A 57,147-nucleotide genomic window follows, 5' to 3' on the forward strand; every position below is an offset into this window, starting at 1 on the left:
TCCACCTGCCCCACCACCACCTCCTCCTCCTCCTCCGGCCGTGCCGCTTCGCGACCGCCTGCCAGCACCCATTCGCAGCCTGATCTTTGGTGGCAACGTGTTGGTCAAGCTCGGTGTGCTGATCCTGTTTCTCGGTTTGGCGTTCTTGCTGCGCTACACCGCGGAGCGCGTGACGGTGCCGATCGAATTGCGCTACGCCGGCGTGGTGTTGGTGGGCGCCTCCCTGCTGGCGTTGGGCTGGTTCCTGCGCCGCAAACGCGCGAGTTATGCGCTGATTCTTCAGGGTGCAGGCATTGGCGTTTTCTACCTCACGACGTTAGCCGCGATGAAGGTCCACGAGTTGTTGCCGCCCACGATCGGCTTCGGCTTTCTATTTGCGGTCGCTGTACTCAGTGCCGTACTGGCCGTGGCGCAAAACGCGCCGGTGCTGGCCATCGTGGCGGCGCTGGAAGGTTTCGCCGCGCCGGTGCTCGCATCGACCGGCAGCAACAACGCGATCGGGCTGTTGAGCTACATGCTGGTCCTCGACATCGGCATTTTTCTGGTCGCCTGGTTCAAGGCCTGGCGGCTGTTGAACCTGATCGGTGCTGTCGGCACATTCACTCTCGCGAGTGCGTGGGCACAGCGGTACTACACGCCCGACCAATACGGCACGGTGCAAGTCTTTCTGATCGCTTTGTTCGTGCTGTTCGCAGCGATTGGTTTGCTGTTCGCTCGTCGAACCTTGTTCGAAGCACCGCCCGACGACAAGCTGCCGCTTGCCGAGCGCGCGGTCGCGACGCTGCGGCGTGTCGGTCGGGTCGACAGCGCGCTGGTGTTCGGTGCACCCATGGCTGCTTTCGGCCTGCAGTATCTGATGACGCGTCAGTGGGAGTTCGGTGCTGCTTTCTCTGCGCTTGGCTTCGGTGCCTTCTATCTGTCGCTGGGCTGGGTCGTTTTTGTCAGCCAGCCGCGTGGTCTGCGCCTGCTGGCCGAGGCCTATGCAATCGTCGGCGTGATCTTCGCGACACTGGCCATCCCGCTGGGTCTAGAGGGTCAGTGGACCGGCGCGACGTGGGCAATCGAGGCGGCGGGGATGTATTGGCTGGGCGTGCGGCAGGCGAGACCCTATGCGCGGGCGTTCTCGTTCGCGCTTCTCGCAGGCTCCCTTGTGCAACTGCTGCGCGCAACGTCGGTCGATGGCGCTGCCGGACACCCCTTGCTGCACGGAAGTTTTCTCGGGCCGCTGATGGTCTCTGCTGGCGTGTTCACCAGCCTGATATTGCTTCGGCGCGCCCGGTTGCACGAGCTGCTGAACTGGGAATCTCGCGCCGGCAGCGTGCTGCCGTGGGTCGGCATGGCCGCTCTCGCATTGCTACCTTGGCAAACGCTGACGCCGCCATGGGCGGCCACGGCCAGCTCGCTGCTCGCGTTGGCGGCCTTCGCGCTCGGCCGGCGTCGCGGCATGGCTCCCCTGCAGCCGGTGGCGCTGGTCTTGCAGGCACTTGCCGCCGTTGCTTTCGGCCTCGCCATTCACGCTCACGAAATGGGCGAAGCGGGTGGGCCGCTGCTGCAGGGGCCTTTCGTCGCGGCGCTCGGCCTTGGCGCCAGCATCTTGATCACGTGGCTGCTTCAGCGCCCGGTTGCGCGGTCGAACCCTCAGCCGTGGGACGTGGCAACCGGGCTGGCATTGCCCTGGGTCGGCATGGCCGCGCTGACGCTGGGGCCGTTCATGCTGCTGCCCCAACCCTGGGCCGCTGTGGCGACCGGGCTGATGGCGCTTGCGGCCTATGCCATCGCGCTGCGTGCCTCGCTGCAGCCGCTGCGCCTCATCGCGTTTGCGATGCAATCGCTGGCGGTGCTGGTGTTCGCCACCTCACTGCAAATCGGTGCTGAAGGTGCCTCGCTGCTGGCTGGCAGTGTCGGCGCTGCAGCATGCATTGGAGCCGAGCTCTTCGCCATGTGGGCGTTGTACCTGCGCGCTGGAAAGCCCACCGATTCCGGGAGCGATGACTGGGAAGCCATCGCCAGCACAGGCCTGCCTTGGGCTGCCATGGCAGCTTTCACCACGGTGTGCTGGCTGACTCTCACGGCGCTGTGGGCGCCCGCTGCTGCCGCGTTGCTCGCACTGCTCTGTTTTGCGGCGGGTGTGCGCTGGATGCTGTTGCCGCTGCGCCCGATCGCCCATTCGATCCAGGCGCTTTCGGTCGTCGCGCTGATCGCCGGCCTGCAGCCTGGCGCTGCCGGTGCCGCCGCATTCGCGAGTGGCTGGCAAGGCACGGCAGCGGCCGGCCTGGTCGCTTTCAGCCTGCTGGCCACGGCGGCCTGGGCGATGTGGCACGTGCATCGCGATGCATTGGTCGCTGGCACGCCGCCGCGCTGGTCGATGCTGCAGGTCGTCAGCCTGCTTGCCGGTGTCAGCCTGCTGCACATGGCGATGTTGTTCGGTGTCGATCTGGCACACGCTGCACTGATCTGGCCGTTTACCGCGGCCGTCTTGCTGTGGCTGTCTCTCCGCATGGCGCACCGTCCGCTGGCGGTGCTGGCAATGGTGCTTCACTTCGTGGCGGCGATGCTGTTCGTCGGTACCGCTCCGTCATGGGACGAGGTCCGACCGGCGTTTGCCAATCTTGGATTCTGGACGCCGCTCGCATTGGGCTCGACCGCCTTGGTCGCCGCAGACTGGCTGCGTGCACAGGCACGCTACGCAGCGCTTGCACGGAACACCGACGCCGCTGCGGCGGTCGCGCGGTGGGCCAATCACTGGTGTGTCCACGCACCCGTGCTGTGGGCTTCGTTGCTCTGGGGTGCGGGTTGGTGGATCGCTGCCACCATGGGCGAAAGCGTGCGCGTGCTGGCTGCGCAAAGCCAGTGGGACCGCGTACCGGCCGCTATCGTCGGCGTGATGTGGCTGAGCTCGATGGTGGCCAGCGTTGTGGCTGCGCGGCGCGACTGGCGACAGCTTGGTCAGATCACCGTGCTGACCTTGCCGATGTTCATGGCCGCTGCGCTGATCGGCCTGCCCTTCGGCGTAACGCCGCCCTCGACCGGGTTCGGCTGGCTGGCCTGGCCGCTGGCGTTGCTGTGGCATGTCCGGTTGCTGCATGCGCAACGCCGCTGGCTGCAGCCTGCATTGCAGCGCATCCTGCATGTCGCAGGGCTCTGGTTCTTCTTGCTGATGGCTGCGCGCGAGTGCCAATGGCAACTTGGCAATCTGGGCGACGCCTATTCGGCATGGCCGCTGCTGGGTTGGGTGCTCGCGCCGGTCATCGTGCTGTGGGCGTTGCGCTTTCGCCTTTTGCTGTCGCGCTGGCCGCTCACCGAGTACCGGAGTGTCTACCTTGAATTCGCGCTGCAACCGGTGGCGCTCTGCCTGCTTTGCTGGTGCTGGGCGACCAACGTGCTGAGCGCGGGCGACGCTGCGCCATTGCCATTCGTTCCAGTGCTCAACCCGCTCGAAATGGCGCAGTGGCTGGTGTTGGCTGCGCTCGTAATCTGGTGGAAGGCACTGCCGGCCAGTACCGACATGCGGTTGCCACCACCTTGGGCAAAGGGCGTTGCCGCGCTCACGGCGTGGGCCTTGCTGACCGGCGCGGTGCTGCGCGCATGCCATCACTACGCCGATGTCGCGTGGAACCTGAACGCGTTGTACCTGTCGACCCTGACCCAAGCCGCGTTGTCGATCGCCTGGGCGATCTGCGGCGTGCTCGCGATGGTGCTGGGCAACCGCCGCGGCACGCGCATCGTCTGGATGGCGGGTGTCGCGTTGCTGGGGGTGGTGGTGTTCAAGCTGTTCTTTGTCGAGCTGGCGAATCAGGGCAGCTTGTTTCGCATCGTCTCGTTCATCGGCGTGGGCACCTTGCTGCTGCTGGTCGGCTACTTCGCGCCGGTGCCGACGCTGCGGCGCAGCGCACCGGTCGAGGTGCCGGCATGATTCAATCCCGACGCTTCACCGCAGCGCTATCGCTGCCATTGGCACTTGCGCTGGCACTGACTACCGCAAGCTCTGCGCATGCACAAAGCCCGATCACGCTGCATGGCAACGGCCCTTTTTATCGTCTCGAGCTGCCGCCTGCCCTGCATGGCCTCGCGGCCTTCGACGATTTGCGCGACCTGCGCGTGCGCAACGGTGCCGGCCAGGCGGCGCCCTTCGGCTGGCTTGATGGCGAGGCTGAAGCCGCGCAAGCCGTACCCGCTTCGTCGCGTGCGCCGCTGTTCGCGTCGCCGTCCGCATCGACAAGTGCCTCGGGCGGTACATCCACCGCGCCCGCCGACGAATTGCTCTTGCTCAAGATGCGCCCCGACGGTTCGATCGCGTTGGCCAGGGTGGGCGCCGCGCCGTCGGCTGCTAAGGCTGTTGCGCTGCCTGCCCCGGTTGCCGAATGGGTGATCGACGCCAGCCAGGTCACCGGCGCATTGGTGCAGATCCGGTTCGAGCTGGCGGACGGCCCGATGGGGCTGTTTCCGTACACGCTCGAAGGCAGCGACGACCTGCGGCAGTGGCATCGGCTCGGCGCCGACGATCAACTGGTGCGATTGCGCCACGGCGAGCAGACCATCGAAAGACTCGCCGTAGAGCTCGATCAGGTTCGCACGCGGTTTTTGCGCCTGCGTTGGCAGAACCCTGCGCTGGCACCGCAACTGAGTGCGGCCTGGCTCGATAGCGTCCAGCAACCGGAACGCTCGGTGCCTGCCATTGCCTGGGGGAACGAGGTCCGGCCTGCTGCCTGCGGCGTCGATTTCTGCGACTATCCAGCACCGCATGGCCTTCCTCTGCAGAGTCTGCGCATCGTGCTTGGTCAGGCGAACACGCTGGCGCCGGTTCGCCTGTCGAGCGTTGCGGAGCCGAGCTCAGCCGTAGACCAGCGGCGGGCTCGTCCCCGCAACGCGCTCTTTGTGCTGCGACATGGGCTGCACGCGTCGCGGGAGCCGAGGGGCCGTTTCGGTGAAACGCCTGCTGCCACCGAAACGCTGCTGGCCGACACCACGGTGTTCCGCCTTAATCAGCCAGCCGGCGAAGCGCGATCGTCTGCCATCCCGATGGACGGTGGCGTACACACCCGGCTGCGCCTTCGCACAGATGGTCCGATAGCGGCCCTTGGCGCCAGCCCGCCATCGTTGCTCTTCGGCGCACGTCCGCGCGCGCTCGTGTTCCTGGCGCAAGGCCAGCCGCCTTTCGTCTTGGGCTGGAACGCCAATGCACAAGCTGCAATTGGCGGGCCCGGTCCCTTGCCGCTGGCGCAGTTGATGCCGGGCTACCAGCCTGGCCGCTCGCCAGCGCTGGATGGAGCGAGCGTGACGTTGGCACTGGGCGCGGCAGTGGCGGTGCCCGCGACGCCTGCCGTTGTCGAGACGGAATCGAAAGTAGAGCCCGCACCGTCGTCGCGCAAGCTCTGGCTATGGAGTGCGCTCGGTGTCGGTTTGCTCTTGCTGGGCGGGATGGCGTGGTCGCTGCTGAGCGGACTCAAAGCGCAAGCCGTAGAGCCCAGAATCGAGCCGGACACCGGGCCGGCGGCGAAGTAGCCGCGTTCAGTCGGTATCGAAGCTGTCCCTGAAAGTGAACCACGTCGAGCTGAGCGACATCGCCGCCAGGATCAGCGCACTGCCGACCATCATCGCGCCGCCGACGGCCGAGGCGCCTTCGCCCATTCCCATGCCACCGAGCGCGACCAGCAGCGTTGCCATCAAGCCGAGCACGATGCCGCCGATGAGGAACACGCCGAACCATGCCAGGCAGAACATCGCATAAGCACTGAAGTTGCGGAACAGCGCGACCAGGCTGAAGAACAGGCTCTTGACCGGTTCGACGCTGTGCCAATGCACCAGCGCCGGTGCGTGCCACATCGCAAGCGAGAGTGGCAGGTTGAGGCACATCACCAGCACGCGCGCTGTCTGGAACTGGGCGCTTGCGGCAGCCTCGGGTGTGATATCGGCGTCGAGCAGGTAGACCCTGGCCAATTGGCCGCCGTCGACCAGGATGGACAGCAACACGGCCGCCACGAAATACGCTGCCGAGATCACGCCGAGCACCAGCATCGGACGCCACTTGCTGCGCATCGCAGAGAAGGCCGCGATGAACATGCCAGGCGCGGTCGGCTTCTGCGTGTCGTTGATGTACGCGACAGAAGTCGCGACCATCAGCCCCAGTGTCATGAAGGGCAGCAGCACGGGCGCGAGCAAGCTGCCAAGCAGCGGCACCTGGGAAACGGCCGAAATCGCCGCCATGAAGAGGAAAAAAAGAGAGACGAAGGCCAGCGGTTGCCGCCAGAAAGTCCGGAGGCCGAGCTTGACCCATTCGGCGCCGGTGCGGGCCGGCACGATGTGAAGTTTCATTGTTTCGAGGTCAGGCGGTAGCTGCAGCGGTTTGTGCCGTCGCGGGCGCTTCCACCGAAGTGAAGATCGGAAAAAGAGCCGGTGTCGGGTCTGCTGCAGATATCGGCATCTGCAGCGCGTCGGGATGCCGCGCGCGCTGGCGCAGCACCCGCTCGAAGTGGGTCGGGTCGTGCGGCTTGAGCATGCTGGCTTCGCGCGGCAGGTGGTAGTCCCACAGCCGCGATATCCAGAAGCGCAGGGCGGCCGCGCGCAGCAGGGCGGGCAACAACGCGCGCTCCGGGCCGGTGAGCGGCCGTACGGTGGCATACGCGGCCAACAGCGCATCGGCCCGCGACGCATCGTGCTCGCCGGTGGGAAGGTCGATCGCCCAGTCGTTCAGGCACACGGCCAGGTCGAACAGCCAAGTGTCGGTGCCGGCGAAGTAGAAATCGAAAATGCCCGTCAGGCGTGGTGCGCTGCTTTGGCCGTCGCTGAATTCGCCGTCGCTGCATTCGCCATCGACCCCGGTAGCGAACATCGCGTTGTCGCGGAACAAGTCGGCGTGCACCGGTCCGCGTGGCAAAGCGGCGTAGCCCGACGACTCGGCCACATGGTTCTGGTACGCGAGTTCGCCGCGCAGCAATGCGGCCTGAGAGGCTTCGAGGTACGGCAGCACCACAGGCGCCGTGTCGTTCCACCATGCGAGGCCACGCAGATTGGGCTGCAGGCGGTCGAAATCGCGTCCGGCCAGGTGCATTCGCGCCAGCATGCGGCCCAACTCGGCGCAGTGGGCCGCCGTGGGCGCGAGTTCGCTCTTGCCGGCCAGTCGTTGCACCACGGCGGCGGGCTTGCCGTTCAGGGTGTGCAGCAGCGCGCAGGGTGCGATCGATGGCACTTTCAACGCCTGGGTCTTGGCTTGTGCACCGAGTGCAGCAACGACTCCAATGGCGCCGGACACCACAGTCGGATCGGCAGCAGGCGCCGGCACCGGAATGCCGCGCTCGGCCAGATGCTTCATAAGGCAAAGGTAATACGGCAACTGCTGAAAACCGAGCCGCTCGAACACCGTGAGGACGTATTCGCCTTGTTCGGTGGTCGCGAAGTAGTTTGTGTTCTCGATGCCGCCTTCGATGCCGCGCAGCTCGCGCAAGGCACCGAGCCCTAAGCGCCGGACAAGCTCGTCCGCGGGGTCGAATCCGACTTCAGTAAAGACCGCCACGGCGCCAGGCGTTCAGAACTTGAGGACGTTCCAGACGCGCGGCCCGTTGCCGTTGGTGTTGCTCGCGTCGTTGTTGCCGGGGCCGGATCCACCGGTTCCAGGTTGCAGCACCTCGTAGCCCGGCATATTCGACTTGGGCTTGACATTGATGCTCTGCGTGCGGCCGCCATAGCGCACCTCGTCGACCGTGGCGCTGCTGTCTTCGACGTGGATGTTCTCGATCTTCTGGTTCTGCCGAGGCGAGGACTGCTCCTGGCTTTGCGCGGCGTCGGGGGCGGCTGGTGTCGCAGGTGCAGCGGCTGCCGGGGTTTGCGCCACCGCCATGGTCGCCAGGCCGAATGGCACTGCGCAGAGCACGAGGGCGACGGCGCGGCGGGCGAAGGAGGAATCGGTGGAGAACATGTATGTGATTGTAGGTGGCGTGTGCCCCCCCAGTTGTAAGCAGGTGACATCGGCCGATGCCGAACCTGGGCCTCGTCGATGCGTCCGCCGCACGCGGCAAAATGGTGAGATGACAGACAAGAAAACGCTGCTGCTCGTCGATGGTTCGAGCTATTTGTACCGCGCCTTCCACGCCATGCCGGACTTGCGCGCCGTGCCGGGCGACCCGACCAGTCCGGCCACCGGGGCCATCCGCGGAATGATCAACATGATGCAGGCACTCCGGCGCGAGGTGCGCGCGGACTACGCCGCCTGCGTGTTCGACGCGCCCGGCAAGACGTTCCGCGACGACTGGTACCCCGACTACAAAGCGCATCGCTCCCCGATGCCGGACGATTTGCGCAGTCAGGTGTCGGCCATCCACGAGGTCGTGCAGCTGTTGGGCTGGGCGGTACTCACCGTGCCCGATGTCGAGGCTGACGACGTTATCGGCACGCTGGCCCGTATGGCGGCGCGGCAGTCGATCGAGGTGATCGTGTCGAGTGGCGACAAGGACATGAGCCAGCTGGTCGACGAGCACGTGACCATCATCGACACCATGAACGGCAAGAAGCGCGACGTGGCCGGGGTGACGGCCGAGTTCGGCGTGCCGCCCCACCTAATGGTGGACTATCAGACGCTGGTCGGCGACACGGTCGACAACGTGCCCGGCGTCGACAAGGTCGGACCCAAGACCGCCGCCAAATGGCTGATGCAGTACGGCTCGCTCGATGAACTGCTGGTGCATGCCGACGAGATCAAGGGGCAGGCCGGCGAGAACCTGCGCAAAGCGCTCGACTGGCTGCCGCAGGGCAAGCGGTTGGTGACCATCCGTACCGATTGCAATCTGGACGGCCACGTCACCGGCCTGCCGTCGTTGGCCAGTATCGCCATCGGCGAGCAGCAGGTCGACGGCCTCAAGACCTTCTACGAAAAGTACGGCTTCAAGGGCTTGGTCAGGACGCTGGAAACGCATGCCGTGCCACCCGAACTGATCGCTGAAAACAAGCAGCGCAAGGGCGGTAAAAGCATTGCTGAAAGTAACAACGGCGACCTGTTTGCAGAGGGACAAGCATCGGGGGAAAGTTCCGTGCTCGACGCCAACGCGCTGGCCGAACCGGTCAGCAACCTGGCCTACGACACGATCCTGAGTTGGGAACTTTTCGACAGCTGGCTGGCGCGCGTCGAAGCCGCCGAACTGGTCGCGGTAGACACCGAAACCACCTCGCTCGACGCGATGCGCGCCGAAATTGTCGGCGTCAGTTTCAGCGTCAAGCCCGGCGAGGCCGCCTACATTCCGCTGGCCCATAACTACCCCGACGCACCGGCGCAACTGCCGCGCGACGAGGTGCTGGCGCGCCTCAAGCCCTGGCTTGAAAACGGCGCTAAACAGAAGCTCGGCCAGCACGTCAAATACGACCGCCATGTTTTTGCCAACCACGGCATCGAAGTGCAGGGCTACGCGCACGACACCATGCTGCAAAGCTACGTGCTTGAAGTGCATCGGCCGCACGGCTTGGCCAGCCTGGCCGAGCGCCACCTGGGCCGCAGCGGAATCGACTACGAAGACCTGTGCGGCAAGGGCGCGCATCAGATTTCGTTCAGCCAGGTCGACATCGCCAAGGCCGCCGAATATTCGTGCGAAGACTCGGACCAGACGCTCGATGTGCACCGCGTGCTGTGGCCGCTGCTCGAAGCCGATGCCAAACTGCGCTTCATCTATGAGCTGGAAATGCGCAGCAGCGAATCGCTCTACCGCATCGAGCGCACCGGCGTGCTGATCGACGCGCCGATGCTGGCCACGCAAAGCCACGAACTCGGCTTGCGCATCATGGCGCTCGAAACCGAAGCTTATGAACTCGCGGGCCAGCCCTTCAACCTCGGCTCGCCAAAGCAGATCGCCGAAATCTTCTTCACCAAACTCGGCCTGCCGGTGGTCAAGAAGACACCGAGTGGCGCGCCCAGCACCGATGAAGAGGTGCTCGAAAAACTTGCTGAAGACTTTCCGTTGCCGGCCAAGATCCTGGAGCATCGTGGCCTATCCAAGCTCAAGGGCACCTACACCGACAAGCTCGGCCAACTCGCCAACCCGCGCACCGGCCGCGTCCACACGCACTATGCGCAGGCCGTGGCCGTGACCGGTCGCCTCAGCAGCAACGATCCGAACCTGCAGAACATCCCCGTCAAAACCGCCGAGGGCCGGCGCGTGCGCGAAGCCTTTGTGGCGCCGGCCGGCAGCGTGATCGCCAGCGCCGACTACTCGCAAATCGAGCTGCGCATCATGGCGCACCTGAGCAGCGACGAGTCGCTGCTGCGCGCCTTTACCGACGGCATCGACGTGCACCGCGCCACCGCCGCCGAAGTCTTCGGCGGCACGCCCGAGCAGGTGTCGAGTGAGCAGCGCCGCTATGCCAAGGTCATCAACTTCGGCCTCATCTACGGCATGAGCAGCTTCGGTCTGGCGCGCAATCTGGGCATCGAGACCAAGGCAGCAGCCTCGTACATCGAGCGCTACTTTGCGCGCTATCCGGGTGTGAAGGCGTACATGGACGAGACCAAGCTCACAGCCAAGGCGCAAGGCTACGTCGAGACCGTGTTCGGTCGGCGCCTGTACCTGCCGGAAATCAACTCGCCGAACGGCCCGCGCCGAGGCGGGGCTGAACGTGCTGCCATCAACGCGCCGATGCAGGGCACGGCGGCCGACCTGATCAAGCTCAGCATGGTCGAGGTGCAGCGCGTGCTCGACGCCGAGGAGCGTGCGACGAAGATGATCATGCAGGTGCACGACGAGCTGGTGTTCGAAGTGCCGGAGGCAGAGGTCGATTGGGTACGCACCGAGGTGCCGAAGATCATGGCGGGGGTCGCGGTGCTCAAGGTGCCGCTGCTGGCGGAAATCGGCTTCGGGTCGAACTGGGACAAGGCGCATTGATGCAAGGTGCATTGATCGATCGACATCGCCGCGACCTTGAGCGCGCGGTTGCTCGGCCTACATGGTGGCAAGTACGCGGCATCCCGCTTGACAGCATTGATAAGATGAAAGCTGCTTCGGCGACTGGAACTGCGGGAGCCAAAACTTCCGAATTTGTCGTGTTCCCGGAAGCCGGCCACGCGGTTCATGCGGCATACCGGCCGATTTATATGCAGGGCCGGCGGAAAGCCGATGGAAGCGCGACGTGGCGCGGTTCAAGGCGCACGGCGTGACCTGACGCCGTCGACTTTTCGGTCCGATCGACTATCGAAGCCGTCCCTCGGGGCGGCTTTTTTTATTTTTAGAAGAGCCATGAACCTGATTGCAATCATCGCGGCGACGCTGGTCTCCGGCATCGGCAGCGTCTGGCTGGCCGCTTTGCTGATGCGCGTCGGCGTGCGGCGCGACGCTGGCGGCGTCAATCCGCAGCACCTGTTGAGTCTTGCCGCCGGCGCGCTGCTCGCGACTGCCTTCATGCACCTGCTGCCCGAGGCCTTCGAAAGCGGCATCGAGCCGGCGGTGCTGTTCGCGGTGCTGCTGTTCGGGCTCGTGTTTTTCTTTCTGCTCGACAAGGCGGAGCTGTGGCACCACGGGCACGAGCATCACCAGGCGGATGCGAACGTCCATGATCACGGCGATCACAGTCATGACCATTCGCATGGGCACGACGACACGCACGACCACGGACGTCCTTCCAAGGCCGGCGGCTGGGCCGTGCTCACGGGCGACAGCGTGCACTGCTTCGGCGACGGCATCCTGATCGCCTCGGCGTTCACCGCGGACTTGAAGCTGGGCCTAGTGGCCGCGGTGGCGGTGCTGGCGCACGAAGTGCCGCACCACATCGGCGACCTGGTCGTGTTGCGGCAGAGTTCGCCCAACCCGCGTGCTGCGCTCCTCAAGGTGTCGCTCGCCGGCACCATGACCGCGCTCGGTGGCATCGTCGGCTGGTGGCTGGTCGACCAGCTTCACGCGTGGCTGCCGTACTTTCTGGTGCTGGCCGGCAGCAGCTTCGTCTACGTCGCGCTGGCCGATTTGATTCCGCAATTGCAGCGGCGCTTGCCGGCGCGCCAGACGGCGGCGCAAATCGTGTGGCTGGTGGCGGGGATCGTGCTGGTCACGCTCGTGAGCCGACTGGCGCACGGCGAGCATGCGGGTCATGGCGATCACCAGGCGCATGGCCATGAACAGGGTGCGGTGCGGTTCCTGATGCCCGATGACATCGCACTCGCACGGCCTTTTCCGACATCGATTCTTCCCCGCGGCTGAATCGCCAAAGTCGGCCGGCGGGTGCACTATGCGCCCACGTGCTTCGATTTCTGAAGCCGCAGTCAAAGGAGAGCCGAACATGCCCAACGTGGACCCCACCCGCCGCTCTGGCGAACCCACCGACATCCCCAAAGATGCACCGTTGCTCGGAGAGGAATTCGATTCGCCGGAGAACGAAGGCATGGACGAGCTTGAAGAAGAGACGGGCCTCGACCTGAGCGAGGCGAGCGGGCTCGACGCCGACAACGTGCCCTCGGACGAAGAGAGCGATCGGGTGCTGAACGCGCCGGACTGAGCGACCGGTGCCTTCGGCCACAAAGGCACGGCGCCGTCAACGCACCGAACCAGGCGGTCTTGGGATACTGCAAACGCTCGACGAATTGGGCAAGAGCCGTGCCGGCGCAGCGGCTGATGTTGTGCCGAGAGCAATGGCCTGCACCCTCTGCCATCGCCGGTGCGGCGGCTTCGGCACCTTCCGATCTTGCAGGTGATCCCGGCATACGTCGTCGGCGTGGGCGTGCGGCCGGAACGCGTCCGCCCCTGCGGCCCAGAGGTGCTGCGGCGAGTTAGCGCGGTCGCGAGATGCCATCGGCTTGCCGCGCTCGTTTCGGCCCGACCTGCATCGCTAGCGCGCTGCCGCCGAAACGCGGTTCTGCGAGCGAAGGCACTGTCGGTCAGCGATTCGGATCGTCAGGGCGGCCACCCGGAGGCCGCCCTGCGGCACGTACCTGTTGCTCCTGCGCGCGGCGTTGTTGCTGAGCTTGCGCTTGCTGCTGTGCCTGCTGCTGGGCTTGTTGTTGCTGTTGTTGCGCCTGCTGCTGTCGCTGCATCTGAGCTTGTTGCTGTTGCTGCTGCTGCTGCTGCTGCTGTTGTTGTTGTTGTTGTTGTTGTTGTTGTTGTTGTTGTTGTTGTTGTTGTACCTGAGCCTGCTGTGCTTGTTGAGCCTGCGCCTGTTGCTGGCGGGCCTGGGCTTGCGCCTGCTGTTGCTGTTGCTGTTGCGCCTGAGCTTGTTGTTGCCGTTCCTGAGCTTGAGCCTGTGTTTGTTGTGCCTGGGCCTGCTGCTGACGCGCTTGAGCTTGTTGGGCTTGTTGCGCTTGCTGTGCCTGCGCTTGCTGCTGATTCACCTGAGCCTGCTGACGACGCGCTTGCTCCTGCTGCTCTTGCTGTTGGCGTGCCTGCGATTGTTGAGCCTGCGCTTGTTGTGCTTGCTGAGTCTGAACCTGCTGCGCCCGTTGACCTTGTTCTTGCTGGCGGCGTGACTGTTCTTGCGCAGCCTGTTGCTGTTGCTGTTGCTGTTGCTGTTGCTGTTGCAGTTGCAGTTGGCGCTGTTGTTGTTGTTGTTGTTGTTGCTGCGCCTGTTGTCCTTGCTGCTGTTGACGGCGCGCCTGCTCCTGCTGTTGCTGTGCTGCCTGCTGCTGGCCTTGTTCGCGCCTCGCCTGATCCTGTTGTGCCCGCTGAGCTTGTTGCTGCTGGACCTGCTGCGCTTGCTGTTGATTCACCTGCGCCTGCTGGGTCTGCTGTCGACGTACCTGCTCCTGTTGGCGAAGCTGCGCTTGTTGTGCTTGCTGCTGCGCTTGCGCTTGCATCGCTTGTTGCTGTTGCTGCCCTCGTGCTTGCTGCGCCTGTGCCTGTGCCTGTTGCGCTTGCTGCGCCTGTTGAATCTGCAACTGCTGTTGGGCCCTTTGCTGATTCTGCTGGGCTTGCTGGACCTGCTGCTGCTGTTGTGCGAGCGCTTGAGCTTGTTGAGCCTGCTGTAGCTGTATCTGCTGCAGTCCGCGTGCGTTGCCGCCACCCGCGAACTCGGCGCGCGGAATATAGGTCGACTGGTTGTAGACCACGGCCGGCCGGTCGAAGCCGCGAACGTCTTGCGGTCGATTGCCACCGCGGTAGGTGTCAGGGCGTCCCCAGTTCATGCCCCACGAGTTCCAGCCCCAGCCGTGGCGCTCCAGCGCAGAGCCGACCACCACACCCAGGCCAAAAGTCACCGCACCCGCCGCGGCGATCTGCCCATTCGAATAGCGAGCATCGCGCTGTTCGACGTACACCGGCGGCGCGTAGGCATACCCTGGGTAAGCCGCGACCGGCTCGCCATAGATGACTTCCGGGTCGTAGCTCGGCACGTAGACCACGTCGGGCTGCGCGGGCTCGATGGTGATGTACTGCGGCGGCGGCTCGATGACGGCCGGTCCGGCGTAATAAACAGGGGCGTTCGGGTCGGGCGTGTAGTTGCTGGGCGCCGATGCGGTCGCCACGCGCAGCTTGGGCGTGCTTCTTAGTTGACCTGCACGCGATGCGCGCTGACGCATGACCTGGATCGCATTCATCACGTCGTCCGGGTCGTTGTAGTAGGCCTGTCCCAGGGCGGTGGTCCATGGCAGGTTCTTCGCCATCTGGTCGAGCACGCGCTTGAATGCGGTGAGCGACTTGATGCTCGGGTCCCAGGATTGCCGCTCGGCGGCATCGGCCAGCGGACCGGCCTTCAACCCACCGTTCTGCACAATCCACGCATCGGCCGCAGTGACCTGGTCGGGGTAGGTCGAGCCGGCCAATACCTGCGCGACAAGCTTGTCCGGATACAGCGCGATGGGCGCGACCATTTGATACAGCTGTTCGGCGCCGGGAGGCATGTAGGCGGGTGCTACGGGTGCGGTAACGGGCTGGGCAACTATGGACGGTGCCGGCGTTTCGACCGCGGGCGTGGCCGCAACCACGGGCGCGGTGGCCGGTGCCGATGTGCTGCCGATCTTGTCGCATCCGGCCAGCATCAACGCCGGAATGCAGAGTGCTGCGATGGCGGTCTTGGCGCTTTTGAAGCCTTTTGTCAGGCCTGAAGGGGTTTGGTTCATGGAACGCTTTCTGAAGAGCGAGGTGCTCCCCAATCAACGCCCACCGTAGCGCGCTCGCCGACGCAGGATGTGACAGTGGGTATCGGCGGCGCCTGTGGTTCAACGCCTTCTTTTCAATGGCTTTGCAATCCGTTTCAATGTCGACAAGACAGCTTTACGGTGCGGCGCCCTGGCGCGTCGGCAGGCCCGGCGTATTGCTCCATTCGCTCCAACTGCCGGCGTACAGGCCGGTCGGACCCAGACCGGCAATTTCCATCGCCAGCAAATTGGGCAGCGCGCTCACGCCGCTGCCGCAATGGTGAATGACGGTGGCGGCGTCGCGGCCGGCAAGCAACGCTTCGAATTCCGCCCGCAGCTGGGTCGCCGGTTTGAACTTGCCGTCGGGGCCGAGGTTGTCGCTGAAAGGCCGGTTCAACGCGCCCGGGATATGGCCGGCAATCGGGTCGAGTGGTTCGACCTCGCCGCGATATCGGGCACCGGCGCGTGCATCGATCAACGTCCGTGATCCGTCGCCGAGATGCGCCACCACTTCAGCCGTTTGGACCAGTGCAAGGCGCGGCGTGCTCGCCACAAAGTTGGACTGGAAACGTGCCGGCTCTTCGCGATCGGTCACCGCGCCGCCTTCGGCTTGCCAGGCCTGCAAGCCTCCGTCGAGCACCGCGACGGCGTCATGGCCAATCCACTTCAGCATCCACCACAAGCGGCCGCAATAGTTGGCACCGTTCCGGTCGTACACGACAGCCTGCATGTCGTCGCGGAAGCCGACGCTCGACAACCAGGAGACGAATTTTTCGCGGCTCGGCAAAGGGTGGCGCCCGCCCGACGACGGTTTGCCTTCGTCGTTCGCGACCAGCACGGTGCCGTCGCTGCTCGGGGCGCCGTGCGGTGCGCTCAGGTCGGTATCGAGGTTGGCATAGACCGCACCGGGAATGTGCGAGGCGCGGTACTCCGCAATGCCTGCCTCGGGCTGCATCAGTGCGAAGGTACAGTCGAAAATCATCATCGCTGCGCCCGCTTTTTGCAGTGCTTGCGTTTGCTCGACGGAGATCAGGGTGGCGTACATAAAAGTCCTTCGCTCTTCTTCAACTTCTTCAACTTCTTCAACTTCTTCGATGTTTTCAGTGTTCCTCAGCCGGCGCCTTCGGTAGCGAGCGTTGGCGCAACACGGTCGCTGCGATGCCGCTCGCCACGATCAGCGCCATGCCGGCCCAGCCCGCGCCATCGATGCGGTCCCCGAATACGAGCACGCTGTAGATGCCTGAAAACACGATTCCCGAATATTGCAGGTTGGCGACCGTCAGCGTACCGCCTTCGGTCTTGGCGCTGGCGTAGGCGCGGGTCATGCAGAGTTGTCCGAGCGACGCCAGCACGCCGACCGGCAGCAGCCATATCGCGTGCATCCAGTTCCATGCCGAAAAGCCGGTCGTCAACGCCGCCGCCAGACCCACCACGGCAGAACCGACCGCGAAATAGAACACCGTGCGGGTCTCGGGTTCGCCCAGGCGCGAGAGCGCGACGACCTGCATATAGGCGAAGGCGGCGGTCAGCCCGGACATCAAGCCCATCAAGCCGGCAAAGCCCTGGTTGTCGCCGACGGTAGGCTTCAGCACCATCACCACGCCGCAGAAGCTGGCGATCACCGCCAGCACCAGCGGACCCTGTAGTGGCGGCTTGGGCAGGCTGCCGTCGCGGCCCGGCACCGGCACCCAGGCGAGCAGTGCGCCCCCGACCAGAAACACCGCTATCCAGATGCTGCTCATGTAGTTGAGCGTCATCGCGGTGGCGAGCGGCATGTGGGCGATGGCGTAGAACCAGGCGCCAAGCGAGAGCACGCCGACCGTGCTGCGCCATGCGTGCATGCCCGGGTACTTCGTCGCGAGCGAGACGCCGCGGCTTCGGGCGATCGCCGCCAGAAAAACGATGCCGACCATGCCGCGATAGAAGACCAGTTCAGAGCTGGAGAACCAGGCCGATGCGATCTTCACGCAGACGCCCATGCTGGCGAACAGCAGCGAGGCCAGCACCATCCATAGCGCCTGCATCAGCGCGGCTGCGTCGTGGTGTGCATCTCCCGCCGATACCACTCGTGAAACTGCTGCATGCCGTCTTCCATCGGGCTCTGGTAAGGCCCGCTCTCGTCGTCGCCACGCAGCATGAGCGCGCGCCGCCCGGCATCCATGCGCTCGGCGATCTCGTCGTCTTCGACGCAGGTTTCCATGTAGGCGGCCTGTTGCGCTTCCACGAACTCGCGCTCGAAAGCGACGATTTCTTCAGGGTAGAAAAACTCCACCATGTTGAGCGTTTTCGTCGGACTGATCGGATGAAGCGTCGACACCGTCAACACATGCGGATACCACTCGACCATCACGTGCGGGTAGTAGGTGAGCCAGATCGCGCCGTACTTGGGCGGCTTGCCTTCACGGTACTTCAGCAGTTGCTCCTGCCATTTTTGATAGACCGGGCTGCCCGCGCGGCCCAGCCGATTGGCGACGCCGACCGTTTGCACAGAGAAATGCCGGTTGAACTCCCAGCGCAGGTCGTCGCAGGTGACGAAGCTGCCGAGACCCGGATGAAACGGGCCCACGTGATAGTCCTCGAGGTAGACCTCGATGAAGGTCTTCCAGTTGTAGTTGCACTCGTGCAGTTCGACCCGGTCGAGCGCGTAGCCGGTGAAGTCGAGGTCGGCACGCGGGCCCAGGCTGGCCATGTCGGCAGCGACGTCGCGGCTCGTGCCATCGGCGCTCGCATTGCGCTCGAACAGCAGGCCGTTCCACTCGGTCAGTGGGTAGTTATGCAGGTTCAGGCAGGGGTCCTGGTCGAAATGCGGCGCGCCGATTAGCGTGCCGGTGGTTCGAGGGTCTGCAGCGGCGTAGGTCCAGCGGTGCAGCGGGCAAACGATGTTGCCGCCGGCTTGCGTGGCGAGCTGGCCGCGGCCCTGCAGGATCAGCGCCTGCCGATGGCGGCACACGTTCGAAATCAGCTCGATGCCCTTGGGCGTATGCACGAGTGCACGGCCGTGGTGTTCCTGGGGCAGCGTATGGAAGTTGCCCGGCTCGGGCACGGCCAGACTATGGCCGACGTAGCGCGGGCCTTGGGCAAACAACGTTTGCAGCTCGCGGGCGTATAGCGCCTCGTCGAAGTACGCAGAAACGTGAAGGGGGCTCGCGGCCTGCTGCAGTTGAAGACTTAAATCAGACATGGGGGACCTGACCAAGCTCCCCACAGGGAGAGAAAAAGATGAACGGATAAACCGTCGGGCAGGGACGCGATTGTACCTGCCGCCCCCGAATCGTGCCCCGACCTAAAATGCCTTACCCCGACCGGGCTATCTTCCAGCTTCTCCACACGAACAATCGATTTCCGCATGCCCAAGGTGCCTTCTCTCCAGCCAGTCACGATCGCGTTGCCCGCAACCTACGAAGCCGGCGTTCAGGAGCTCGAACAGTTGGTAGCTGAGCTCGAATCGGGCCAGTTGCCGCTCGACCAGCTGCTGGTCAGCTACCAGCGCGGCGCGGCCTTGCTGACGTTCTGCCGCGACAAGCTGCAAGCCGTCGAAGACCAGATCAAGGTGCTCGACGCTGGCAGCCTGAAGGTGTGGACCGCCGAATGAGTTCGCACGCAGCGATGACAGACCCGTCTGCTATGCCTGCCGCGCGGTGGGATGCCGCGCGCCTCGCCGCCTGGAGCGAGCCGCATCTGGCTAACGTCGAGGGGGCCCTGTCGCGTTGGGTCGGCGTCGATGCGCCGCTGCTGCTGGGCGATGCGATGCGGTACGCGGTGCTAGACGGCGGTAAGCGCCTCCGGCCGTTGCTGGTGATGGCGGCCAGCGAGGCTGTGCACGGCCGGCCCGACGCCGCCCTGCGCGCCGCCTGTGCCGCCGAGCTCATCCACGCCTATTCCCTCGTGCACGACGACCTGCCGTGCATGGACAACGACATTCTTCGCCGCGGCAAGCCCACGGTGCACGTCAAGTTCGGCGAGGCCGATGCGCTGTTGGCCGGTGATGCGTTGCAGGCGTTGGCGTTCGAGCTGCTGACTCCCGATGCCGATGACCCGAACGCTGCGGGCGATGCGGTACCTCCGGTGATGCAGGCCCTGCTGTGCCGCCTGCTGGCACGTGCCGCTGGTAGCCAGGGCATGGCCGGTGGCCAGGCTATCGACCTGGCCAGCGTCGGGCGCTCGCTCGACGAGCCGCAACTCCGCGAAATGCATCGCATGAAGACCGGCGCGCTGCTGCAAGGCAGCGTCGAGATGGGCGCGGCGTGCGCTGCCAGCGTGCCCGCGCCTGCACTGGCCGCGATGCGTGACTATGGCGCTGCTATCGGGCTCGCGTTCCAGGTGGTCGACGACATCCTCGACGTCACTGCCGATTCGCACACGCTTGGCAAAACCGCCGGCAAGGATGCGGCCAGCGACAAACCCACTTACGTCTCCTTGCTGGGTCTGGACGGCGCACGCGCGCAGGCGCAACAACTTCTGACTGCGGCTCTGGCGGCGCTCGAACGCAGCGCATTGCCCGACACCAACGCGCTGCGAGCGCTGGCCCATATGGTCGTCGATCGCGACCGATAACAACAACTCTTCATGGCTCCGCTGCTCCCCACTCTCCACGACCCGTCTCCGATCCGCCAATACGACCGCGCGCAGTTACAGCAACTGGCCGACGAGGTGCGTGCCTGCGTGCTCGACAACGTGTCGCGCACCGGTGGCCACCTTAGTTCGAACCTGGGCACGGTGGAGCTGACCGTCGCGCTGCACCACGTCTTCAACACGCCGCACGACCGCCTGGTGTGGGACGTGGGTCATCAGACCTATCCGCACAAGATCCTGACCGGCCGGCGTGAGCGCATGCCGACGCTGCGGCAGCAGGGCGGAATCTCAGGCTTTCCGCAGCGCAGCGAAAGCGAGTACGACACCTTCGGCACGGCGCATTCGTCGACCAGTATTTCGGCTGCGCTCGGCATGGCGATGGCCGCCAAGCAAAAGGGCGAAGAACGCCATGCCGTGGCGATCATCGGCGACGGCGCACTCACGGCCGGCATGGCTTTCGAGGCGCTCAACAATGCAGGCGTGGCCGACTGCAAGCTGCTGGTGATCCTGAACGACAACGACATGTCGATCAGCCCGCCGGTCGGTGCGCTCAACCGCTATTTGGCGCAGCTGATGAGCGGCAATTTCTACGCCGCCGCGAAGAACGTCGGCAAGAGCGTGCTGCGCGGCGCGCCGCCGTTGTTCGAGCTTGCCAAGCGCTTCGAGCAGCATGCCAAGGGCATGGTCGTGCCAGCCACGCTGTTCGAGCAGTTCGGCTTCAACTACGTCGGCCCGATCGATGGACACGACCTCGATTCGCTGGTGCCCACGCTCGAGAACCTGAAGCATCTGCACGGCCCGCAGTTTCTGCACGTCGTCACCAAAAAGGGCCAGGGCTACAAGCTGGCCGAAGCCGATCCCGTGGCCTATCACGGCCCTGGCAAGTTCGATCCGAGCATTGGCATCGTCAAGCCGACCACGCAACCCAAGCTGACGTTCACGCAAGTCTTCGGCCAGTGGCTGTGCGACACGGCCGCGCAGGACGGTCGCCTGGTCGGCATCACACCGGCGATGCGCGAGGGCTCGGGGCTGGTCGAGTTCGAGCAGCGTTTTCCGGATCGCTATTACGACGTCGGCATTGCTGAGCAGCATGCCGTCACTTTCGCGGCCGGCCTGGCTTGCGAAGGGCTGAAGCCGGTCGTTGCCATTTACTCGACCTTTCTTCAGCGTGCCTACGACCAGCTGATCCACGACGTTGCGATCCAGAATTTGCCTGTCGTGTTCGCGCTCGATCGCGCTGGGCTGGTGGGCGCTGACGGCGCCACGCACGCAGGCGCCTACGACATTCCCTTCTTGCGCTGCATCCCGAACATGAGCATCGCTTGCCCGGCCGACGAGGCGGAGTGCCGCCAGCTACTCACCAGCGCCTACGAACAGAACCACCCCGTGGCGGTGCGTTATCCACGCGGCGCTGGCGCGGGCGTCACGCCGCATATCACGCTCGATGCGCTGCCTTTCGGCAAGGGCGAAGTGCGCCGCACGGGAAAAGGCATCGTGATCCTCGCTTTCGGCACGTTGCTGTATCCGGCGCTGGTCGCGGCCGAGGCGCTCGACGCCACGGTTGTCAACATGCGCTGGGCCAAGCCGCTGGATGTCGCGTTGGTGAATGAAATGGCCAAGTCGCACGATGCCATCGTCACACTCGAGGAGGGCGCGATCATGGGCGGCGCGGGTAGCGCGGTGCTCGAGGCGCTGCAAGTGGCCGGCCTCCAGAAGCCTGTGCTGCAGCTCGGCTTGCCCGACCGCTTCATCGAGCATGGCGATCCGGTCAAGTTGCTGTCAGGGCTCGGGCTCGACGCGGCGGGCATTCAAGCGTCTATCGAGGCGCGATTCCCGGTCGAAGGCACGCCGCTGAGTTGAAGCGTTGATCCGATCCGCGGCGTTACTGCGCCGCCCGGAACGTCCTCGGGACCTCGCGGGGAAAACCCGCTCGTTCGCGCGGGAGGCGGTTTTTACAATGCTCCGGTCCCTCGAGCTTTCGAGTCGACAGCTTTCAAGAGCCGTCAACGCGGTCACCAGCTGCGTCTTGCGTAGTTCCCCGCATCCCAGGAGACAACCCAATGGACCGTCGTTCTCTCATTAAAAACGCAGGCATTGCCGGCATCCTCGCCGTCGGCAGTGCGCCCGCCGTGCACGCCCAGGCGGTGGTGCGCTGGCGTTGTGCCTCCAGCTTTCCGAAGTCGCTGGACACCATCTTCGGCACCAGCGAGGCCTTCGTTAAAAGCGTCCGCGACATGAGCGGCGGCAGGTTCCAGATATCGATGCATGCAGGCGGCGAACTTATTCCGGCGTTCGGCGTGGTCGATGGCGTGCAAAGCGGGGCGGTCGAAATGGCCCACACCGCGCCGTATTATTTCTACGGCAAAGACCCGGCGTTTTGCCTCGGCTGCTCAGTGCCTTTTGGCATGAACACGCGGCAGCAGAACGCATGGATGTACGAGGGCAACGGCATGAAGCTGATGCGTGCCTTCTATGCCAAGTACAACATCGTCAACCTGCCGGGCGGCAATACAGGGGCGCAGATGGGTGGCTGGTTCCGGAAGGAAATCAAGTCGATCGCCGACCTCAAGGGCCTCAGGTTCGGCACCAATCCGTTTGCCGGCAAGGTGCTCGAGCCCTTCGGTGTCATTGCGCAATCCATCCCCGGCGCTGACCTGTACCCGGCACTCGAGAAGGGCACGCTCGACGGCCTGGAATGGGTCGGCCCCTACGACGACCAGCAGCTCGGCTTCAACAAGGTCGCGCCGTTCTACTACTACCCCGGCTGGTGGGAGGGTGGTGCGGAAATCGACTTCTACATCAACAGCAAGGCTTGGGAAGGCCTGTCGGCCGAGTACAAGGCCATCGTCGAAGGGGCGGCCGCACAGGCCAACCTCTCGATGACGGCCAAGTACGACGCCAAGAACCCGATCGCGCTGAAGCAAATGGTCGGCTCGGGCACCAAGCTGCGACCCTTCTCGCAAGACGTGATGAATGCGGCCTTCAAGTCGGCGCGGCAGATTTACTCGGACCTTAACCACACGAACCCCGAGTGGAAAAAGATCTACCCAGACTGGGTCAAGTTTCTCGGTGACGAAAACGCTTGGTTCCGCTACACCGAAGGCACGTTCGATCGCTTCATGCAGCAGCAGAAGCTGTAGTTTGCATGGCGCACTGCGCCACACGCTCAATGAAAGCGGTGAGCAGCCGTGGGTCGGCCGAGTGAAACCAGATGATCGCGCCATTGCGTCGGCGCACCCGCAAACGCGGCGCCATGGCACGTTCGAGCCAGCGGATGTGTACGAGTTTGAGCTGCACAACATCGTGTGCGTCCGCGCGCTTGTTCCACAACCACGTCTGCGTCATGACGTCGCCATCGAGGCGGGTGCGGCTGCGCACGATCCAGTAGCCCATCCACATCACGCACACCGATGCCAGGCCGAAGACCCACACGCTGCCAGCCGACCACGCCGTGCTGCGCAGGGCCGGAAAACTCCAGACGCCGAATGCGACGACGTCGAACGCCAGCACCACCGCGAGGATGCGGAGCAGGCGCGGGAACGCGGGGCTGTCGATCGCGTTCATGGCGCCGTCTCGTAAGCCGGGGGTGGCGCCGGCTTCGTGGGAGCATTGTTGAAGTCGAAGCCGCAGCGGATGAGCGCGTTGCCGGCCAAGATGAGCGTTGCGAACAGCACCGCATAACCGGCGAGCTTGCCGAATTTTTCGCTGATCCAGTCCATGACTGTCGCGAACCTCAAAAGTGCGGACAAAGGGTTATCTCCCGACGGATCGCAACAAGATGGGAGCCCTCTTGAGCTTGCGTTGGGGCTTGCTCCGAGCTCGACAAAAGCGCGCATGTTACAGCCCGCATCCGCGTGCGCAACGGCTGTCGCCATAATCGCGCATGCCTTCGAGCCCCCCGTCATCGACGCCGTTCGGCGCACATCCGGTGCCATATTCCATCGACTCGCCCGACATGCGGCGTGCGGGCCGGGAACTGCTTTCGCTGGCGCTGATCGATGCACGCAATCACACGTTGCACCTGCTGTCGCTGTGCGAAAACGTGTGGGGCTCGGTCGAGTTGCCGGCCGCTGCTGAGTATGCAGAGGGCGAAGAGGGTGTCGCGTCGCCGGTCTGGATGGCCGGCCACGTCGGCTGGTTTTCCGAGTGGTGGATCGCCCGCAACACGCAGCGTGCTTTCGGCGCCGATTGCCCGGCGCGTCCGACGCGGCTGGCTGCCATCGACCCCAACGCCGACGGCTGGTGGAACCCGACGCAGCGCACGCCCGATACACGCTGGTTGCCCGACTTGCCCGACCTGAGCCAGACCAAGGCCTATCTGCTCGAAACGCTGGAGAGCACGCTCGAGCTGCTGGAACACGCGGCAGAAACGGATGCCGGGTTGTACTTCTATCGGCTCGCGTTGTTTTATGAAGATCTGTGCGGCGAGCAGCTGGTCGTGACGGCGCAAGCACTCGGTTTGCCGCTCGGCATCGAGCAGACCCCGACTGCCGTCACGCGTGAACCCTTGCTGGTGCCTGCGACGACGTGGGAGCTAGGTTTGCCCGATGCCGGTTTCGTCTTTGCACAGGAACGCGGCGGCGACCGCATCGAAGTGCCAGAGTTCGAGATCGATGCGCAGCCGATCACCTGGAGCCAATTCATCGAGTTCGTCGACGATGGCGGCTACGACGCGAGCGCGCTCTGGCATCCCGAGGGATGGCGCTGGCTCAACGCGCAGGTCGAAGGGCGTCGCGCGCCACGCTATGTCGAGCAGATCGGCGGTGCGCGGCATGGCAGCGGTGGCTCGGTGTTGCAACGCCGCTTCGGCACCACGGTGCGTGCCGCGGGCCAGCAGAGTGCCGTGCACTTGAGCTGGTGGGAGGCCGATGCCTGGGCCCGCTGGGCCGGTCGCCGCGTCGCGACCGAAGTCGAATGGGAGATCGCTGCGCACACGGCGGCACGCCGTGGCTTTCGGTGGTCCGACGTGCAGGAGTGGACCGCTGGAACCTTGCAGCCGTGGGTCGGCTTCAAGGCCGACCCGTGGAGTGCCGGCAGTGCCTTCGATCCGGTGCCCGCCTTCGGCCAGGCGCGCGTGCTGCGCGGTGCATCGTTCGCGACCCGCGCCCGGCTGCGCTCCGACAAGCGGCGCGACTTTGCCGCGCCGGGTCGTGACGATGGCTTCTTCGGATTCAGAACCTGCGCGGTTTGAGGACGGTCGGTGGCCAGGCTGCGCCTGCACCCACTTTTTCAAAGTCAGTCCGCGCCCAGTGGCGGCGCCACATCCTCCAGCGATTTGCGTTCCGCGTCCACGCCCATCCGCAGGGCCAGCAAGCCCGCCACGATGACCAGCGCGGCGCCGATGCAATAGCCGACCGTCACCGCGGCGCGGCTGCCGGTTTCGATCAGCATGCCGAACAACACCGGCGCAGCGAAACCACCCGCGCCCGTGCCCACTGCATAGAAGATCGAGATGGCCAGCGCCCGCATCTCCAGAGGAAACACTTCGCTCACCGTCAGATACGCCGAGCTGGCCGCCGCCGACGCCAGAAAGAACACCGCAGACCAGCACAGCGCCTGCGTCAACGCGTCGAGCCAACCCAGCATGAACGCGCCGCCGGTGAGCGCCAGCCCGACGCCCGACAGCACATAGGTGAACGCGATCATCCTGCGCCGCCCGATGCGATCGAACAGCGGGCCGAGCAGCAACGGACCGAGCACGTTACCGAGCGCGAACGGAAAGATGTAGAGCGCCACGCGGCCTTCGGGTACGCCATGAAAGCGCGTGAGCACCAGCGCGTAGGTGAAGAAGATCGCGTTGTAGAAAAAGGCCTGCGAGACCATCAAGGCCATCGCGACCACGCTGCGGCGCCGGTACTTGCGCAACAGCACGTGCGCGACCTCGCGCATCGTTGGCGGCGTGCGCCGGCCCGACACCGTCAGGCCGACCGCCGGTGGCAGCGGCCCGCATTCCGCTGCCACTTCGCATTCGATGGTGTCGAGGATGCGACGAGCTTCCTCTTCGCGGCCTTGCGCGATCAGCCAGCGCGGACTTTCAGGCACGTCGCGCCGTACCAGCAATATGGCGACGGCCAGCACTGCGCCGAGTCCGAAGCCGACGCGCCAGCCCCACACCGCCCCGAGCACGCGGGGGTCTAGCAGTACCAGACTGAGCCCGGCACCGAGCGCTGCACCGACCCAGAAACTTCCGTTGATCGCGAGGTTGACACGCCCCCGCAGCCGCGCCGGAATGAGTTCGTCGATGGCCGAGTTGATGGCCGCGTATTCGCCGCCGATGCCCAGTCCGGTGACGAAGCGGCAGAGCGCGAAGAAGGCGAAGTCGTTCGAGAACGCCGTCGCCAGCGTGCCGATCGTGTAGACCACCAGCGTGACGAGAAACAGCTTCTTGCGGCCGAGCCTGTCGGTCAGCCGGCCAAACAGCAGGGCACCCACGACCGCACCGGCGATGTAGACGGAACCCGACCAGCCGATCTCGGTCGCGGTGAGCGCCAGCGTGTCGGCACGTTCGAGCACCGCGCCGATCGAGCCGACCAGCGTCACTTCGAGTCCGTCGAGCACCCACGCGATACCGAGCGCCATGACCACGCGCCAGTGCCAGCGCGACCAGGGCAAGCGGTCGAGCCGCGCCGGAATATCGGTCGCGCGGGCGGACGCGATCAGCTCGACGGCCCTCGCACGATCTGCTCGATGTGCTGCGCGAAATCGTCGATTGCGAAGGGCTTGGCGATCAGGTCCATGCCAGGCTCCAGAAACTCGGCGCGAGTCGTTGCATGTTCCGCATAGCCGGTCATGAAAAGCACGTGCAAGCCGGGCCGCTGCTGGCGTGCGAACTCAGCCAACTGCCGGCCGTTGATGCCTGGCAGGCCAACGTCGGTGACCAGCAGATCGATCGGCACCGCGGACTGCAATATCGGCATGGCCGTGGTGCCGTCGACGGCCTCGATGGTGCGATAGCCGAGGTCGGCCAGCACGTCGAGCACCAGCAGTCGAACGGCCGGATCGTCCTCGACCACCATCACGACTTCGCCGCGTCCCTGCGGTAGCGCAGCGGCTGCGGCCTCCGCCTCGACGGCTGCAGCGGCGTCGGCATGGGCTGGCGGCAAATAAAGCGTCACGCGCGTGCCGTGGCCGACGCGGCTTTCGATGCGGACATGACCGCGCGACTGTTGTGCGAAGCCGTACACCATGGAAAGTCCGAGGCCGGTGCCCTGGCCGATGGGCTTGGTCGTGAAGAAGGGGTCGAACACCTTGGCCAGGACTTCAGGCGACATGCCGGTGCCGGTGTCGGCGACCGAAATCGCGATGTAGTCGCCGGCGTCCAGGCCTTCGTGATGGCGCGTCTCGGATTCGCGCAGCGTCGCATGGCCGGTCGACAAGATCAGAGCACCGCCATGCGGCATGGCGTCGCGCGCATTGATGGCCAGGTTGAGGATGGCGCTTTCGAGTTGCGGCTCGTCACCCAGCGCAGCGCCTACGCCGTCGGCCAACTGCACCTCGAGCCGCACCTGCTCACTCAGCGTGCGGCGCAGCAGGTCTTCCATCGAGCCGATCAATGCGTTGACATCGACCGCGCGCGGGTTGAGCGTCTGGCGCCGCGAGAAGGCCAGCAGCCGTTGAATGAGCGCGGCTGCACGATGCGCCGACTGTGTTGCCGAACTCATGTAGCGATCGAGGTCGTCGGTGCGGCCCAGCGCGACGCGGCGCCGCACGATCTCGATCGAGCCGGTGATGCCTTGCAGCAGGTTGTTGAAGTCGTGCGCGATGCCGCCGGTGAGTTGCCCTATGGCTTCCATCTTCTGGCTTTGGCGCAGCCGCGACTCGGAGTCGCGCAGCGCCGTGATGTCGCGCCCGACCGCATGAAGAGAGTCCGTGTCGGGCACCGCGCTCCATGACAACGTGCGATAGCTGCCGTCCTTGTGGCGGTACCGGTTTTCAAAGCGCAGCGTGATCTGCCCACGCGACAGCTTGGCGATTTCCGCCACCGTCGAGTCGATGTCGTCCGGGTGCACAAAATCGAGCAGGGGCTGGCCGACCAATTCCGCTTCGGTCCAGCCGAGCAACGTTTCCCAAGCCGGGTTGATCGCCCGAATGATCCCTACGAAGTCGCCGACGACCATGATGTCGGCGCTTAGTTGCCACAGCCGGTCGCGGTCGCGCGTGCGCTCTTCGACGCTTTGCGCGAGGCGCTCCTGCGCTGCCTTCTGGTCGTTGATGTCGGTGTTGGTACCGACCCAGCGCATCGGCGCGCTGCCTTCGCCGGTTTCGCCGACGTGACCGTCGCCGTCCTGCACCGGATGGGCGCGCACCAGATGCCAACGGTAGTCGCCGTCGAGCCGACGAAGCCGAAACTCCGCTGCGTAGGGCAATTGCGTCGCAAGCGAAAGCTGCCATTGCGACACGACATCGGGCAGGTCGTCTGGATGGACGATCGTCGCCCAGCCGTTGCCTTCGAGCTGCTCGAAGTGCATGCCGGAGTACTCATAGACCTGGTCATTGAACCAGTCGAGCCGGCCGTCTCCTGCTGCGGTCCAAACCTGGTTGGGCACTGCCTGGGCCAGCGCACGAAAGCGGCCCTCGCTCTGGCGCAAAGTGGCTTCGACCTGCTTGGCCCCTGTGATGTCCTGCACTACGCCGCGCAACAACATCGGCTTGCCGGCGTCGTTGCGAACCAGTTCGGCACGCCGTGCGATCCAGCGCAACGACTGATCGTCGGCGCGGCGAATGCGGTATTCGACATTGAGGCGCAACGAGCCATCGACGCGGTTCGTCAGAGTCGACATCGGCTCCACCGCGTCGATGCGCAAGGCTTCGACGACCGAGGCCTGGAATTCAGGCCGCACGGGCACGCCGAAGATGCGACAGAACTCTGCCGACACACTCAGTTCGTTGGTCGCGATGTCGAGCAGAAAGACGCCGATGCCGCCCGCCGCCTGCGCCAGTCGCAGTTGCTTGTTGGTTTCCCGCAGCGCCTGTTCGGCGAGCTTGCGGCTGTCGATGTCGACCATCACGCCAGGAAAGCGCAGGGGCCGGTTCATTGCGTCGTGTTCTACGTAACCGCTGGCCTCCACCCACCGCCAGCGAGCGTCGAGCGTCCGCACCCGGTACTCGACGCGGTACGGCGCGCCCTGGGCAAGCGACTCGGCGATGGCTGCCTGCACTTTGGACAGGTCATCGGGATGAATCGCTTCCAGAAATCGCGAAATCGGCAGGCCGCCTTGCCTGTCCGGCGCCTGCAAGGAAAAAGCCGTCGCGAGGGCTTCATCGGCGAACACCATGTCGGTCTGCACGTCCCACATCCAGGTGCCGACGATGGCGCTCGCGCTCAGGGCAAGTGCGGTGCGCCGTGACGCATCGCGAAGGCGCGTTTCACTTTCGGCAAGTGCCAGGCGACCGTGTACGCGCTCGGTGGTTTCGTTGACGAGGCACAGCACGCCGCCGATGTGGTCGTTGGCCTCGCGCACGGGGGAGAACGACACGTCGAAGAACACTTCTTCGAGATGGCCGTGGCGATCGATATGGAACGGTCTGTCGATGGCCGAAAAACTCTCGCCCTGTTGCAACACCTGATTCAACAGCGGGCCGAGGTCGTCCCACAGTTCTGCCCAGTTTTCTGCCGCCGGCCTTCCGAAGGCTGTCGGGTGCTTCAGGCCGATGGTCGGCGCGTAGGCGTCGTTGTACAGCGCGACCAGCTCGGGCCCCCAGAAAAGCACCATCTGCGCATGTGCCGGCAACATCAATTCCAGCGTTGTGCGCAAGGCTAGCGGCCAGCCCGATGCAGACCCCAATGGCGAGCGATGGGCATCGAGCCCGCGCGCCAGCGCCGCCGCCTCGCCGGCGCCAGCCGGCCATCCAAGCAAGGAAGATTCGCGCTTCATCGAAAGATTATGGGAGGTGCGCCAGTGCTTTGTTGTCCGGAAAAGTCCCAGTAAAAGAATCCACGGCGCGTTTGTCTGCGTACACAGCAGGTACCAAACGCCGCCGAAACTCCGGATTGCGTCAACCAGACACCTCATCGGAGAACCCATGGCACCCCGCAGGCAATTTCTTTTCACTCTCGCGGCCGGCGCGCTCGGCACGCTTCCCGGCTTGTTGCTCACTCCGGTCGCCCGCGCCGCCAAGGCCTACGAGGTGACGCACACCGAGGCGCAGTGGAAGGCGATGCTCACGCCCGAGCAATTTCAGGTGCTTCGCGAGGCGGGCACCGAGCGGCCGTACTCCAGCCCGCTCGACAAGGAAAAGCGTACCGGCACGTTCTCGTGCGCTGGCTGCAAGTTGCCGTTGTTCTCGTCGACCACCAAGTTCGACAGCCGCACCGGCTGGCCCAGCTTCTACCAGCCGATGGACAACTCGGTCGAAAAGACGTCTGACAACAGCCTGGGCATGAGCCGGGACGAGGTGCTGTGCCGGCGCTGCGGCGGCCACCTGGGTCACGTTTTCGACGACGGTCCGCCGCCGACCGGCCTGCGCTACTGCATGAACGGTCTGGCGATGGCGTTCACCGTCCAGACCTGAGCCGGGCGCCGGGCGCTTCCGATGCGCTCTGGTCAGCCCAACACGTCGCGGTGCAGGCTGATTGCTTCGACGACCATTGCGCTTAAGTCGGTGGTGTCGCCTCTGCCACTTTGGTCGACGTGCGCCAGTAACGCACGCCGCATGCGCGGTTCCCAGAATCGCTTTAAGTGCTGCGCAATGCCTTCCAGCGCCTCCTCGCGGTCGGGCATCGCCTCGAAGAAGGTGCCGATCTGGTTGGCCATGCGTACCAGCGAATCAACTTGCATCGCGCAGGACCGTCATTTCGCCGACGCGACATCTGCTGGCTCGGCGCGCGCAGCCAACAGATCCAACTGCACCTTGTGGAACCGGCTGTATTCCTGTTGCCACGCAGAAGGCTGCATCACAGGCATGACCTGCACCGCTGTCACCTTGTATTCAGGGCAGTTGGTGGCCCAGTCGGAGTTGTCGGTGGTGATGACGTTGGCACCCGATTCCGGGAAGTGGAATGTCGTGTAGACCACACCCGGCTGCATGCGCTCGGACACCGTCGCGCGCAGCACCGTCTCCCCGGCACGGCTCTTGATACCGACCCAGTCGTCTTCCGCGATGCCGCGCTCCTCGGCGTCGTGCGGATGGATTTCCAGCCGGTCTTCGCTGTGCCACTGGTTGTTGTCGGTGCGACGGGTTTGCGCGCCGACGTTGTACTGCGACAGGATGCGGCCAGTGGTCAGCAGCAGCGGAAATTTGCGCGTGACCTTCTCGTCCGTCGCCACGTACTGCGTGACGATGAATTTGCCCTTGCCGCGCACGAAGGCGTCGATGTGCATGGTCGGCGTTCCCTCGGGCGCGTCGGCATTGCACGGCCACTGGATGCTGCCGAGTTCGTCGAGCCGCTCGTAGCTCACGCCGGAAAAAGTCGGCGTCAGCGCGGCGATCTCGTCCATGATTTCTTTCGGGCTGGCGTAGTGCATCGGATAGCCCAGCGCCTGCGCCAGCTTCTGCGTCACTTCCCAATCGGCCAGTCCGGCCTTGGGCGGCATCACTTTGCGCACGCGCGAAATGCGCCGCTCGGCGTTGGTGAAAGTGCCGTCTTTTTCGAGGAACGACGAGCCGGGCAAAAACACGTGCGCGTACTTGGCGGTCTCGTTCAGAAAGAGGTCTTGCACCACCACGCATTCCATCGCCATCATGGCGGCGGCCACGTGCTGCGTGTTGGGGTCCGACTGCACGATGTCCTCGCCTTCGCAATACAGACCCTTGAAGCTGCCGCTCAACGCCGCATCGAACATGTTGGGTATGCGCAGGCCCGGCTCAGGGCTGATCTCGACACCCCACGCTGCTTCGAACGACGCGCGCGTGATGCTGTCGGATACGTGCCGGTAGCCGGGCAGTTCATGCGGGAACGAGCCCATGTCGCATGCACCCTGCACGTTGTTCTGTCCGCGCAACGGGTTGATGCCCACACCTTCACGGCCGACGTTGCCGGTGGCCATCGCGAGGTTGGCGATGCCCATCACCATCGTCGAGCCCTGGCTGTGTTCGGTCACGCCCAGGCCGTAGTAGATGGCACCGTTCGCGGCATTCGCATAGAGGCGTGTCGCTGCGCGCAGGTCGGCCGACGGCACCCCGGTCGCCGCTTCCATCGCCTCGGGCGAATTCTCGGCACGCGCCACGAATTCGCGCCATTCGCCGAACGACTTGGCGTCGCAACGTTCGGCCACGAATGCTTCGGCGACGAGCCCTTCGCTGACCACGACATGCGCCATCGCGGTGATCACCGCCACGTTGGTGCCGGGCTTCAGCTGCAAGTGGTGATCCGCTTGCACATGCGGCGAGCGCACGATGTCGATGCGGCGTGGGTCGATCACGATCAGCCTGGCGCCAGCCACGGTGGCGCTGCCGCGCAGCCGCTTCTTCATGCGCGACGCGAACACCGGATGGCCGTCGGTCGGGTTCGCGCCGATGACCACGATCACGTCGGCTTGCTCGACAGACTTGAAGGTCTGCGTGCCGGCGGACGTGCCGAGCGTCTGGCCCAGCCCATAGCCGGTCGGCGAGTGGCACACGCGCGCACAGGTGTCGACGTTGTTGTTGCCGAAAGCGGTGCGGACCAGCTTTTGCACCAGGTAGGTTTCTTCGTTGGTGCAGCGTGACGAGGTGATGCCACCGATCGAATCTTTGCCGTACTTGGCCTGGAGCCGCTTGAACTCGCTGGCCGCGTGGTCCACCGCCACATCCCAGCTCACCTCCTGCCATGGGTCGGTGATCTTCTCGCGGATCATCGGCTTCAACATCCGGTCTTGATGCGTTGCGTAGCCCCAGGCGAAGCGGCCCTTGACGCACGAGTGGCCCTCGTTGGCCTTGCCGTCTTTCCACGGCGTCATGCGCACGACTTCGTTGCCTTTCATCTCCGCTTTGAAGCCGCAACCCACGCCGCAGTAGGCGCAGGTGGTGATGACGCTGTGCTCCGGCTGACCGAGCCAGATGACCGACTTCTCCTGCAGCGTGGCGGTCGGGCAGGCCGAGACGCAGGCGCCGCAACTCACGCATTCCGACTCCATGAAGGGTTCGTCTTGCCCCGGCGACACGCGCGACTCGAAGCCGCGGCCGCTGATCGTCAGCGCGAAGGTGCCCTGCGTTTCTTCGCAGGCGCGCACGCAGCGGTTGCACACGATGCACTTGCTTGGGTCATAGGTGAAGTAGGGGTTCGACTCGTCTTTCTTCGCCTTCAGATGGTTGGCGCCGTCGAAGCCGTAGCGGACGTTGCGCAAGCCGGTCACGCCCGCCATGTCCTGCAGTTCGCAGTCGCCGTTGGCCGCGCAGGTCAGGCAGTCGAGCGGATGGTCGGAGATGTAGAGCTCCATCACGCCCTTGCGCAATTGCTGCAGCTTGGGCGTTTGCGTGCGCACCTTCATGCCGGCCTCGGCAGGCGTGGTGCACGAGGCCGGATAACCCTTTCGGCCATCGATCTCGACCAGGCACAGGCGGCAAGAGCCGAAGGGTTCCAGGCTGTCGGTGGCGCAGAGCTTGGGCACCTGGATGCCGGCGTCGACGGCAGCGCGCATCAACGACGTGCCGGCCGGCACTGTCACTTCGTTGCCGTCGATTTCGAGCGTGACCTCGCGCGGTGATTCGCGACGGGGCGTGCCGTAGTCGGTGTCTTTGTGGGTGTCCAGCATGGGTTGGTCCGGTGACTTCGTTTGACGGCTTCAGGCCGGTTCAGGCAGGCAGTGGCGCAATGGATTCGACCGCGACGATGCCGAAGTCCTGCGGGAAGTGGTCGAGCGCCGACAGCACCGGGAAGGGCGTCATGCCACCCATGGCGCAGAGCGAGCCGTGGAGCATCGTGTCGCACAGGTCGCGCAACAGCTCGACGTGCATGACTTGCTCTTCTCGGCCGTGGTTCGCGCGGATCTTGTCGATCACCTCGACGCCGCGGGTCGAGCCGATGCGGCAGGGCGTGCACTTGCCGCACGATTCGATGGCGCAGAACTCCATTGCGTAGCGTGCCAGCTTCGACAAATCGGCCGTGTCGTCGTGCACCACGATGCCGCCATGCCCGACCGTGCCGCCGGCCGCCGCATACGCTTCGTAGTCGAGCGGCAAATCCCATTTCGACTCCGGCAGGTAGGCGCCGAGCGGACCGCCGACCTGCACCGCCTTGATCGGCCGGCCCGACGCCGAGCCGCCGCCGTAGTCGTAGAGCAGTTCGCGCAGCGTCACGCCGAAGGCCTTCTCGACCAGTCCGCCGTGCTTGATGTTGCCGGCCAGCTGAATCGGCAGCGTGCCGCGCGAGCGCCCGACGCCGAAGTCGCGATAGAACGCCGCACCACGCGCAAGGATCACCGGAATGCTGGCCAGCGTGATCACGTTGTTGATGAGCGTCGGCTTGCCGAAGAGGCCGGTGATGGCCGGCAGCGGCGGCTTGGCGCGCACGATGCCGCGCTTGCCTTCGAGGCTTTCGAGCAGCGCGGTTTCTTCGCCGCACACGTACGAGCCGGCGCCCTTGCGCACTTCGAGCGAAAAATCGTGGCCCGAGCCGAGGATGTCTTCGCCGAGAAAGCCGGCCGCGTTGGCGATGCCGATGGCCTCGTTCATCGTGGAGATCGCGTGCGGATACTCTGAGCGGATGTAGACATAGCCTTTCGTCGCGCCGGTCGCGATGCCAGCGATGGTCATGCCCTCGATCAGCATGAACGGGTCGCCCTCCATCGTCATGCGGTCCGAGAAGGTGCCCGAATCGCCTTCGTCGGCGTTGCAGACGATGTACTTTTGCGACGCGGGCGTGGCGAGCACCGTCTTCCATTTGATGCCCGCCGGAAATGCTGCGCCACCGCGCCCGCGGAGGCCCGAGTCGAGCACCTGCTGCACGATGTCCGCGGGCATCAAGGTCATCGCACGGCCCAGGCCGGCGTAACCTTCATGGGCTTCGTAGTCGGCGAGCGACAGCGGGTCGGTGATACCCATGCGCGCGAAGGTCAGGCGCTCCTGGTTCTTGAGATACGGGATGTCGTCAGTCAGGCCGAGATGCAGGGGATGTGGCCTGGCGCCGGTCGGCACGATGAAGTCGGCATCGAACAGGCCCGCGACATCGCCAGGCGTCACCGGCCCGTACGCGGCGCGACCTGCCGACGTGGCGACCTCGACCAGAGGTTCGAGCCACATCAGGCCGCGCGATCCGTTGCGCACGATGTGGACGTCGAGTCCACGCATTTGCGCCTCGTCTGCAATGCGGCGCGCCACGCGGTCGGCACCGACAGCGAGTGCGGCAGCATCGCGCGGGACGTACACGGTGACCGCATTCATGTTGTGGTCCCGACCGGCTCGGCAACAGCGACGACTTCGGCGATCAAGGCATCGAAAGCCCGCGGCGTCATGCGCGCGTGCAATTCATCGTCGAGCAGCAAGGCTGGCGACGAGGCGCACAAGCCGAGGCAAAAGACCGGCTCCAGAGTGAAGGCGCCATCTGCCGAAGTGCTGCTCTTCGCGCTGTCGTGCGCCGAACAGCCGAGGCGGAGTTCCGCATGCGCCATCAGCGCATTGGCGCCCATCGACTGACACGCCTCGGCGCGGCAGATCTGCAGCACATGCCGCGCCGCGGGCGCGCTCCGAAAGTGGTGGTAGTAAGTGACGACGCCGTGCACCTCGGCGCGCGACACGTTCAATGCCTCGGCGATGGGCGGCACCTGGTCGGCAGGGACGTAGCCGAGCGCATCCTGCACGTCGTGGAGGATCGGCAGCAGCGCACCGGGCTCACCGGCGCGGCGCATCAGCACGTCGCCCACGACGGAAGCCGCGTCGGCATATGGTGAGGACCGGGCCGAGAGTGCAGGCGAGGGGTAGGTCAGTGGAGTCATCGTGTCCGGGAAAAGTTTCGACCTTCAGCGCCGGTCAGTCCAATTCAATCCAAAAATGGACCGATGCATTCGTGAAATCAGGGTTTTCCAGCGTTCGGACTGGCAGTCCGCTCGGCGACAGAGCGACAATTACGCATCTTCATCAAGGAATCACGCGCATGGGCACGACGACCGAACCGACCATCATTTACACGCTGACCGACGAGGCGCCGGCGCTGGCGACAGCGGCGTTTTTGCCGATCGTCCGCGCATTCACCGCGCCGGCCGGCATCACGGTCACCACCAGCGACATTTCGGTGGCGGCCCGCGTCCTGGGCGAGTTCCCGGAATTTCTGACCGAAGCCCAGCGCCGGCCCGACAACCTGGCAGAACTCGGCCGGCTCACGCTGCTGCCGGACACCAACATCATCAAGCTGCCGAACATCAGCGCATCGGTGTCGCAGCTTCAGGCCTGCATCAAAGAACTGCAGGGCAAGGGCTACGCATTGCCCGACTATCCGGAAGCCCCGAAGACCGACGAAGACAAAGCGATTCGCGCCCGCTACGGTAAGTGCACCGGCAGCGCCGTGAACCCGGTACTGCGCGAAGGCAACTCCGACCGTCGCGCGCCGCTGGCCGTCAAGAACTACGCCCGCAAGCACCCGCACAGCATGGCCGACTGGAGCCAGGCCTCGCGCTCGCATGTGTCGCACATGCATCGCGGCGACTTCTATCACGGCGAAAAGTCGATGACCCTCGACAAGGCGCGCGACGTCAAGATGGAACTCACCACCGCGACCGGGAAGACCATCGTGCTCAAGGCCAAGGTGCCGCTGAAAGACGGCGAGATCATCGACAGCATGTTCATGAGTAAGAAGGAATTGATTGCCTTCTACGAGAAAGAAATCGAAGACGCGCACAAGACAGGCGTGATGTTCTCGTTGCACGTCAAGGCCACCATGATGAAGGTGTCGCACCCCATCGTGTTCGGCCACTGCGTGCGCATCTTCTACAAGGATGCGTTCGAGAAGCACGCCAAGCTGTTCGAAGAGCTTGGCGTCAACGTCAACAACGGCATGGTCAACCTGTACGACAAGCTCGAGACGCTGCCGTCGTCGCAGCGTGAGCAGGTCATCAAGGACTTGCACGCCTGCCACGAGCATCGGCCCGAGCTGGCGATGGTCGACTCGGCCAAGGGCATCACCAACTTCCATTCGCCCAACGACATCATCGTGGACGCGTCGATGCCCGCGATGATCCGCAACGGCGGCAAGATGTGGGGGGCGGACGGCCGCCTGAAGGACGTGAAGGCCGTGATGCCCGAGTCGACCTTCGCCCGCATCTACCAGGAGATCATCAACTTCTGCAAGTGGAACGGCAACTTCGACCCAAAGACCATGGGCACCGTTCCCAACGTCGGCCTGATGGCCCAGCAAGCCGAGGAATACGGTTCGCACGACAAGACCTTCGAGTGCCCCGATGACGGCGTGGCCAACATCGTCGACCTTGCCACTGGGGAAGTGCTGCTCTCGCAAAACGTCGAGAAGGGCGACATCTGGCGCATGTGCCAGGTGAAGGACGCGCCCATCCGCGACTGGGTCAAGCTGGCCGTCACGCGCGCCCGCAATTCGGGCACGCCCGCCGTGTTCTGGCTCGACCCGTACCGCCCGCATGAGAACGAGGTCATCAAGAAGGTCAAGCTCTACCTGAAGGACCACGACACCACCGGCCTCGACATCCAGATCATGTCGCAGGTGCGAGCGATGCGCTACACGCTGGAGCGCGTGATTCGTGGGCTCGACACCATCTCGGTGACCGGCAACATCCTGCGCGACTACCTGACCGACCTGTTCCCGATCATGGAGCTGGGCACCAGCGCCAAGATGCTGTCGATCGTGCCGTTGATGGCCGGCGGCGGCATGTACGAGACCGGTGCCGGCGGTTCGGCGCCCAAGCATGTGCAGCAGCTGGTGGAAGAAAACCACCTGCGCTGGGATTCCCTTGGCGAGTTCCTGGCGCTGGCCGTGTCGCTCGAAGACCTGGGCCTGAAGACCGGCAACAAGCAGGCGGTCATCCTCGCGAAGACGCTGGATGTTGCAACCGGCAAACTGCTGGACAACAACAAGAACCCGTCACCCAAGACCGGCCAGCTCGACAACCGCGGCAGCCAGTTCTATCTGGCCATGTACTGGGCGCAAGAGCTCGCGGCACAAACGGACGACAAGCAATTGCAGTCGAGTTTCACCGCGCTGGCCAAGAGCCTCACCGACGGCGAAAAGAAGATCGTCGACGAGCTTGCAGCAGTGCAAGGCAAGCCTGCCGACATCGGCGGCTACTACCTTGCCGATCCAAAGAAGTGCGACGCCATCATGCGGCCCAGTGCGACGCTCAACGCGGCCTTGGCGTCAGCGCAGAGCTAGTTCGTGGGTTAAGGGAAGGGCGGTCCGCACCGCCTTCGTCATGTCGACGAGTCGCAAGACGTTGGTCTCGAACATGGCGCGCACTTCAGCGTCTTCGCTTTCCTCGATGGCAGCGAGATAGCCATAGCCTGCGTTGTTGACGAGCGCCTCGCTCGGCCGAAGCGGCGCGTGGCTTCGGCCACGACCGCCGCAATTTGCTCGCGCTGCGTCACGCCAAGAGCGAGGGCCAGCGTTCGCTCAGTCGGTCCCGATCATCACGCTCGACGCCGGTGGCAATTTCGAGTGTCACTTCAGTGGTGACTGGACCACGGACGATCGAAATGATCTTGCCTGGAAGGGCGTTGCGTGCGCTGATTTTCATCAGAGGGTTTACTGCACCGTCGACATGTCGATGACAAAGCGGTACTTGACGTCGCTCTTGAGCATGCGCTCGTAGGCTTCGTTGATCTGCGGCATCTTGATGACTTCGATGTCCGAGACGATGTTGTGCTTGGCGCAAAAGTCGAGCATCTCCTGCGTCTCCGGGATGCCGCCGATCATCGAGCCCGCGATGCTGCGACGCTTGGTGATCAGGCCGAAGACGCCAGGGGAAGGATGCGGCGTGCTCGGCGCGCCGACCAGCGTCATCGTGCCGTCCATCTTCAGCAGCGCGAGGAACGGGTCGAGGTCGTGCGACACGGCCACGGTGTTGAGGATGAAGTCGAAGCTGTTGAGATGCGCCTTCATTTCGTTGGGGTTCTTCGACACCACGACTTCCTTGGCGCCGAGACGCAGCGCGTCGGCCGACTTGCCTGGCGATGTGGTGAAGAGCACTACATGCGCTCCCAGCGCCGCAGCGATCTTCACGCCCATGTGGCCAAGGCCGCCCAAACCGACGATGCCGACCTTGTGGCCCGGGCCGACTTTCCAGTGACGCAGCGGGGAGTAGGTCGTGATGCCGGCGCACAGCAGCGGCGCCACGGCGGCCAGGTCTTTTTCGTCGTGCGTTACTTTCAGCACGAACTTTTCGAAGACGACGATGTGGTCGGAGTAGCCGCCGAGCGTGTTGGCGCGCGAGATCTGTTCCTGGCTGTTGTAGGTGCCGGTCATACCGTTGTCGCAATACTGTTCGAGCCCGTCGGCGCAAGGCTGGCAGTGCTGGCAGCTGTCGACCATGCAGCCGACTCCGACGATGTCGCCGACCTTGAACTTGGAGACATCGCTGCCAATGGCGGTGACGCGGCCGACGATTTCATGGCCCGGCACGCACGGAAAAACCGATGGCCCCCATTCGCTTTTGGCGGTGTGCAGATCGGAGTGGCACACGCCGCAATGGAGGATGTCGATGGCGACATCGCGTGCGGTGGGCGTGCGGCGCTCGAAGGTGAAAGGGGCGAGCGGCGTGGTGGCGGACTGGGCCGCGTAGGCGTGGGTGAGGGTCATAAAAAGCTTCCGGTGCGTTGGCTTAAAGCTAGGCTTGAAAAATTGAACTCACGGAACATACGCCGTCCAATTCGCAATCGCTTGCGAAGGGTTTCAAGTCAAGATGAAGTTGGCTGGAACCGGTTTCGGGGTTGCCGCGAGTTCCCCCATCATCTCCCGCAATGTCGACTCGATCATGTGGGACATGGCGTCGAGAGCGAGGTCGTTGGCCGCTTCGCCGAAGGGCTCTTCAATCTCTGCGGCGAGCGCTTCGAGCGCAAAGAAGGTGTAGGCGATGAAGGCCACGATTACCGGCGTCATGGGGCCGATCGAATCGATCAGGCCAAAGGGCAGTAGTACGCAATAGATGTAGATCGTGCGATGAATGATGACCGCATAAGTGAACGGAATGGGTGTGCTGGCAATGCGTTCGCAGCCGCCGAGTGCTTCACTGAGGCGGCTGAGCGGCCATTCCATCGCCTGCTGCAACGCGGGTGCGAGTCGGCCGGCTTGCCGTTGGTCGCGCAGCCATTCGCCAGCCATCAGGAGCAGGACGGCGGGCTTGTACTGCACGGCCGAAAGTCGCTCGCATTCCGCAGGCGACAGCAGCCGTGCAAGGTCCGCCGTCGGATCGGTACTGCGCAACTGATGCCGCAACGCATGCACGAAGGCGATCAGCCGTTGCGTCAACGCCGACGCACGCTCGGGCTCATCGACCAGCGTGAGCGCCTGGCGCACCAGCGACCGCGTCTCGTTGAGCAGGGTGCCCCACAGCGTTCGCGCCTCCCAGTACCGCGCGTAGCTCGTGCTGTTCCTGAAGCCGAGAAAGATCGCCAGCGTCAGGCCTATGAGCGAGAAGGGCACGAAATTGAGCGGGATCTTCCACTGGAAAACGCGGCCGTGGAGCAGGGTGATGGCGATGGCGAACAGCGTCGTCGCCAGCAGTTGCGGTGCGATGTCGCGAAGCACCGACCCGCGCCACACGAAGAGCATGCGCAGCCAATGGGGTCGGGGTCGGACGATCATGTGTGCAGGGATGAAAAGCGCTCATTCTGACGGCACTGTGCAGCACATGCGGCTGATGCCGGCACCGATGCAATCAGTCCAGAATGCGCACTTCGATGCGGACCAGGTTGCGCACGTGGCGCATGACCGTCACGCTCAAACAGCACCAGCACGCCATCGCCGACTGCTGTGCTGCGAATCACCGGCCACGAGAACACGGCGCGGTAACCATCGGTCGCGGGTGGCGAAAGATGCCAGGCTGTGCCTCAGCAAGCGGAAGAGGGTCCAGGCGCGCATGTCAAGGAACTCCGGTAGAGACGAAGACGGGCAATGCGTCGGTTGACACGTCGGGCGACGCATCGGCAGAGCCCGCCTCGACGACCCGCCCGTTATCGATATGAATGACCGATTGCGCCAGCGCTTCGACGTCTTGCGGGTCGTGCGTGACCAGCAACGTCGGCACCCGCACGCGGTCGAGCATTTCGGCAAGCTCGCGGCGTAGGCGCACGCGCAGCGGCGCGTCGAGCGCCGACAGCGGCTCGTCGAGCAGCAGCAGTTGCGGCTCCGCCGCGAGTGCGCGGGCCAGCGCCACGCGCTGCCGCTGACCGCCGGACAAGTGCCGCGGCATCGCATCGCGCAATCGGACCAGATCGAACTGCTGCATCAGCGCATCGACGCGCGCCTGCTGCGCATCGTCGGGCCGCGTGCCGAGGCGATGCACGCCGAACATCAGGTTTTGCGCGACGGTCATGTGCGGGAAAAGCGCGTAGTCCTGGAACACCATGCCCACGCGGCGCGAGCGCGCTGGCAGATCAATGCCGCGTGCCGAGTCGAGTAGCGCATGCGAGCCGATACGCACATGACCGCGCACCGAGGGCGTGAGGCCGGCGATTGCCATCAGCACGGTCGACTTTCCGGAGCCCGATGCACCCATCAACGCGGTGCGGTGAGCGGTCGAAGTGAAGCGTGAATGCAGCTCGAAGACGCGTTCGGCAGTCTGAAGCGTGAGCCGCAAATCGATGTCGAGCGCCGGAGCAATAGAAGGCAGTGAGGCAGTCATCTCAATGCCGCGCCTGCAGCAAGCGGCTCGACACCACGAGCACCGTGATGCACACCACCGAGATCACGAGCGTGAGCCATAACGCGAGCTGGTCGTTGCCGGCTTGCACCGCTTCGTACACCGCGATCGACAGCGTTTGCGTCTTTCCGGGCAGGTTGCCGGCGATCATCAGCGTCGCGCCGAACTCGCCCATTGCGCGCGCGAAGGTGAGCATGAGCCCGGCCGCGATGCCGCGCACCGCCAGCGGCAGCGCGACGCGCACGAAGACTTCGAACTCGCCGGCGCCCAGCGTCCGTGCCGCGTTGGCGAAGCGGCCGTCCACCTCTTCGAAGGCTGCCCGCGCGCCCTTGTAGACCAGCGGAAACGACACGACCGATGCAGCGATGACCGCGCCCTGCCAGGTGAAGATGAGGTTGATGCCGAACCAGCGATCGAGGTACTGCCCGAAGACCCCATTTCGGCCGATCAGCACGATCAGGTAGTACCCGATGACCGTGGGCGGTAGCACCATCGGCAGCATCAAGATCGCGTCGATGATGTTGTCGCCGGCGAACCGGCGCCGCGACATCCACCAGCCGAGTGCAATGCCCACCACGCCCGCAATGAGCGTGGCGATGAGGGCGACTTTGAGCGTCAGCCAGAGGGGAGTGAGCAAAGGGGCGAACTCTCCGCACTCAAAGCTTGGAGAAACCGAAGCGCTGCAAGATGGCTTGGCCCGGCGCGCTGCGCACGTAGGCGATGAATTCGACGGCCAGCGCGGGCTGCTTGCTGGTCGCGATCTGCGCGATGGGGTAGCTCACCGGCGTGGTGGTCGGCACCGTCAGCGCGATGCGCGTCTTGTCGGGTTCGATCATGGCGTCGGTGCGGTAGACGAAGCCGGCATCGACCTCGCCGCGCGCCACGTAGTTGAGCACCTGCCGCACGCTCTCGCCGTAGATCCATCTGGGCTGCAGCTTGGCGGTGAGGCCGGCCTTTTCGATGGCCTCGGTGGTGTAGCGGCCGACGGGCACGGTGGCCGGCGTGCCGGTCGACACGCGTTGGTACGTCGCGCCGCGCAAGTCGCCGAGCTTCCTGGGCGTTTCCTTGGCGGTGGCGGGCACGATGAGCACCAGCGTGTTGGCTGCGAAGTCGACCCGCGTCGGCGCCGCCACGAGGTTCGCGGTTGCGGCCTTGTTCATCGTTTCCTGGTCGGCCGACGCGAACACGTCGACCGGCGCGCCTTGCTGGATCTGCGCGAGCAACGGTCCCGATGCCGCGAAGTTGAAGGTGACCTTGGCACCCGGCTTGCTCTGCTCGAAGGCCCGGCCGACGGCTTGGAACGCGTTGGTCAAACTGGCGGCGGCCGAGACCACGAGCTCTTGCGCCTGGGAGGCGGCGCTGCCTGCGAGCAGCACTGCGCACAAGGCCATGGTGCGCAGTGGGATGGTCAGGCGGCGGGTCGTCGTCTTCATCAAAGCAGCTCCTTCGGAACGCTATTCAGATATGGAATAACGATGATAACAATGCGACGCGTCGAGCAGGCTTTGTGGCGAGTCGGTCGGCGTTCAAGAAGGACTGCTTGGCGCCGGACAGTCGAGTTCATCTGGCGCTATGCAAAAGTGGAATAGCGAAAGTGTAGAACGTGCAAAGCGAGGCTGCTCGAATCGCGTTCAAAATGAAGAGACTCGAAAGAACCCGGAACCGGACCGACATTCATGACCGACACAACCGCCACCGCCACCGCCACGGAATCCACGCAGAAGCCACAACTGCCCGACCACCTGTCCATCGATCCGCGCAGTCCGCACCACGTGGCCGCCGTCTTCGATCACGACATCGGCATCACGTTCAACGGAAAAGACAGGGTCGACGTCGAGGAATACTGCGTCAGCGAAGGCTGGATCAAGGTGCCCGCGGGCAAGGCGCTCGACCGCAAGGGCAAGCCGCTGTTGATCAAGCTGAAGGGCAAGGTCGAGGCGTTCTACCGCTAGCTTTCTATCGAGCAGCAACCCGCTTCGCAACCAGGCCACGGCATTCTGGTTGCCGGCGATGAACGATGGCGCGCCGAGGTGGCGAGCCGATTAGCGATTCGGATTGTTTGGCGCGCGGTCGTAGCGGTTCGGGATGCCGTCGCCATCGCGGTCGCGATCAGCCCGGTTCGGTACACCGTCGCGGTCACGATCGCCATATGGGCGCGGCGGCGGTGGCGGGCGGCCCTGGTCGTACGGAACGGCGATACAGCCAGCGAGCATCGATGAGGCGGCGAGGATCAGCAAAAGCCTTTTCATGGGGACATCTCCTTGTTGAAAAGACCACCGTGCCCTGCACCAGCCTTTGGCGCTAACTGTCTGGCGCCTGACTTGCTGTAGGCCGGGCGGAGGGCATAGCGATTCGGTCACCCGCACAATCCTCGCATGAAGACCCCTCGTTTCACCGATGCCCTGGGCCACAGCCAGAGCGACAAACGCATCGATATCCTGCGCGGCATCGGGCGCAGCGGAAGCATTTCTCAAGCTGCTCGCGATGCGTCGGTGAGCTACAAGGCCGCGTGGCAGGCGATCGATACGCTGACCAACCTGGCGGGCGTGCCGCTGGTGGAGCGCGCGGTCGGCGGCGCGGGAGGTGGCGGTGCTTCGCTCACACCACAGGGCGTGCAATTGCTGGAACTGTCCGAGGCGCTCGACGTGGCGCGCACGGCTGTGCAACAGCGCTGGCGCGATTCATTGGGCGCTGGTGCCATCGCGGCGGGCGTCGATGCCGACCGTGTGGCGGAACTGGGGGTGACCCGGCTCGCGCTGCGCACCAGCATGCGCAACCAACTGCCCGCTATCGTCGCGGCCATCGACACGACAGGTCCGATCTCGCGCGTGGTTTTGCAGTTGGGCAATGATGCCGCGGTGACGGCGCGCATCACCCGTGAGAGCACCGAACTGCTTGGTCTGGTCGTCGGTATACGGGTGGTCGCGCTGTGCAAGGCGACCGCAGTCCGCGTTTGCCGCGCCGATGACGCGGTGCCCGCGGCGCATCCATCGAATCGCATCGACGGCAGAGTGACCTCGATGGAGCGGGGTGAGTCGGGCGATGAAGTCTCGCTCGTCTTCAGCGGCGGCGTGCAATTGGTCGGCTTCGCGGGAACGGGCAGCGGTTTGCGTGTGCGCGGTCGCGTCACCGCCGAAATCGATGAGGCGTCGTTGGTCGTCGCGCTGGCGGCTTGAAGTCGGGCACCTGGACTCTATCTGCCGGGTGCACTGACCGCGGTAGACGTTGCGGAGGCACCGCGGAACGCCGCAAAATCTTTGACAGCGAGTTCGATTGGACGTGACGGGTCGATGCGGTATTGGACCAATGCTTCGGCTGCGAGCAGGTCTCGGTGACGACCGCACAAATCGATCCAGCTTTCTCCGCCCAGCCGGTTGCCAAAAACGTGCGAGAGCGTCTGCTCCGAAATGTCGGCGAGGATTCTTCCGCCATCGTTGCCATCGGGATAAAACGCAAACCGGATCGAGCCGAGATCGAAACGGTGAATGCCTTCGAATGTCATTTTGGATGTCTCTTCTTTATGTGATTGCGCGAAACGGCGCAAGCGCCCAAGAGCGGCCTGGGCGAGCCCGCAGAGTATTGGGCATCGCTCGACGTGTGTATGTGCGTTGGCGTACACCATTGCTCGTCGACGGCTCCATGACAACCGGCGCAACGCGTGGGACCTTTCGCCTTGCGAACAGCGCGGTTGCTATTGAGGTCCCAAAGGCGCTGAATGATGTGCAGGGTCGCAATCAACCGAAGGTCAACAGGCCGACGGCGCGACTTCGTTCAACATCTGGAAGGAATGATTTTGGCTATTGTTAAAGACGTATGCATCGAACAATTGCAGGTGGGGGACCTGGTGTACACCGGGTCGACTCGACACCTTGCCGAAGAATGGCAGACGGTCCGTTCGGTCAAGAGTCCGAGTGATTCATCGACGACGTATGGGGTGGGCTTCGGGGGTCTGACGATAGAGCGGCAGTCTGGCACCAAGATGCGTGTGCAGATCGGCGAGGATCTCTGACACCGCTGAATCGCCGGTCCCGGTCCATTCATGACTCCCCTCGGTGCATGCATGGCGAACTCCGATGGCTATTGAAGCGTGTAGCGAGGCAGGCTAATCGTGAATATGCAACCTGAGCCCGGCACGTCCCGGACCGTCAACGTCCCATGATCCGCTTCGATGCTCTGACGGGCGATGGACAGCCCGAGTCCCAAACCGGCCCGGCTGTCTTCGTTCGGCTTGAACGGAACGAACATCCTGGCGGTGCCGCCAGGCGGTAGTCCACCGCAATGGTCCTCGACATCGATCAGGACATGCTCCCCGAAAGCGTAGGCGGTCAGCGTCACTGCGGAGTTTTGGTGCGTGAACTTGAAGGCGTTCTGCAGCAGGTTGGCCAGCGCCGCATGCAAGAGCTCGCGGTTCGCGAGGACCGCCAGTAACGGGTCGACGGTAGCCACATCGAAGATCGAAGATTTCAGATTGACATCGAGCCGGGCCGCCAGCCCGACATCGGCGATGAACGATGCAACCGAAAACGCCTGGCGCTGGTCCAACCCTTCGGCCCTGACTTCGGCCGTGGCACGGCTGATCAACAGGCCGAGGGTAGATAGGCTGCGCTTCAGGACCGCGCCAGTTGCGCCACCGATTCCCAGATTGCCCAGTTCGAGCGCCCGCACGGCGAGGGTGGCCGTGCCGAGCGAATTGCGCAGCTCGTGCACCAGAAAGCCCAACCTTTGCTTTTCGGCTGCGGTCTGGTGCGTCGATATCTGCGCATCGCGCTGAAAACTGAATTCGGTCACGGCGTCGGCTATGGCGTTGTCCAGGCAGCGATTCAGAGTACGGAATTCGGCCACGGCAAACGGTGCGTCTTGCTCGAATGCCAAGTCGGTGATCGCCTGACACAGGTCGCCGTAGTCATGAACGACCTGATCCACGGTGTAGCCAAGTCCCAGCAGTTCCTTGCCGTGCGCGGTGGCAGTCACACCGATTTCCGACAGGGCCAGCGAATCGCCGCCAGAAGGTCCGGAGATGGCGATGCTCAGCGCGGGTTCATCGTCTTCTTCCGCAGCGAGCGTTCGGGTAAGTTGGTCCAGGAACATCGGCACACCGTGGGCCAGTTGCCGTTCGCTGGCGGCCCGCAGAGGGCGTTGCGCCACCTTGTCCTTGCACCTCGCGATCAGTTCGTCGCGGTTACTCGAAAGAAATCGGTGCAATAGGACCTCCATGTCACTGGGCACAAAGCATTGGGGATACCGGCAGCTCGTGCTTCGAAGGCGCTCTGCCCACTATAGGAGCTGGGATGCGCGATCAGTGTTCGGTGCCGCACATAAGGTCAGTCTGTTCGATCCCGCGGTCCGCGCCCGGCGATCTTCCCGTGCCACAGCTTCCGGTACACCGTCGCCCGGCTGATTCCTAGCGCGCGCGCCGCCTCGGCGACATTGCCGCGCGCATCGGTCACGGCTTTGCGGATGAGCGCGGTCTCGACATCGCGCAGACGTGGCCGATCGACGCCCGCAGCAGACACATCAGCACTGGCGCCGACTGCCGCTGGCCGGTCGCGCCCATCGTGACCACCCCGCCGTGGTCGCACCCGCATGCGCAGGCCCGACCACAACGGCACCTCGACCGCATCGCCGCGGCGCGACGCGTCGAACAGCATGTCCAACGGCAGCGCGAACAGGTCGTTGCAGTGCAGCGTCGCGAGCTGTCGCAGCAGCGGCTGATGCAGCATCTGCCGCGCGGCCGCATTGGCGCCGGTGACTCTGCCTTCGGCATCGATGCACAGCAGGCCGTCACTCGATTCGCTTTCCGCCGAGCCGGGCCACGCCAGATGCAACAGCAGTTCGCAAGGGTGGCGCTGCACCAGCGCGTTCTCGATGCCGCGCGCCGACTGCGAAGCCAGGTGCCGCAGTTCTGGCCGCTCGGCCACCTGCACGCCGGTGAGGTCGAGCATGCCGATGCAGTCCCCCTCCGGCCCGAAGAGCGGCGCGCCAGCGCAGCTATAGACACTGGTGGCGTCGAAGAAATGTTCGCCGCCGTGCAGCCAGACCGACTCGTGCTCGGCCAGCGCCGCGCCGATGGCAGTGGTGCCGACCGCGCGCTCCGACAGGTCGATGCCGATGCGTGCGATGTCCCGGGCGTGCCGGTCGGCTGCATCGGTGCCGCCGGGAAGGCTGCCGACGTCGACGACGATGCCGTCGGTGTCGGTCAGGATCGCGAAATAGCGGGTGTCGGCGATGGCACGAGAAAGGCGTTCGATGACGGGTCGCGCCGCGGATACCAGGGCGTGATGCTGTTCGGCGACGCGCTTTGCCACAGCCTTCGAAACAGCATCGAAAGTGACGAGGTCTTGCGAGCGCTGGCCAGCGTCGATGCAACGCTGCCATGACCGCGTGATCCATGGTTCGATGCGCGGGGCGCCGGCCGGCAGATCACGAGAAACCGCCTCGCCGTCGATCCAGCGTCGACGCGCCTCGGCGATGACGACAGAACGCGACGCATCAAACGGCGTGGGGGGAGTGGGACTGAAGGGGCGGACGGAAGCGGGCATCTGTTTCATTTTGAGAATTTCGCGGCTGTGGCGCAAGCGCCTAGGGTTTTGCCTAGGCTGAGGGCATGGTCACGCAGACAAGATGCCATTCGCCATAGCGGCCTTCACCACGGCCATCGCCCAAGCAGGCATCGCCTCAGCCATCACCTTCCACGGAGACAGCCAACATGCAGGTTCCCTTCACCGTCAACGGCCGCGCGGTCACGGTCGACGCACCCCCCAATACGTTTCTGGTGTTCGCGATTCGTGAGCATCTCCACCTTACCGGCACCCATGTCGGCTGCGACACCGCGCAGTGCGGCGCCTGCACCGTGCTGGTCAACGGTCGGGCGGTCAAGTCGTGCAACGTGCTGGTGGCTCAAGTCGCCGGCGCCGACATCACCACGATTGAAGGTATTGCCGAAGCCGACGGCACCATGCACCCGATGCAGGCGGCCTTCAAGGAGTGTCACGGCCTGCAGTGCGGTTTTTGCACACCCGGCATGGTCATGAGCGCCATCGACCTGTGCACCTACCACCCGAAGTCGAGCGAGACAGAAATCCGCTCGCTGCTCGACGGCAACATGTGCCGCTGTACCGGTTACCAGAACATCGTGAAGGCCGTGCAGATGGGCGGCGAAGCGATGCTCGCCGGTCCGGTCAAAGCCACTGCCACGGCATAAGGGGATCACCATGGGCGCACCCGACTTTGCCAACCTGCCGCACATCGGCGAATCGCTTCGCCGGAAAGAGGACTACCGTTTTCTGACCGGTGCCGGTAACTACACCGATGACATCAACCTGGCGAACCAGACGCACTGCATCTTCGTGCGCTCGCCGCACGCACACGCGACCATCAAGTCGATCGACATTGCCGAGGCCATGAAGATGCCCGGCGTGGTCGGCATCTTCAGCGGCAAGGACATCGAGGGAAAAATGGGCGGGCTGCCCTGCGGCTGGCTCATCAATAACCCCGACGGCACGCCGATGAAGGAGCCGATGCACCCGATCCTGGCGATCAAGAAGGTGCGCTATGTCGGCGATCACGTCGCCATGGTGGTGGCTGAAACGGTCGAGCAGGCGAAGAACGCGGCCGAAGCGGTGGTGGTGGACTACGACGTGCACCAAGCTCTTGTGAGCGTCGCCGATGCAGCCAAGAAGGCAAGCGGTGTCGTCATCCATGACGAAGCACCCGACAACCAGTGCTACAAGTGGACCATCGGGGACAAGGCGGCAGTCGATGCGGCGTTTGTCAATGCAGCGCATGTGACCAAACTCGATCTGGTCAACAACCGGCTCATCCCCAACCCGATGGAGGCACGCGTGGCCATCGGCAGCTACAGCCGGGCCACCGAGGACTACGTGCTCTACGTGTCGAATCAGAATCCACACGTCGAGCGGCTGTTGATGACGGCCTTCGTGCTTGGCCTGCCGGAGCACAAGGTGCGCGTCATCGCACCCGATGTCGGCGGTGGCTTCGGCTCCAAGATCTATTTGTACGCCGAAGACGTGTGCCTGACCTGGGCGGCCAAGCAACTGAACCGCAGCATCAAGTGGACGGGCGACCGGTCGGAGTGCTTCCTGTCGGACGCGCATGGCCGCGACCACGTGAGCCATGCGGAAATGGCAATGGACAAGGACGGCAAGTTCCTGGCGATGCGGGTGCACACCGACTGCAACCTCGGCGCCTATCTGTCGACGTTCTCGACCGCCGTGCCGACCATCCTCTACGCGACACTGTTGGCGGGGCAATACACCACGCCGCAGATCTATGTCGAAGTGGACTCCTGGTTTACCAACACGGCACCAGTCGATGCCTACCGCGGGGCGGGCCGGCCCGAGGCGACCTACCTGGTCGAGCGTCTGGTGACGCGCTGCGCCTGGGAAATGAAGCTGAGCCAAAGCGATATACGGGCGCGCAATTTCATCACTGCCTTTCCGTACCAGACGCCGGTCGCGTTGCAGTACGACACCGGCGACTTCCACACCCTGCTGAACAAGGCCAACGAGCTGGCCGACGTCGCCGGCTTTGCTGCGCGACGCACCGCCAGTGAAGCGCAGGGCAAGCTGCGCGGTATGGGCTACTCGAGCTACATCGAAGCCTGCGGTATCGCACCGTCGAACATCGCCGGCGCCCTCGGCGCGCGCGCGGGCCTGTTCGAATGCGGCGAGATCCGGGTGCATCCGACAGGCAGCGTCACGGTTTTCACCGGCTCGCACAGCCATGGGCAGGGTCACGAAACGACCTTCGCCCAGGTCGTGGCGGCACGCCTGGGTATCCCGGTCGAAAATGTCGACGTGGTGCACGGCGATACCGGCCGCGTACCGTTCGGCATGGGAACTTATGGCTCGCGTTCGATCTCGGTCGGCGGCGCAGCCATCATGAAGGCGCTCGACAAGATCGAGACCAAGGCCAAGAAGATCGCTGCGCATTTGATGGAGGCCAGTGACGCCGACATCGAGTTCGCCAACGGCGAGTTCACCGTCAAGGGCACCGACAAGAAGATCCCTTTTGGGCAGGTGGCGTTGACGGCCTACGTGCCGCACAACTACCCGCTCGACAAGCTGGAGCCCGGGCTGGACGAAACCGCGTTTTACGATCCGACCAATTTCACTTTTCCGGCCGGTACCTACATCTGCGAAGTCGAAATCGACAAGCAGACCGGCGAGGTCAAGGTCGATCGCTTTACCGCGGTGGACGACTTCGGCACCATCATCAATCCGATGATCGTCGAGGGTCAGGTGCATGGTGGACTGGTGCAGGGCATCGGCCAGGCGCTGATGGAAAACTGCGTGTACGACAACGAGACCGGCCAGCTGCTCACCGGCAGTTTCATGGACTACGCGATGCCACGCGCCGAAGACTTTCCGCAGTTCACGCTGGCGACCCACTCCACGCCGTGCACGCACAACCCGCTGGGCACCAAGGGCTGCGGCGAAGCCGGTGCCATCGGTTCGCCGCCGGCCGTCATCAATGCCGTGCTGGATGCGCTGGCGCCGCTCGGCGTGATCGACTTCGACATGCCCGCATCGCCGCATCGCGTGTGGGAAGCCATGCAAAAGGGCGGCACCACGCCTACGCAACAACCGCAAACACCGTCGCTGGCTGGCAGCACCCAGGGCCGTCCGGTCGTCTGACCGCGGTCGTCATTCAAGGAAGAACACCATGTATCCATTCACCCTCGAAAAGCCGACCACCTTGGCGGATGCCGCTAGGCTCGCCAGTGCAGGCGCCAAGCCGTTGGCCGGCGGACAAACCTTGCTGGCGTCCATGAAGCTGCGGCTTTCGGCGCCCGAACAGCTGGCCGATCTGAGCGGTATCAAAGAGCTGACCGGTATCAAGAAAGACGGCGCCACCCTCACCATCGGTGCGATGTCGCGGCACCTCGATGTCGCCAATAACGCCGACGTCAAGGCGGCCTATCCAGCGCTTGCCGATCTTGCGTCGCGCATCGGCGACCGGCAGGTGCGTGCCATGGGCACTATCGGCGGATCGGTCGCCAACAACGATCCGGCGGCGTGCTACCCCAGCGTCGTTCTGGCCTCGGGCGCGACCATCGTCACCGACAAGCGCGAAATCGCCGCCGATGATTTCTTTCTGGGCATGTTCACTACGGCGCTCGAAGAAGGCGAACTCATCACCGCCTTCAAATTCCCGGTGCCCAAGCGCGCCTGCTACGAAAAGCTGCGGCAAAAGGCTTCGCACTTTCCGCTGGTCGGCGTCTTCGTCGCGCAGTACGACGGCGGTGTGAGGGTGGCGATCACCGGCGCAGCCAATGGTGTGTTCCGGCACAAAGGCCTGGAAGACGCGCTCGACAAGAGCTTCACGGCCGAAGCCGCAGCCGGCGTGAAGATCGACTCGACCGATCTCAACAGCGACCTGCACGCCACCGCGCCGTACCGTGCCAACCTGATCAGTGTGCTGACGCAGCGAGCCGTGACCAAGGCGCTCGGCTAAGCGCTTCGGGATGACGTTTCCCACCATCGACGCGGTCGTCGAAGGCCTGCGTCTCGCGGGCTACTACGCCGACCGCCGCCTTGCGACTGCTGTATTCCTCGCGCTCAAATTACAGCGGCCCTTGCTGCTCGAAGGCGAGCCCGGCGTCGGCAAGACCGAACTTGCCAAGGCGCTGTCGAAAGCGTTGCAGCGCGAGCTGCTGCGCCTGCAGTGCTACGACGGCCTGGAGCAACGCGAGGCGCTCTACGAATGGAACTATGCCGCGCAACTGCTGCACATGCGTGCAGCCGAAGCCTCCGGCGCTGCGCGGGATGTGGAGGCGGAGGTCTATCAGCCTCACTACCTCATCCGCCGTCCGCTGCTGCAGGCACTGCAAACGCCCGCGCCCGGCGCGGTGCTGCTGATCGACGAGGTCGACCGCGCGGACGAACCGTTCGAAGCCTTCCTGCTCGAGTACCTCGGCGAATACCAGGTCAGCATTCCGGAGCTGGGCACCATCCGGGCCGTGGTGCCGCCCATCACCCTGCTCACCAGCAATCGGACGCGCGAGCTCAATGACGCGGTCAAGCGGCGCTGCCTCTATCACTGGCTCGACTATCCCGATCGCGACCGTGAACTGGCGATCGTGCGCAGTCAGGTTCCCGAGGCGGGCCAAGCGCTGTCGGCGCAGGTCGCAGCCTTCATGGGAAAACTGCGCAGCGCACCGTTCGTCAATGCTTTCCAGCGGGCGCCTGGCATCGCCGAAAGCGTGGAGTGGGCACGGGCGCTGATCGCCCTCGACACAATCGAACTCGACCCGGAAGTGGTGATCGACACCGCCGGGATCCTGTTCAAGCAACGCGATGACGTGGCGGCCCTCACGCACACCCTGGCAACCGAACTGCTGCTCCCGGAAAAAGAGCCGACGTCATGATTCCGGGCGGTCGTGCGGGTACGGCGGGCACTGCAGGCACGGAGAGCACGAGCCGCCGGATTCCGCAGCTCGGCGATGCGCGCAGCGGCAAGCTCGCCGGCAACATCGTCGCGTTTGGGCGAGCCTTGCGGCGCGCTGGCGTGCGAACCGACGCCATGCGCATCGGCCTGGCGACTGAAGCGGTCGGGCTGGTCGGCGTCGACGAGCGGGCCGATGTGTGTGCTGCCATGGAAGCTGTCATGGTCAGTCGCGAGCAAGACCGCATGGTGTTTCGCGAGCTGTTCGATGCCTGGTTTCGCGATCCTGAGCTGGCCAACAAGCTGCTGGCGCAGATGTTGCCGAGCGCCGAGGGCAAAGCCGAACCTTCGAAGCGGCGTCCTCGCGTTCGCGAGGCGCTGACGGCGCCGCGCGAACCCAGCAAGGCCGCGCAAACCGAACGCGAAGTCGACTTCGACGCGGCCATGACCGCCAGCGACCGCGACCTGCTCAAGCACGCCGACTTCAATGCGCTCGGCGCTTCCGAATACCGACTGGTCGAGCGGCTTGCGCGCGACATCTCTCTTCCTGTGCCTACGGTACGTTCGCGGCGGCTGCGCGTGGCAAGCGGTGCTGCCCAGCACGCACGCATGCACTGGCCCGGCGTGCTTCAGGAGGCTGCGCGCACAGGCGGCGAAATGCTGCGGCTTCCGCGCATGGCATGCCGCGAACAGCCGCTGCCGTTGCTCGTGCTGGTCGACGTGTCAGGGTCGATGGAGCGCTATGCCCGCCTGTTGCTTGCCTTCCTGCATGCGTCGACCCGGCGGGCCGGCCGGCGCGACGTCTTCGCTTTCGGCACGCACCTGACCGATCTCACGCCCGCCTTTCGACTGGCCGACACCGACGAGATGCTGGGCGCTGCGAGCCTGGCGATCGACGACTTCGCGGGCGGCACGCGGCTCGGCGATTCCCTCGCCACCCTGCGCCGGCTGCATGCGCGCCGGCTGACCGGCCGCCGCACGCTGGTGCTGGTCATCAGCGACGGGCTCGACACCGGCGAACCTCATGTGCTCGAAGACGAATTGCTCTGGCTCAGGCGACACTCACGGCGCCTCCTGTGGCTCAACCCGTTGCTGCGCTTCGACGGTTACGCTCCGCTGGCGCGCGGGGCCACGGTGCTGCACCGCCATGCGGATGCGATGCTGGCAGTCCACAATCTCGGCGCACTGGAGGAACTGGCCGCCAGTCTCGCCAAACTGATGCGTTCGGGCCGTTAGCGCCCGACTGCGAACAACGAAAGGGAATCACATGGAAATGCTCGGCAACCGACACCTCGGCATCACGCAGCAACAGGCCTGGGAAGCGCTCAACGACCCGGAGACGCTGAAGAAGTGCATCCCCGGCTGCGACAAGTTCGAGCTGACCGGCGACAACACCTACAGCGTGGCATTGGCCCTCAAGATTGGCCCGGTTTCGGCCAAGTTTCAGGGCAAGGTCATGCTGTCGGACATCGTTGCACCGGACGGCTACAAGCTGACCTTCGAGGGGCAGGGCGGCGTGGCCGGCTTTGCCAAGGGCGCGTCGAGTGTCACGCTTCGGCCCTTGCCCAGCACCGATAGGGCAGACACCGAGGGTGCCGGGGTCGTCGAAGCGCAGCCCGGCTGTGAACTGGCGTACACCGTACAAGCCACGGTCGGCGGCAAGATCGCGCAGCTCGGTCAGCGCCTCATCGACGGCGCGGCCAAATCCACGGCCGACGATTTCTTCAAGCGTTTCGAAGCCGAGATGCAGAGCCGCTACGGGCCGCCGCCCGCCGCACAGACCGAAGACGGCGGCACCGCCCCGTCCGCCGAAAAGACGGGCGCAATGGCCGGTTTCATGAAGAAGATCGGGCTCGGAAAGAAGGCCGACAAGGACGCCGCGGCTGCTGCCGACGATGCTCCGAAGGTTGCCCAGGAAGGCGCGCCCGACAGCGCGCCCTGATCACGCGTCCACACGGGTCCAGCATGGAAAACCTCGACGTCATGGTGCTGCGCACGCTGCTCGACTGGCGCCGCGCCGGCAAACGCGCGCTGCTCACGACCGTCGTGCGCACCTGGGGCTCGTCGCCCCGGCCGGTCGGCTCGATCATGGCGCTGGCCGACGACGGTGCGGTGGTCGGATCGGTCTCGGGCGGCTGCATCGAAGACGACCTGATCGCGCGCTACAGCCGATCGCATGGCGCGGCCCAAGAGATCCCCAGCGGCGCGCCCTCGCTCGTCAAATACGGCATCACGGCCGATGAGGCGCATCGCTTCGGCTTGCCGTGCGGCGGCACGCTCGAGCTGCTGCTCGAGTACGACCCCGATGTCGCATCGCTGGAAACGCTCGTCGCTGCGCTCGAATCGGGCAAGCTGATGCAGCGCACCGTTTCGCTGGCAGACGGCGCTGTGCGGCTGGCCGAAGCCACGTCGCCCGACGCACTCATGGTCGACGACAAGGTACTGGTCAATACGTTCGGCCCCGAGTACCGAATGCTGTTGATCGGCGCCGGCCAGCTCGCCGAATACCTAGCGACCATGGCCAAGTTCAGCGGCTTCGCGGTCACGCTGTGCGACCCGCGGATCGAGTACCGGTCGTCGTGGTCGGTGCCAGGCGTCGCCATCACGACCGAGATGCCCGACGACGCGGTGACTGCCTTCAAGCCCGACCGTCGCAGCTGTGTGGTCGCGCTCACGCACGACCCCAAGCTCGATGATCTGGCTTTGCTCGAAGCACTGGAAAGCGATGCTTTCTACGTCGGGGCCATCGGCTCGCGCCGCAACGCCGAGGCGCGGCGCAGCCGCATGATCGAGCACTTCGAGCAGACGGCCGAATCGCTGGCGCGCCTGCGCGGCCCGATCGGCATCTACATCGGCAGCAAGACGCCGCCGGAGATTGCGGTAAGCGTCATGGGCGAAATCCTCGCGGTCAAGAACGCGGTCACTCTGCCGCGTGAGACCGACGTGGCGCTGGCGAAGGCGCTGCACGGCGATTGAGCGCGGCGACTGAACGCTGCCGGTGCGGAAGGCGCGCAGTGCGTGAGCCGGCAGCCGGTTCACGCCGCCGGGCGATACTCTGCCCATGGCCATGGACGACACCGATCGCAAACTGATTTCACTGTTGCGCAGGGATGCGCGCATGACTGCCGCGGCGCTGGCTGCGAAGCTCGGCGTCTCGCGCGGCACCATTGCTAACCGCTTGCGCAAGCTCGAAGACGAGCAAGTGATCGTCGGCTATTCAGTGCGGCTCAGGCCCGACGCCGCGCCCGCCACCATCAAGGCCTGGATGAGCGTGGTGGTCGAAGGCAACCAGACCCGCGCGGTCATCGCCGCGCTGCTCGGCGAGCCGGCCGTCGAGGCGCTGCACGACACCAACGGGCGCTGGGATCTGCTGGCCGAGTTGCGCGCCGAGAGCATGGCCGAGCTGTCGAATGTGCTGGAACGGGTGCGGCTGATCAAGGGGATCCGCAACACCGAGACGAGCATTTTGCTGGCGACCTACCGCTGAGGCCGAGCAGCAGAGCGCGGCCCAGCAGGGCTGGACCGGCTGCAGGTTGAGGTGGCCTACGGTGCGTCTATTCGATCGTCGCGCCAGATGCTTTGACGATGCCCTTCCACTTGGCGTAGTCCTCGTTCACCATCTTCGAAAATTGCTGCGACGACATCGGCAGCGGCTCGGCGCCTTGCCCCTGCAGAACAGCCTTCATTTCGGGCGTGGCGAGCAGTTCGTCGACCCTGCGGTTGATCAGGTCGACCACGCTTTGCGGCGTGCGCGGTGATGGCATCTTCTTTCGCAACGCTCTTCGTTGTAGGGCCAGGCGTACCCGGCCGTAGGACCGAGGCGGCTTTGCACCGCACTTCCCGCAGATGTGAACTTTGCACTCCCCGCGAATGTCGTCCGCCGTGCCCAATGGCTTCAAACCAACTGGAGCTTGAACATGAGCAAGACGCTCGATCTGATTGTTGAAGAGACGATTCCCGGACATTTTTTCTGGACGCTGGTGCGGCGCGCACCGGCCAAAGAGACTCCCTTTGTCGTCGACTTTGCCATGGGCCCGTTGCCCAGCAAGAAGGCCGCCATCGCTGCCGGCAATGCCGCGATGCAAAGAGCCAGCGCGGCCAGCGGAGCCGGTCAGTCCGCATGGAGCGGAAACTACGCGGAGACTGTTCCCGCGAATCTTTAGATGCTGCCTTTGGACTCGCGAGAGCTTTTGCGCGCAGGCTTCTTCTGAACCGCGTCGCGCTGCGTACTCGCACTCGACACCGCAGCAACGGCATTCGCATCGTCGAGCCACAACAACGCGTCGACATGCGACATGAAGTGGCTGAGGTAGCCCGGCGAAAGATCGCGCATCGACTTGAGTGCCTGGTGCACCAGATGGTGCGAGTTGAGGGGACCTGGATTGTCCGGCACCGTCGCGTGAGATT

Annotated in this window: 50 protein-coding genes and 2 pseudogenes (1 of these 52 only partly in view); 24 read left to right on the top strand and 28 right to left on the bottom strand. The window is 64.6% G+C overall.

Translation table 11 applies throughout. The annotated features are described in order from the left end of the window. Window positions 1-40 precede the first annotated feature (40 nt). Window positions 41-3,913: a DUF2339 domain-containing protein gene (locus QN397_RS12145; RefSeq protein WP_323500968.1), complete on the top strand. Its 3,873-nt coding sequence runs from the start codon at window positions 41-43 to the stop codon at window positions 3,911-3,913. Continuing rightward, window positions 3,910-5,502 (top strand): DUF3999 family protein, encoded by a 1,593-nt coding sequence (locus QN397_RS12150; RefSeq protein WP_323500969.1) that lies wholly within the window; start codon window positions 3,910-3,912, stop codon window positions 5,500-5,502. The genes QN397_RS12145 and QN397_RS12150 overlap by 4 nt, the downstream gene beginning before the upstream one ends. 6 nt (window positions 5,503-5,508) lie before the next feature. Here QN397_RS12150 and QN397_RS12155 read toward each other — a convergent pair whose 3' ends face one another. From QN397_RS12155 to QN397_RS12165, 3 genes are read right to left on the bottom strand one after another with little or no spacing between them, the layout of a single operon-like run. Then, entirely contained in the window at window positions 5,509-6,312 is an 804-nt protein-coding gene (locus tag QN397_RS12155; protein WP_323500970.1) for a BPSS1780 family membrane protein, read from the bottom strand. Window positions 6,313-6,322: 10 nt separating this feature from the next. After that, window positions 6,323-7,510 (bottom strand): homoserine kinase, encoded by a 1,188-nt coding sequence (locus QN397_RS12160; protein ID WP_323500971.1) that lies wholly within the window; start codon window positions 7,508-7,510, stop codon window positions 6,323-6,325. A 12-nt stretch (window positions 7,511-7,522) separates the two neighbouring features. Then, window positions 7,523-7,912, bottom strand: a complete 390-nt coding sequence (locus tag QN397_RS12165) for a hypothetical protein (protein WP_323497435.1) — start codon at window positions 7,910-7,912, stop codon at window positions 7,523-7,525. Window positions 7,913-8,021: 109 nt separating this feature from the next. Between QN397_RS12165 and polA the strand changes: the two genes are divergently transcribed. The 4 genes and pseudogenes from polA (at window position 8,022) to QN397_RS12185 (ending at window position 12,459) form a co-directional block, all read left to right on the top strand. Then, window positions 8,022-10,859 carry a DNA polymerase I gene (gene polA, locus QN397_RS12170; RefSeq protein WP_323500972.1) on the top strand — a complete coding sequence of 946 codons (2,838 nt, stop codon included), beginning with the start codon at window positions 8,022-8,024 and terminating at the stop codon, window positions 10,857-10,859. 18 nt (window positions 10,860-10,877) lie between these two features. Next, window positions 10,878-11,136 (top strand): annotated as a pseudogene (locus QN397_RS12175) (carboxymethylenebutenolidase); the annotation flags it as partial. A gap of 74 nt (window positions 11,137-11,210) precedes the next feature. Then, window positions 11,211-12,164 carry a ZIP family metal transporter gene (locus QN397_RS12180; RefSeq protein WP_323497433.1) on the top strand — a complete coding sequence of 318 codons (954 nt, stop codon included), beginning with the start codon at window positions 11,211-11,213 and terminating at the stop codon, window positions 12,162-12,164. A 79-nt stretch (window positions 12,165-12,243) separates the two neighbouring features. Next, window positions 12,244-12,459, top strand: a complete 216-nt coding sequence (locus QN397_RS12185; protein ID WP_187055154.1) for a hypothetical protein — start codon at window positions 12,244-12,246, stop codon at window positions 12,457-12,459. A gap of 379 nt (window positions 12,460-12,838) precedes the next feature. Here QN397_RS12185 and QN397_RS12190 read toward each other — a convergent pair whose 3' ends face one another. From QN397_RS12190 to QN397_RS12205, 4 genes are all read right to left on the bottom strand, one after another. Further along, complete coding sequence (locus QN397_RS12190; RefSeq protein ID WP_323500973.1) at window positions 12,839-15,010, bottom strand: DUF3300 domain-containing protein; 2,172 nt, start codon at window positions 15,008-15,010, stop codon at window positions 12,839-12,841. A gap of 154 nt (window positions 15,011-15,164) precedes the next feature. Further along, the gene (locus QN397_RS12195) at window positions 15,165-16,073 is read right to left on the bottom strand and encodes a sulfurtransferase (protein WP_323500974.1); all 909 of its coding nucleotides are present in this window, start codon (window positions 16,071-16,073) and stop codon (window positions 15,165-15,167) included. 55 nt (window positions 16,074-16,128) lie between these two features. Next, a complete protein-coding gene (locus tag QN397_RS12200; protein ID WP_323500975.1) occupies window positions 16,129-17,052 on the bottom strand; it encodes a DMT family transporter in 924 nt (307 codons plus the stop codon). Continuing rightward, complete coding sequence (locus tag QN397_RS12205; protein WP_323497429.1) at window positions 17,052-18,209, bottom strand: aromatic ring-hydroxylating dioxygenase subunit alpha; 1,158 nt, start codon at window positions 18,207-18,209, stop codon at window positions 17,052-17,054. Before QN397_RS12205 ends, QN397_RS12200 begins: the two co-directional genes overlap by 1 nt. Window positions 18,210-18,374: 165 nt before the next feature. Between QN397_RS12205 and xseB the strand changes: the two genes are divergently transcribed. The 4 genes from xseB to QN397_RS12225 all read left to right on the top strand — a co-directional run bounded on the left by xseB (window position 18,375) and on the right by QN397_RS12225 (window position 22,740). Further along, a complete protein-coding gene (xseB, locus tag QN397_RS12210) occupies window positions 18,375-18,620 on the top strand; it encodes an exodeoxyribonuclease VII small subunit (protein WP_187051022.1) in 246 nt (81 codons plus the stop codon). Window positions 18,621-18,652: 32 nt separating this feature from the next. After that, window positions 18,653-19,582 (top strand): farnesyl diphosphate synthase, encoded by a 930-nt coding sequence (locus QN397_RS12215; protein ID WP_323497448.1) that lies wholly within the window; start codon window positions 18,653-18,655, stop codon window positions 19,580-19,582. Between the two features lie 12 nt (window positions 19,583-19,594). Beyond that, window positions 19,595-21,460, top strand: a complete 1,866-nt coding sequence (dxs, locus tag QN397_RS12220; RefSeq protein WP_323497428.1) for a 1-deoxy-D-xylulose-5-phosphate synthase — start codon at window positions 19,595-19,597, stop codon at window positions 21,458-21,460. Window positions 21,461-21,660: 200 nt separating this feature from the next. Beyond that, the gene (locus QN397_RS12225; protein ID WP_323497427.1) at window positions 21,661-22,740 is read left to right on the top strand and encodes a TRAP transporter substrate-binding protein DctP; all 1,080 of its coding nucleotides are present in this window, start codon (window positions 21,661-21,663) and stop codon (window positions 22,738-22,740) included. Here QN397_RS12225 and QN397_RS12230 read toward each other — a convergent pair. Then, complete coding sequence (locus QN397_RS12230) at window positions 22,718-23,164, bottom strand: hypothetical protein (protein ID WP_323497426.1); 447 nt, start codon at window positions 23,162-23,164, stop codon at window positions 22,718-22,720. The two genes, QN397_RS12225 and QN397_RS12230, sit on opposite strands and share 23 nt — an antisense overlap. Continuing rightward, window positions 23,161-23,349 (bottom strand): hypothetical protein, encoded by a 189-nt coding sequence (locus QN397_RS12235; protein WP_323500976.1) that lies wholly within the window; start codon window positions 23,347-23,349, stop codon window positions 23,161-23,163. Before QN397_RS12235 ends, QN397_RS12230 begins: the two co-directional genes overlap by 4 nt. 134 nt (window positions 23,350-23,483) lie before the next feature. On the opposite strand from QN397_RS12235, the gene QN397_RS12240 reads away from it, so the two are divergent. Continuing rightward, the gene (locus QN397_RS12240) at window positions 23,484-24,791 is read left to right on the top strand and encodes an SUMF1/EgtB/PvdO family nonheme iron enzyme (RefSeq protein ID WP_323500977.1); all 1,308 of its coding nucleotides are present in this window, start codon (window positions 23,484-23,486) and stop codon (window positions 24,789-24,791) included. A gap of 44 nt (window positions 24,792-24,835) precedes the next feature. On the opposite strand, the gene QN397_RS12245 is transcribed toward QN397_RS12240, so the two are convergent. Further along, a complete protein-coding gene (locus tag QN397_RS12245) occupies window positions 24,836-26,179 on the bottom strand; it encodes an MFS transporter (protein ID WP_323501017.1) in 1,344 nt (447 codons plus the stop codon). Window positions 26,180-26,256: 77 nt separating this feature from the next. Beyond that, window positions 26,257-29,475 (bottom strand): PAS domain-containing protein, encoded by a 3,219-nt coding sequence (locus tag QN397_RS12250; protein ID WP_323500978.1) that lies wholly within the window; start codon window positions 29,473-29,475, stop codon window positions 26,257-26,259. A gap of 148 nt (window positions 29,476-29,623) precedes the next feature. Here QN397_RS12250 and msrB point away from each other — a divergent pair, with 148 nt between their 5' ends. Further along, complete coding sequence (msrB, locus tag QN397_RS12255) at window positions 29,624-30,112, top strand: peptide-methionine (R)-S-oxide reductase MsrB (RefSeq protein WP_323500979.1); 489 nt, start codon at window positions 29,624-29,626, stop codon at window positions 30,110-30,112. 32 nt (window positions 30,113-30,144) lie between these two features. On the opposite strand, the gene QN397_RS12260 is transcribed toward msrB, so the two are convergent. Genes QN397_RS12260 through QN397_RS12275 form a run of 4 tightly spaced genes read right to left on the bottom strand, consistent with a single transcriptional unit; the run spans window position 30,145 to window position 35,364 of the window. Beyond that, window positions 30,145-30,378 (bottom strand): formate dehydrogenase subunit delta, encoded by a 234-nt coding sequence (locus tag QN397_RS12260; RefSeq protein ID WP_323497420.1) that lies wholly within the window; start codon window positions 30,376-30,378, stop codon window positions 30,145-30,147. Between the two features lie 12 nt (window positions 30,379-30,390). Next, a complete protein-coding gene (fdhF, locus tag QN397_RS12265) occupies window positions 30,391-33,273 on the bottom strand; it encodes a formate dehydrogenase subunit alpha (RefSeq protein ID WP_323500980.1) in 2,883 nt (960 codons plus the stop codon). A 40-nt stretch (window positions 33,274-33,313) separates the two neighbouring features. Next, window positions 33,314-34,900, bottom strand: a complete 1,587-nt coding sequence (locus QN397_RS12270; protein ID WP_323500981.1) for an NADH-quinone oxidoreductase subunit NuoF — start codon at window positions 34,898-34,900, stop codon at window positions 33,314-33,316. After that, entirely contained in the window at window positions 34,897-35,364 is a 468-nt protein-coding gene (locus tag QN397_RS12275; RefSeq protein WP_323501018.1) for a formate dehydrogenase subunit gamma, read from the bottom strand. The genes QN397_RS12270 and QN397_RS12275 overlap by 4 nt, the downstream gene beginning before the upstream one ends. Before the next feature lie 245 nt (window positions 35,365-35,609). On the opposite strand from QN397_RS12275, the gene QN397_RS12280 reads away from it, so the two are divergent. Next, window positions 35,610-37,850 carry an NADP-dependent isocitrate dehydrogenase gene (locus QN397_RS12280; protein WP_323497416.1) on the top strand — a complete coding sequence of 747 codons (2,241 nt, stop codon included), beginning with the start codon at window positions 35,610-35,612 and terminating at the stop codon, window positions 37,848-37,850. On the opposite strand, the pseudogene QN397_RS12285 reads toward QN397_RS12280, so the two are convergent. The 7 genes and pseudogenes from QN397_RS12285 to modA all read right to left on the bottom strand — a co-directional run. Next, window positions 37,851-38,098: pseudogene (locus tag QN397_RS12285) on the bottom strand (SDR family NAD(P)-dependent oxidoreductase); the annotation flags it as partial. Further along, window positions 38,059-38,211 (bottom strand): TOBE domain-containing protein, encoded by a 153-nt coding sequence (locus tag QN397_RS12290; RefSeq protein WP_323500982.1) that lies wholly within the window; start codon window positions 38,209-38,211, stop codon window positions 38,059-38,061. The pseudogene QN397_RS12285 and the gene QN397_RS12290, both read right to left, overlap by 40 nt. 8 nt (window positions 38,212-38,219) lie before the next feature. Then, on the bottom strand, window positions 38,220-39,272 hold the full coding sequence (locus QN397_RS12295; protein WP_323500983.1) for an NAD(P)-dependent alcohol dehydrogenase: 1,053 nt from the start codon (window positions 39,270-39,272) through the stop codon (window positions 38,220-38,222). Window positions 39,273-39,365: 93 nt separating this feature from the next. Next, window positions 39,366-40,277: a bestrophin family protein gene (locus QN397_RS12300; protein ID WP_323497414.1), complete on the bottom strand. Its 912-nt coding sequence runs from the start codon at window positions 40,275-40,277 to the stop codon at window positions 39,366-39,368. Window positions 40,278-40,554: 277 nt separating this feature from the next. Then, complete coding sequence (locus tag QN397_RS12305) at window positions 40,555-41,316, bottom strand: ATP-binding cassette domain-containing protein (RefSeq protein WP_323500984.1); 762 nt, start codon at window positions 41,314-41,316, stop codon at window positions 40,555-40,557. Window position 41,317: 1 nt separating this feature from the next. Then, window positions 41,318-41,971: a molybdate ABC transporter permease subunit gene (gene modB / locus QN397_RS12310; protein WP_323497412.1), complete on the bottom strand. Its 654-nt coding sequence runs from the start codon at window positions 41,969-41,971 to the stop codon at window positions 41,318-41,320. Between the two features lie 19 nt (window positions 41,972-41,990). Further along, entirely contained in the window at window positions 41,991-42,767 is a 777-nt protein-coding gene (gene modA / locus QN397_RS12315) for a molybdate ABC transporter substrate-binding protein (RefSeq protein WP_323500985.1), read from the bottom strand. 243 nt (window positions 42,768-43,010) lie between these two features. Here modA and QN397_RS12320 point away from each other — a divergent pair, with 243 nt between their 5' ends. Further along, window positions 43,011-43,286 carry a DUF3297 family protein gene (locus QN397_RS12320; protein WP_323500986.1) on the top strand — a complete coding sequence of 92 codons (276 nt, stop codon included), beginning with the start codon at window positions 43,011-43,013 and terminating at the stop codon, window positions 43,284-43,286. A gap of 90 nt (window positions 43,287-43,376) precedes the next feature. Here the strand turns inward: QN397_RS12320 and QN397_RS12325 are convergent, their stop codons facing one another. Further along, window positions 43,377-43,583: a thrombospondin type 3 repeat-containing protein gene (locus tag QN397_RS12325; protein ID WP_323500987.1), complete on the bottom strand. Its 207-nt coding sequence runs from the start codon at window positions 43,581-43,583 to the stop codon at window positions 43,377-43,379. Window positions 43,584-43,709: 126 nt separating this feature from the next. On the opposite strand from QN397_RS12325, the gene QN397_RS12330 reads away from it, so the two are divergent. After that, window positions 43,710-44,510: a TOBE domain-containing protein gene (locus QN397_RS12330; protein WP_323497408.1), complete on the top strand. Its 801-nt coding sequence runs from the start codon at window positions 43,710-43,712 to the stop codon at window positions 44,508-44,510. A 17-nt stretch (window positions 44,511-44,527) separates the two neighbouring features. Here the strand turns inward: QN397_RS12330 and QN397_RS12335 are convergent, their stop codons facing one another. From QN397_RS12335 to QN397_RS12345, 3 genes are all read right to left on the bottom strand, one after another. Next, on the bottom strand, window positions 44,528-44,878 hold the full coding sequence (locus QN397_RS12335; protein ID WP_323500988.1) for a hypothetical protein: 351 nt from the start codon (window positions 44,876-44,878) through the stop codon (window positions 44,528-44,530). Window positions 44,879-45,411: 533 nt separating this feature from the next. Continuing rightward, window positions 45,412-46,548, bottom strand: a complete 1,137-nt coding sequence (locus tag QN397_RS12340) for a sensor histidine kinase (RefSeq protein ID WP_416352189.1) — start codon at window positions 46,546-46,548, stop codon at window positions 45,412-45,414. A 107-nt stretch (window positions 46,549-46,655) separates the two neighbouring features. Beyond that, on the bottom strand, window positions 46,656-47,873 hold the full coding sequence (locus QN397_RS12345) for a helix-turn-helix domain-containing protein (protein WP_323500989.1): 1,218 nt from the start codon (window positions 47,871-47,873) through the stop codon (window positions 46,656-46,658). 167 nt (window positions 47,874-48,040) lie between these two features. Here QN397_RS12345 and QN397_RS12350 point away from each other — a divergent pair, with 167 nt between their 5' ends. From QN397_RS12350 to QN397_RS12385, 8 genes are all read left to right on the top strand, one after another. Further along, entirely contained in the window at window positions 48,041-48,535 is a 495-nt protein-coding gene (locus QN397_RS12350; protein ID WP_187051045.1) for a (2Fe-2S)-binding protein, read from the top strand. 10 nt (window positions 48,536-48,545) lie between these two features. Further along, window positions 48,546-50,990 (top strand): xanthine dehydrogenase family protein molybdopterin-binding subunit, encoded by a 2,445-nt coding sequence (locus QN397_RS12355; RefSeq protein WP_323500990.1) that lies wholly within the window; start codon window positions 48,546-48,548, stop codon window positions 50,988-50,990. A gap of 28 nt (window positions 50,991-51,018) precedes the next feature. Next, window positions 51,019-51,810, top strand: coding sequence for a xanthine dehydrogenase family protein subunit M (locus QN397_RS12360; protein ID WP_323500991.1), 792 nt, complete (start codon window positions 51,019-51,021; stop codon window positions 51,808-51,810). Between the two features lie 10 nt (window positions 51,811-51,820). Then, window positions 51,821-52,723 carry an AAA family ATPase gene (locus tag QN397_RS12365; RefSeq protein WP_187051048.1) on the top strand — a complete coding sequence of 301 codons (903 nt, stop codon included), beginning with the start codon at window positions 51,821-51,823 and terminating at the stop codon, window positions 52,721-52,723. Beyond that, entirely contained in the window at window positions 52,720-53,976 is a 1,257-nt protein-coding gene (locus QN397_RS12370; RefSeq protein ID WP_323500992.1) for a vWA domain-containing protein, read from the top strand. The genes QN397_RS12365 and QN397_RS12370 overlap by 4 nt, the downstream gene beginning before the upstream one ends. 31 nt (window positions 53,977-54,007) lie before the next feature. Further along, window positions 54,008-54,682 carry a carbon monoxide dehydrogenase subunit G gene (locus QN397_RS12375; protein ID WP_323500993.1) on the top strand — a complete coding sequence of 225 codons (675 nt, stop codon included), beginning with the start codon at window positions 54,008-54,010 and terminating at the stop codon, window positions 54,680-54,682. Between the two features lie 23 nt (window positions 54,683-54,705). Beyond that, a complete protein-coding gene (locus QN397_RS12380; protein WP_323497399.1) occupies window positions 54,706-55,716 on the top strand; it encodes an XdhC family protein in 1,011 nt (336 codons plus the stop codon). A gap of 91 nt (window positions 55,717-55,807) precedes the next feature. Next, window positions 55,808-56,227, top strand: coding sequence for an Lrp/AsnC family transcriptional regulator (locus QN397_RS12385; protein ID WP_323501019.1), 420 nt, complete (start codon window positions 55,808-55,810; stop codon window positions 56,225-56,227). Window positions 56,228-56,294: 67 nt separating this feature from the next. Here QN397_RS12385 and QN397_RS12390 read toward each other — a convergent pair whose 3' ends face one another. Then, window positions 56,295-56,504 (bottom strand): tripartite tricarboxylate transporter substrate-binding protein, encoded by a 210-nt coding sequence (locus QN397_RS12390; RefSeq protein ID WP_323500994.1) that lies wholly within the window; start codon window positions 56,502-56,504, stop codon window positions 56,295-56,297. Window positions 56,505-56,657: 153 nt separating this feature from the next. On the opposite strand from QN397_RS12390, the gene QN397_RS12395 reads away from it, so the two are divergent. Continuing rightward, entirely contained in the window at window positions 56,658-56,903 is a 246-nt protein-coding gene (locus QN397_RS12395) for a hypothetical protein (protein WP_323497397.1), read from the top strand. Here the strand turns inward: QN397_RS12395 and QN397_RS12400 are convergent. Then, window positions 56,900-57,147: the 3' portion of a DUF2894 domain-containing protein gene (locus QN397_RS12400; protein ID WP_323500995.1), read on the bottom strand. 451 nt of this gene lie beyond the right edge of the window; 248 of the gene's 699 nt are visible here — the last part of the coding sequence; its start codon lies off the right edge, out of view — the gene reads right to left on this strand; it ends in the stop codon at window positions 56,900-56,902. The two genes, QN397_RS12395 and QN397_RS12400, sit on opposite strands and share 4 nt — an antisense overlap.

Source organism: Variovorax sp. RTB1 (assembly GCF_035018765.1).
GTDB lineage: Bacteria > Pseudomonadota > Gammaproteobacteria > Burkholderiales > Burkholderiaceae_C > Variovorax.

Coding starts and splice junctions, on each gene's coding strand:
- QN397_RS12215 (WP_323497448.1), top strand. CDS start 18,653: ATGCCTGCCGCGCGGTGGGATGCCGCGCGCCTCGCCGCCTGGAGCGAG.
- QN397_RS12165 (WP_323497435.1), bottom strand. CDS start 7,912: ATGTTCTCCACCGATTCCTCCTTCGCCCGCCGCGCCGTCGCCCTCGTG.
- QN397_RS12225 (WP_323497427.1), top strand. CDS start 21,661: ATGGACCGTCGTTCTCTCATTAAAAACGCAGGCATTGCCGGCATCCTC.
- QN397_RS12150 (WP_323500969.1), top strand. CDS start 3,910: ATGATTCAATCCCGACGCTTCACCGCAGCGCTATCGCTGCCATTGGCA.
- QN397_RS12260 (WP_323497420.1), bottom strand. CDS start 30,378: ATGCAAGTTGATTCGCTGGTACGCATGGCCAACCAGATCGGCACCTTC.
- QN397_RS12155 (WP_323500970.1), bottom strand. CDS start 6,312: ATGAAACTTCACATCGTGCCGGCCCGCACCGGCGCCGAATGGGTCAAG.
- fdhF (WP_323500980.1), bottom strand. CDS start 33,273: ATGCTGGACACCCACAAAGACACCGACTACGGCACGCCCCGTCGCGAA.
- QN397_RS12340 (WP_416352189.1), bottom strand. CDS start 46,548: ATGGAGGTCCTATTGCACCGATTTCTTTCGAGTAACCGCGACGAACTG.
- QN397_RS12280 (WP_323497416.1), top strand. CDS start 35,610: ATGGGCACGACGACCGAACCGACCATCATTTACACGCTGACCGACGAG.
- QN397_RS12365 (WP_187051048.1), top strand. CDS start 51,821: ATGACGTTTCCCACCATCGACGCGGTCGTCGAAGGCCTGCGTCTCGCG.
- QN397_RS12250 (WP_323500978.1), bottom strand. CDS start 29,475: ATGAAGCGCGAATCTTCCTTGCTTGGATGGCCGGCTGGCGCCGGCGAG.
- modA (WP_323500985.1), bottom strand. CDS start 42,767: ATGAAGACGACGACCCGCCGCCTGACCATCCCACTGCGCACCATGGCC.
- QN397_RS12375 (WP_323500993.1), top strand. CDS start 54,008: ATGGAAATGCTCGGCAACCGACACCTCGGCATCACGCAGCAACAGGCC.
- QN397_RS12195 (WP_323500974.1), bottom strand. CDS start 16,073: ATGTACGCCACCCTGATCTCCGTCGAGCAAACGCAAGCACTGCAAAAA.
- QN397_RS12180 (WP_323497433.1), top strand. CDS start 11,211: ATGAACCTGATTGCAATCATCGCGGCGACGCTGGTCTCCGGCATCGGC.
- QN397_RS12230 (WP_323497426.1), bottom strand. CDS start 23,164: ATGAACGCGATCGACAGCCCCGCGTTCCCGCGCCTGCTCCGCATCCTC.
- QN397_RS12245 (WP_323501017.1), bottom strand. CDS start 26,179: ATGGCGCTCGGTATCGCGTGGGTGCTCGACGGACTCGAAGTGACGCTG.
- QN397_RS12360 (WP_323500991.1), top strand. CDS start 51,019: ATGTATCCATTCACCCTCGAAAAGCCGACCACCTTGGCGGATGCCGCT.
- xseB (WP_187051022.1), top strand. CDS start 18,375: ATGCCCAAGGTGCCTTCTCTCCAGCCAGTCACGATCGCGTTGCCCGCA.
- QN397_RS12325 (WP_323500987.1), bottom strand. CDS start 43,583: ATGAAAAGGCTTTTGCTGATCCTCGCCGCCTCATCGATGCTCGCTGGC.
- QN397_RS12370 (WP_323500992.1), top strand. CDS start 52,720: ATGATTCCGGGCGGTCGTGCGGGTACGGCGGGCACTGCAGGCACGGAG.
- QN397_RS12190 (WP_323500973.1), bottom strand. CDS start 15,010: ATGAACCAAACCCCTTCAGGCCTGACAAAAGGCTTCAAAAGCGCCAAG.
- QN397_RS12385 (WP_323501019.1), top strand. CDS start 55,808: ATGGACGACACCGATCGCAAACTGATTTCACTGTTGCGCAGGGATGCG.
- QN397_RS12395 (WP_323497397.1), top strand. CDS start 56,658: ATGAGCAAGACGCTCGATCTGATTGTTGAAGAGACGATTCCCGGACAT.
- QN397_RS12345 (WP_323500989.1), bottom strand. CDS start 47,873: ATGCCCGCTTCCGTCCGCCCCTTCAGTCCCACTCCCCCCACGCCGTTT.
- QN397_RS12200 (WP_323500975.1), bottom strand. CDS start 17,052: ATGCAGGCGCTATGGATGGTGCTGGCCTCGCTGCTGTTCGCCAGCATG.
- dxs (WP_323497428.1), top strand. CDS start 19,595: ATGGCTCCGCTGCTCCCCACTCTCCACGACCCGTCTCCGATCCGCCAA.
- QN397_RS12305 (WP_323500984.1), bottom strand. CDS start 41,316: ATGACTGCCTCACTGCCTTCTATTGCTCCGGCGCTCGACATCGATTTG.
- QN397_RS12270 (WP_323500981.1), bottom strand. CDS start 34,900: ATGAATGCGGTCACCGTGTACGTCCCGCGCGATGCTGCCGCACTCGCT.
- QN397_RS12380 (WP_323497399.1), top strand. CDS start 54,706: ATGGAAAACCTCGACGTCATGGTGCTGCGCACGCTGCTCGACTGGCGC.
- QN397_RS12320 (WP_323500986.1), top strand. CDS start 43,011: ATGACCGACACAACCGCCACCGCCACCGCCACGGAATCCACGCAGAAG.
- QN397_RS12330 (WP_323497408.1), top strand. CDS start 43,710: ATGAAGACCCCTCGTTTCACCGATGCCCTGGGCCACAGCCAGAGCGAC.
- polA (WP_323500972.1), top strand. CDS start 8,022: ATGACAGACAAGAAAACGCTGCTGCTCGTCGATGGTTCGAGCTATTTG.
- QN397_RS12355 (WP_323500990.1), top strand. CDS start 48,546: ATGGGCGCACCCGACTTTGCCAACCTGCCGCACATCGGCGAATCGCTT.
- QN397_RS12275 (WP_323501018.1), bottom strand. CDS start 35,364: ATGCGCCGCGCCGGTGAGCCCGGTGCGCTGCTGCCGATCCTCCACGAC.
- QN397_RS12240 (WP_323500977.1), top strand. CDS start 23,484: ATGCCTTCGAGCCCCCCGTCATCGACGCCGTTCGGCGCACATCCGGTG.
- QN397_RS12205 (WP_323497429.1), bottom strand. CDS start 18,209: ATGTCTGATTTAAGTCTTCAACTGCAGCAGGCCGCGAGCCCCCTTCAC.
- QN397_RS12390 (WP_323500994.1), bottom strand. CDS start 56,504: ATGCCATCACCGCGCACGCCGCAAAGCGTGGTCGACCTGATCAACCGC.
- msrB (WP_323500979.1), top strand. CDS start 29,624: ATGGCACCCCGCAGGCAATTTCTTTTCACTCTCGCGGCCGGCGCGCTC.
- QN397_RS12290 (WP_323500982.1), bottom strand. CDS start 38,211: ATGAAAATCAGCGCACGCAACGCCCTTCCAGGCAAGATCATTTCGATC.
- QN397_RS12300 (WP_323497414.1), bottom strand. CDS start 40,277: ATGATCGTCCGACCCCGACCCCATTGGCTGCGCATGCTCTTCGTGTGG.
- QN397_RS12185 (WP_187055154.1), top strand. CDS start 12,244: ATGCCCAACGTGGACCCCACCCGCCGCTCTGGCGAACCCACCGACATC.
- QN397_RS12295 (WP_323500983.1), bottom strand. CDS start 39,272: ATGACCCTCACCCACGCCTACGCGGCCCAGTCCGCCACCACGCCGCTC.
- QN397_RS12350 (WP_187051045.1), top strand. CDS start 48,041: ATGCAGGTTCCCTTCACCGTCAACGGCCGCGCGGTCACGGTCGACGCA.